This is a genomic window from Sphingomonas paludis, assembly GCF_053502515.1.
Genome location: NZ_CP187558.1, coordinates 3,034,486 through 3,090,347 on the forward strand (window position 1 = coordinate 3,034,486; position 55,862 = coordinate 3,090,347).

Consider the following 55,862-nt stretch of genomic DNA (forward strand, 5'->3'; position numbering starts at 1 on the left):
CGATTCCACCCCGATCACCGGCTTTGCCGTCTGCGCCGACACGGGCGTTGCGCAACCCAGCATCGCCAAAGCCGCCATCCACGCCACCAAACCCTGTCCACCAACGCTCATGCCATTCCCCCGATTCATCGATTATGCCCCCGTCATTCGACCAGTTGCGTCTCCAGCACGCTGCCATCGGCCAGCCGCCGCCTGGCGGGCTGCTGCATGGAAGATGCCGCCGATTGCGCCGGCCTGGACGCTGGGCGCCCACCCGTACCGCCCGTCGGCACTGCCGATGCGACGCCGGGCGCACGGCGCGGGCGATCCGGTTCCCCGCGCCCCTGCCCAGCAACGACAGTCCGCGCTGCTGACCCGCGGTCGGGCCGACTGATACCCCCGGTGCGGTCGGTGCGCCCGGCATCTGCCATGCCGGTCTGGCGGATGGGTCGGTCGGCGCTGTCCGGATCGACGCCCCCCGCACGCCCGGTGCCGATATCCACGCCCGTTTCGCCCGATGCGGCGCTCCCCGGATCGCCGATGGCACCGCCATCTGCGGCAAGGCCGTCGTTCGGCATCACGGCCGGGCGGGGAACTGCCCCTGCGGCGCTTCCCGCCACACCCATCGGCACCGCCGCTGCGATGGCATCGCTGTCCAGCGGTCCGGGCTGCGCCACGGCCGGGGCCGCACTCAATTTGCCTGCGGCCAGCGCCGCCGTCATGAAGGATCGCCACAGCCGGGCCGGGCCGGCGCCTCCGCTCATCCAAGCGGGTGCCTGTCCGGCATCGTCGCCCAGCCAGATGCCGACCACCAGATCACCGGCATAGCCGATGAACCAGGCATCGCGGTTGTTCTGCGTCGTCCCGGTCTTGCCGAACGCCGCAACGGGCAGCGTCGCCGACCGGCCCGTGCCCCGCTCGACCACGGCGCGCATCATGCTGCGCATTCCGTCCAGCGAAGCCGCGTCGATTGCCTGGCGGTCATCCCACCACTGGCTGATCCAATTGCCCTGCGTCCCCGGCAGTGCCGTTGGTCGAACCGGATATCGGCCGTCCGCAATCGCCGCATATGCCGCCGTCAGTTCGAGCAGGGACGCATTGGCCGTGCCCAGTGCCAGGCTGGGCGCAGGCTCCAGCACCGCAGAAAGCCCCAGATCGCGGGCAGCGGCCATCACGGGCTCGTGCCCGATCCGCTGGTACAGCCGGACGGCGGCGACGTTGCTTGACCGGGCAAAGGCATCGCTAAGCGGGATGGCGCCTTCATATCGGCCATCGCTGTTACGGGGCCGATAACTGCCCGTTTCGAACGCGGCATCCGACACCGGGGTGTCCGGCGTCATGCCGGAACGAAGCGCCGCCAGATACACGAACAGCTTGAACGTCGATCCCATCTGGCGACCGTCGCCGGTGGCCAGATTATATTCGACGCCGCCATAATCCTGGCCACCGACCATGGCGACCACCTCGCCATTCGGCCGCATCGCCACCAGCGCGCCGCCGATCCCCGGCGGCACCGTGCCCATCACCCGGTCGGCCAGGGGTTGCAGGTCCCCGTCCAGGGTCGTGACGATCCGTTGCTCGGCATATCCGCTGACCGCCCGCGACCGCAATTCGCCCCGCGCCCAGTCCCCGAAATAGCTGCCGGTACGCCCGCTCGGGGCCAGGCCGGGATTGCGCACGTCCAGCGCGGCCGGGGCGAGCGCCGCTGCCTCTGCCGCGCTGATATACCCCGCCGCCGCCATGGCCCGTGCGACCATCGCCGCGCGGCGCTGCGCCCGTCCCAGATTGCGGGTCGGTTGAAACCGGTTGGGTGCCTGCACCAGACCGGCCAGCATCACCGCCTGGGCAAGGGTCAGGCGCTCCGGCTGGCGATAGAAGTAATGCAGCGAAGCGGCGCGCAGGCCATACACCTGATCGCCGAACATGACGTTCGACAGATAGCGTTCCAGGATCTGATCCTTGGTCAGCCACGTCTCCAGCCACAAGGCGATCGCCGCTTCCTTGGCCTTGCGCCACAATCCTTCCTCGAACCCGCCGCGCGCGTCGCGCAGATACACGTTCTTGGCCAGCTGCTGGGTGATCGTACTGCCCCCCTGGCGCGGGCCGCCCGTCAGGTTGCTGACCAGCGCCCGGCCGATGCCGACCGGATCGATCCCCCAATGCGACTGGAACCGGCGGTCCTCGATGGCGTAAAATGCCTGGGCGACATGATCGGGCAGCACCGACACCGCCACCGGCCGGTCCATCAGCGGACCGGACCGGGCAAAGGGCTGACCCTGCCGGGTCAGCATCACGATCCGGGGCTGCACCAGCGGGCGGGCGGATTTGTCGACCGGCACGAACAGCGCCAGCCACGCCAGCACCATCGCCAGACCCGCCGAACACGCGGCGGCCAGCCAGAGCGCGGCGCGCGCGACCAGCCGCCGCCGGCTGCTGCGCGCGCCGGTGGCGGCCGCACCCCCGGTCGGGGCACGATCCGTTCCCCGCCCGATCAGCCCGGCATCGAAGGTCGCGTCGTTGGTCATCGCCCCGCCTGCACCGTCCCCGCTCCTGGCCCTGGCCTTCCGCCCGGACTTGCCCGCCGACCCAGCGAACGCGTGGCCCCGCGCCACGCGCTCGCAAAACAGCCGGATTATGGGGGTACGGGCGGCCTTGTCGTCGCACCGCCCGCTTTCTGACGGGGCTTGTCAGGACTCTTGACGCAGACTTGCCGGCTAACGGGCGATGGCCAACGAATATTACGCCGATTGCAAAGTTCGCAGCCGTTTTCTGCCAATACCGACTTGATTTCTGTTTTGGTCTTGCTCGACAACGTCGCGGGGCAAGACGAGTCGCCGGGGGTTGTGCGCGTGAAGTCGAAATGATCCTGCTGGCGGCATTGATCTGTGCGGGTCAGCCCATTTCGTCGGCAGAGGCGTTGCACCGGGCCGATGAACTCTATGCACTGTTCCAGGAGGACGGGGACGGCGCACGGCTGGTCGAATCCGCCCATTGCCTGTCCGCTGCACGGCGGGGGCTGTTCGATGCCGATGGGCATCCGGTCGCCATCGACGTTACCGACCGACTGTCAGAGGCGCATCGGGCAGCCGCCGACGATCCCCGCCTGCTCGCCCGGTTGAAGCAGGTCGAGGCGGATCGTGGCCATGTCGACGGGCCGCTGCAAATGGCATCCAGTCTGATCGTCGGCGCCGGCTGGCAACGGCGCATCGCGTTTCGCGGCGATGCCCCGGCGGTCATCTATCTGCGCGCCGCAGGGCCGGTCCGGCTGACGGTGCGGTCGGCCAGCGGCCGGACCATCTGTTCCGAACAGCGGCGCAGCGGCAGGATCCTGTGCAAATGGCGGCCGCAACGCACCGCGCCGGTCGATGTCCTGATCACGCGTGCCGATCCGGTCGCCGCGCCGATGACGTTCCAGCTGTTCACGAACTGACGGGGGGCGGGATGGCCGATCCGCAATCGCCGCAAAGCCGCCGCATCCGGCGCGCCTCTTTCGTAGCGGCGTGGCTGGCGGGGGCAGTCCTGCTGGCCGGGAACAGCACGTCCACCCCGCGCGTGCCCCTGCCCGCCGCGGCGGAGGCGGCGTATGAGCGCGGCGACTATCAGGCCGCGGACGCAGCGCTGGCACCGGCAACCGATGCCTGCCTGAAGGCACATGGCGAAACCATCGCCTGTTACGACCTGTTGGCGGCGCGGATCGATGTGCTGTTGTCGCTTTACGCGCCCGGTCCGACGGTCGAACCGCTGGCCCGGATGCGGCTGGATATCGCCCGCGCAGCCTATGGCGAAAACGATGTGGAAACCGGCGGGGCCTATTCCGACTATGCTATCGTGCTCAGCCGCGAGGGACGGCGGGACGAGGCGGAACCGCTGATCCGGCGCGACCTGGCCATCAACCTGGCGGTAAACGGCCCTGCGGACGAAGGCACGATCGTCGCCTACATCAACCTTGCCACCAACCTGGATTATCAGGGCCGGTACGAAGCGGCACTGGCGCTGCGCGAGGAAGCGGTGAAACAGGCCTTGGTCGGGCTGCCCGCCGAACACCCGCTGGTGGCGCAGGTTCATGCCAATCTGGGCTATACGCTTCAAAATGTCGGGCGGTGGCACGATGCAGAGGCTGCCTATCGGGAAGGGTTGCGGCGGCTGCGCGCCAATTTCCCGAAACATCACCCCACGATCGCCAACGCCCTGTCCAATCTCGCCACCAACCTCCAGACGCTCGGCCGGTACCGCGAAGCCCGCCCCCTGCTGGAAGAAGCGGTCGAATCCTACAGCGCGACCAACGGCACGAACGGGCGCGGCATGGCGCTTGCCCTGAACGCCCTCGCCCATAATGCGCGGATGGAGGGGCGGCACCGCATCGCCATCCAGCTGGCCGAACGGTCGCTGGCCATCGGCCGGTCCAACGAAACGCGCGGCGGGATGGAGGTCAGCGCATCGCATGCCGCGATCGGCTGGTCGCAGCTTGCGATGGGCGATCCGGGGGCGGCACTGGAGCATTTCGAGGCGTCGCTCAGCCATGAAACCAGTGTTGATCCGCCCGATCCGGCACGAGTGGCCCAGGCCAGCAAGGCCGTGTCGGAGGCGCTGTTGCTGTTGGGACGACCCGGGGAATCGCGCACGGCCATCGAACGCGGTCTTGCGCTGCTGACCGACCGGCCGAGCGACCGGTTCGACCGGAGCGAGGCGCTGGCGCTCCGGGCAGAGGCGATGCTGCGCACGGATGACCGGGCGGCGGCGATTGCCGATGCCCGTGCCGCCGTGGCGGGAATGGAGGCGCTCGGCTTGCCGGGCCATGCCGTTACCATCGGTGCGCGCACGACCCTGGCCGCCGCCATGCTGCCCGACGATCCAGCCGCCGCCCGGACGGGCATCGCCGCGACAATGGACCTGTTGGCCCGGCGACTCGACGGGCTGCGCTGGTTCGATGTGCTGGCCCAGCGCGAACTGGCCCGGTTCCGCGGTCTCTATGCCCTTGCCGTTCGCGCCAACTGGCCCGGCGGGGACGGATCGCGGCCCTGTGACCAAGCCTGTGCGGATGCATTCGTCGCCGCGCAACAGGGAACCCAGCTGGCAACGGCTTCGGCGGTGGCCATGACGCGGCAATTGCCCGGGCCGCTGGCCGATCTGGGTCGCCGGCGGGATTCGTTGATCGCCGACCGCGAACGGCTGGACGCGGCACTGGTCCGGGGCGACGGCGACAGGCCCATCGCCGCCGCCATCGATCGCCGCCGCGCGCTGGATGCCCAGCTGGCCGAACTGGATGCCAATGCCCGCACCCTGGCCGGCGCCGAGGCAGCCATCGGACGACCTGCGCCCCTCACGCTGGATCAGGCGCAGCAGCGACTGGCACCGGATCAGGCGCTGCTGCTCGTCGTGCCCGACGGCGACGGCATGTTCGTATGGACGATCACTTCGGACACCGCCCGCTGGGCCTGGCACCGGTCGACGCCGCCGACATCGGTTCGGCCGGACGCAACGCCGATCGCGCCGCGCGGCCGGGTGGATCGCATCGATGGCGCGGCGAAGGCACCGGGGGCGATGCCCGACGGGCTGCTGGCCGATCTGCCCGCTGGCAAGCGGATCGAGACCGTGTTCATCAGCGCCGATGCCGGCTTGCAGCGTGTCTCCTTCGCCGCGCTGCCAACTGGGTCGCAGGGCGGCCCGATGCTGGGCATGAACCGGGCGCTGGTCCATTTGCCCAGCGTGTCGGGCCTGGGCACCGGCGGGGCGCAGCGAACCGACCGGCCGGCGCGTCTGTTCGCCATCGGCGCGCCTACCCTGTCCCGCTATCCCGATGGCCGACCGCTCGCTCCGCTGATCCATGCGGACGGCGAAATGGCCGATGCCGCCCGTGCCTTTGACGGGGGGACGGTCCTTGCCGGAACCGCCGCGACCGAAGGCGCGCTGACGGGATCGGACGCGCTGGCTCAGGCCGATTTCCTGCTGTTTTCGACCCATGCCGTCACTGCCGATCTGGATGGGCGCAGCGAACCGGGGCTGGTGCTGCAACCCGATGAGGCGGCCAGCGATCCGGGCGCGCGCGACGGCTTCCTGATCGCGGCAGAGGTTGCGCGGATGCGGCTGAGCGCGCGGTTGGTCGTGCTGGCGGCCTGCGACACGGCGACACCCGATCCCACCTTGTCGGCCGACCCCTATTCCGGACTGGCGCGGGCGTTCCTGATGGCCGGGGCAGACGCGGTGCTGGTGACGATCGATCCCGTGGACGACGCGGCGACCGCCGCCCTGACGCGTCAGCTGTTCCGGATCTTGGCGCGACAGCCCGATCTGTCGCCTGCGCGGGCCTTGCGCCTCGCGATCCGGCGGCTCGCGCGGATGGAGGGCGGCCGGTGGCGCGATCCCCGCTACTGGCGCAGTTTCGTGCTGGTCGGCACGCGCGGTTGACGATGCCGGCCGGTTGCTGCCCTCACGGCCCGGCCGATCGGTTCAATCCGACAAATCGCGTCAGGCAACCGGCCGGCCATTGGGCAACCGGGGCGGTCGTGCATGATGGTCGTGCGCGGGCGCGACGCCGCATCGGGGGACGGATGGCTCATGCACATTGGCTTGCTGGAGGATGAAGCGCACTGGGCCGATCTGGTCGCCGGCACGCTGGCCGATGCCGGCTGGCGCGTCACCCGCTTTGATCAGGCCAGCCAGGCTTGCGAATCCGCGCTGGCCGACGGGTTCGACGCCCTGGTGGTCGATGTGCATCTGCGCGATCAATCGCTGACGGGAATGGATGTCGTCCGCCGGCTCAGGAACCAGGGATGCGGTACCCCGGTCCTGGTGCTGACCCAATTTGCCGGGATGCATCAGGCGGCCGACACGCTGAACGACGGTGCCGACGATTATCTGGCCAAACCCTTCGATGCCGCCGAACTGATCGCCCGGCTGCGCGCCATTACCCGGCGGCTGCCCGGCTATGACCGGTCGGAACTGGTGTCCGGCGCCCTGCGGATCAGCCTGCATTACGGCACCGTCCACTGGTTCGACCGGCGGCTGGAACTGTCCAGCATGGGCTTCGACATTCTGCGCGCCCTCGCCGAAACGCCGGGGGACGTCGTATCCTATGCAACGCTGTGGGCGCGGGTCTGGTCGAAATGGAACAGCCTGCCGCCTCAGATGGATGCGATCCAGGCCGGGATCAGCCGCCTGCGCCGCGACATCGCGGCGGTCACCTCGGCCCGGCTGATCCAGACGGTCCAGGGACGCGGCTACAGGCTGGTCGTTGACTAGGCGCGAACGCCCCATGTCCCTGCGCGCCGCCGGGCTGCTGATCCTGGTCATGATCCTGTTCGCCGGGCTTGGCTGGCGGGAACATCGACAGGCCAGCGACCGGGTGGTGCGCGGCGTTGCGGCGGAACGGGATTTCGTCGCCACGCTCAGCGACACGTCCGGACTGATCGCGGCGCTTGCGCTGATCGATGCCCGTTCCGGCGCGCTGGATACACCGGAACGGCTGCTCTACATCCTGATCGATCCCGAAACCGGCGACCGGCTGGCCGGCAATCTGGGCGCCTGGCCGCGCGGCTTTGCGCCCCCGGTCCGCATCGGCGCATCGCCGGTGACGGTGGTGGATGGCCTGGCCGGATCGACGCTGAAACTGGACGATCATTTCCACCTGTTCATCGGCCGGCCGACGCAGGGAATGGGGGACAGTGTCCTGTCCTTCGCCCCGGCGCTGGCGCTGGCGATCGGGGGGCTGTTCGCCATTCTGTGGTTGACGGAACGTCAGTCCGCCCGCCGGTTTTCGCGCCGCGTCGCTGCAATCACAGACGCGATGGACCGGTTCGGCGGCGGCGCGCTGGAATCGCGGGTGGCGGACACGACCGGCGATGCGCTGGGCCAGCTTGCCCAGTCGGTCGACGGCATGCTGTCGCTGATCGCGGCCCGGCTTGGCCATCACGAACGCATCGCGCAACAGATCGTGCACGAACTGCGCGCCCCCGTCGCCTACGCCGTCCAGGCGATCCGGGGATCGGGCGGCAGTCAGGGCATCGTTCAGGCGGAACGGGTCGAACCCGTGCTGGTGCAGCTGATGGAAACCATGGATGCCGTCATCCTGCTGACCGAAATGGAGGAACGCCCGCTTCGGCAGGAATCGGTGCCGCTCCGGGCGCTGATCGCCGATCTGGTCGAACTCTATGCCGATGCGGCGGCCGAACGGGGCATCCGGATCGACCTGCACTGCACGGCCCAGCCGGTGGTCACCGCCGAACGGGCGCTGCTGATGCGGCTGTTCGCCAATCTCATCGACAATGCGATCAAATATTCGCCGATGAACGCCATGGTCGCCCTGTCCGTCGGAGCGGATGCGCGGGGGGCACGGGTTTCGGTGACGGACGCCGGGCCGGGCCGGGCCGCGCTGCCCGACGCCATCGGCACGCTGGGGATGCGCGGATCGCACACCGCCGGGACGCGCGGCACCGGCCTGGGGCTGGCCATGGCGTTTCGCATCGCCCGCATCCACGGCGCGTCGATCACCTTGGCGGATCGCAGCGACCATTCGGGGCTGATCGCCACCGTTCGCTTTCCCGGCCCTGCCCCGTCTGTCCCGGTTTAGCCCGGGTCAGCGGTCACCCCCTCCCCGGCGGTCAGGGTCACGGTGGCCGGCTGCACGCCTTCGCCCGTCACCCGAACGGTGATCGGCCCGCGCCGCCCCGGCAACGCCCGCACGATGCCCAGCGCCATGCCGTTGAACGCGGCGCGGCTGGTCGACTGGAACGGTACGAAACTCGTGGGATCGCCATTGTCGGTGGCGACCAGCTCGCCCGGCCCCTCTATGGCAAAGGTCAGCGGCGTCATCGCGCGCGGTGCCACCGCTCCGTCCTTGTCCAGCACCCGGACGGTGACGAACGACAGGTCCTTGCCGTCGCCCGCGATTTTCGACCGGTCAGCCGTCGCCGACAGTCGCGCGGGATCGCCGGTGGTCCGCCGCGTGGCGCTGGCCCATGGCTTGCCGTCCTTCCACGTCTCCACCCGGATCTCGCCCGGCCGATAGGTCACGAAATCCCAGCGGAAACGATAGGCAAAGGGCGCGCGCTTCAGCCGCCCTTGCGACGTGCCGTTGACGAACAGTTCCGCCTCGTCCGCGCTGGAAAAGACATGCACCGGCGTCACCTGCTCTTCGCGCCCCGGCCAGCTCCAGTGCGGCAGGATATGCGCGAATTTCAGGTCCGGCTTCCAGCGCGACAGATACAGCCAGTACCGGTCCTTGGGGAAACCGGCGAGGTCGAGGATGCCGGAATAGGAACTGCGCGCGCCGTAATAGGGCGTCGGCTCCCCCAGATAGTCGAAGCCCGTCCACACGAACTCGCCCGCATTCCATGGATGCTGGTCATCCAGCGCCCAGACCCGGTCTGCCGACGATCCGAAATCGGATGCGAACAGCTCATAGGCGCTGACCTGCTGAGTCACCGGATCGCCGCCCACGCCGGGGCGCACGCTGGCGCTGATCGCGCCCGGCACGGGGAACAGATATTCGCCCCGGCTGGACAGGGCCGACGCGCTTTCCGAATGCAGGATCGCCTTGTCGGGAAAGCGCGCGCGGAACGCCGGATACTGGCTGGGCAATGTGCGGATGCCATGCCCCTGATAATTGATGTTCAAGACATCGACCGTGCCGGGCAGCGGCATGTCCGCCTTGGCAAAATTCATCGCGCTGGTGGTCGGGCGGGTCAGGTCCTCCTCGCGCACGATCTGCACCAGCTTGCGGCCGATGGCGGCGCCCTCCTCGCCCGTATATTGCTCGCCCACCTCGTTGCCGACGCTCCACAGCACGATGCTGGGATGGTTGCGGTCCCGCCGCAGCATCGCGCGCAGGTCCGGCTCGTGCCAGTCGGGAAAGATCAGGTGGAAATCGAGCGGCGTCTTTTTCCGCTCCCAGCTGTCGAACACCTCGTCGATCACCAGGAACCCCATCCGGTCGGTCAGCTCCAGCAGTTCCGGCGCTGGCGGATTGTGGCTCATCCGGACGGCGTTCACGCCCATGTCGCGCAGCAATTCCAGCTGGCGTTCGGCGGCGCGCGTGTTGAACGCCGCGCCCAGCGCGCCCAGGTCGTGGTGATTGTTCACCCCCTGAAACCGCACATGCTCGCCATTGACGATGATACCGCGATCGGGATCGAAGGCGATGGTGCGGATGCCGAAACGGGTTTCCACCTCGTCCACCACACGCCCGCCCTGCGTCACGCGGGTGACCGCGACATAGCGGTTCGGCGCTTGCGTCGGCGGCGGTCCCCACAGGCGCGGCTTGGCGATGACGGCGCTGCCGCTGGCCGTCGCCTGGCCATCGGCGGCGACGCGCACGGGCGCGCGGGCGATGCTCGCCACCGGCCTGCCGGTGCGGCGCCCCCGACCGTCCAGCACATAAAGCGTCGTCGAAACCTCGGCATCGGCCGCGCTCGCGCCGTCATTGTCGATCGTCACGTCCAGCTTCACCATGGCCCGCTCGGCGGAGACTTCCGGCGTGGTGACCACCGTGCCCCAATGCGCGACATGGACGGGGTCGGTCTTGGTGAGCCAGACATTGCGATAAAGGCCACCGCCCGGATACCAGCGCGCGCTTTCCGGCGGGTTGTCGAGCCGGATCGCCAGCTGGTTCGCCTGACCGAACCGGACGAACGGCGTCAGGTCCAGCCGATAGCTGTTATAGCCATAGGGCCAGCCGCCGACGAGCCGACCGTTCAGCCACACGGTCGAATAGGACATTGCCCCGTCGATATCGAGAAAGATGGACTTGCCCCGATCCCCGGCGGGCACGTCGAGCACGCGGCGATACCAGCCGATGCCCCAGCTGGGCAGGCGACCCATCCCGCCATAAGGGCCGGTTTCCAGGAACGGGCCAGTGATCGCCCAGTCGTGTGGTAGCGTGACCGCCTGCCATCCGCTGTCGTCGAAACCGGCCTGCACATGGGGATGGTCGCTGCCCGGATCGCCCGCCGGACGGACATGGCGGCGGGCCACATTGCGGATCAGGGCATTGGCGCTGGGCAGGATCCACGGCTTCAGCACGCGGGCATTCCGCGCATCGATGGCGACCGCTGTATCGGGCCGCGCATCCGCCACCTTGCCATCGGCGCTTTCGGTGACTTCCGGGCGAACATCATAGGCCAGGCCGGCACCGCTGCCCGCCGGTTCGCCCTTGGTAAAGCGCCATCCTGTATCGAGCAGCACCCGATCACGCGCCGTCGCACTGTCAGGAGCCAGGGCCATCAACGCCGCGGCCAGCATGGCGATGCCCCATCCCGCGATCGTCTGCTTACGGTTCAACCCGCCCATCCCCTACCCCTTCGTCGCCACGTCGGTCCGCTTTCCCCCTCCGCAAGGCCAAAAAAAGGGCAGCCTCCACCGGAAGCTGCCCATTCAGGGGGGAAAGAGTCCGACAAGGAACCGTCAATTGATCGCCGGTGCTTAAAAGCGCCCGCGAATACCTACCAGCACGGTGCGACCCGGGTTGTATTCGTTGAAGGTCGCGTTCTCGAACTGGAAATAGCTGCTCTGCGATTGCTTGGTGATGTTGATGACGTTCAGCGTCAGCGTCGGCAGGAACTCCGCACCGAACACCGTGCTCAGGTCCAGATTGCCAGAAAAATCCAGCTGCGCGTAGTTGCGGCCAAAGATCGCGGCGGCAGGGATGCCGTTCTGGTTCGGGCCGGAATTCTGCGACCCTTCGTTGAACGTATAGGTCAACCGCGCATCCAGACCGCCGCCTTCATAATATCCGGTCAGGACATAGGTGGTCGGCGCAACACCCAGCGCGACCGCCGGTGCCCCGGTGCCGGTGCCCTTCTGGTCGATGATCGTCAGGTTGCCCTGAAAACCGAAACCGGTGATGCCCGCCCATTCGGTTGCGAAATCCAGCGGCTGAGTCAGCTGGAATTCCAGGCCGTTGACGATCAGCTTGCCGTCCGAATTGACCTGTTGCTGGATGACGATCGGCACGTCGCGCAGCGCCTGGCCCGGCGTTGCCCGCGCCTGCAGCGCCTCGCGCTGTGCGGCGGTCAGCGATTCGATGGTGATGCCGAACTGTTCCAGGAACGAAAACGGCTGGTTGGTCAGACCGTTGACGGTAAATCCGGTGATGGATTTGCGGAACGCCGCCACCGCGATGACGCCTTCACCCCCGGTATAATATTCGACGCCCAGGTCGATATTGTCGGAAATGAACGGGTCGAGCGCATTGTTGCCGACATTACCGACATCGGCCGACGGCGCGACGAAGCTGGCCCCCGGCAACAGCGAATTGGGGTCGGGCCGCGTCATGGTACGCGATACCGATGCGCGGACGATCAGGTCGCTGCCCACTTCCAGCGCGGCGCTGGCCGATGGCAAGAAGTTGGAATAGACGGTGCGCGTCCGGGCGAAATTGATCGTGTTCGGATAACGGCCGCCATCGGGAATCTGCGCACCGCCCGGCAGCGTGTTGCGCGGATCGGGAACGCTGATCCGCCCGCCGACGATCTGTTCGGTGCGGACATAGCGCAGGCCGCCGTTCAGCCGCAGCCGGTTCTCGCCGATGTCGAAAATGCCGTTCAGTTCGGCAAAGGTGCCCGTGACGCGCTCGTCGATCAGGCCGCCATTGGCGCCGCTGCTGCCCGTGCCCGTTTCGCCGGCATTGGCCAGCAGGGCGTCATAGCCGGTATCCGCCTTGAACCGGTCCCAGTCCACCGTAACGAACCCGTTCGATCCGGGCAGCAGGTATCCGGGAACCGCCGCCGTCGGAACCAGCGATCCGGCATAGGTGATCGGTGGGGCGCCAGCGGTGAAGTTGGTGCCATAGCCGGGATAGGTCGGGAATCCGGCCGGGGTCGCGGTGCCCGGCTGGTTCAGGCCGGTGCACGGCGTCGTGGCGGTATTGGGTCCGGGCAACAGCACGCTCGGCCCGTTGCCGCAGATCGCGTTCTGCCACGGACCGGTATTGTCGAACGGCGTGATCCGGCGGCTGGTTTCGTCATAGGCCGCACCGACGCGTGCGCTGAACCGGCTGGCATCGCCGAACAACAGGCTGCCGCGAACGCCCTTGGTTTCCGTCCGGCGCTCTTCGCCGTTCAGGTTGACGCGGCCACCGCCGGCCCATCCGAAATTGCGGGGGTCGTTCAGGTCGATATTGGTGGTGACCGTCGGGATTCCGCCGGACGTGTTGTCGTAATCCACCGTCACGCCGCTGCTGGGCGGGGTGATGACCAGTACGGTCGGGCTTTCGCGGCGGAAATTGGACTTGGTGTAATTGGCCTGGACGTCGCCGCTGATCCAGTCGTTCAGGGTGAATTCCATGCCGGGGTTCACGCCATAGAAATCGACCCAGTCGTCATAGGGCCGATATTCCAGGAAGAACTGGGCGTTGGCATAGGTGCCGCTGGTGACCGTGCAGCCCTGGCTGCAATCGTCGCGGTCATAGGTAGTATTCAGCGGGATAACCGCGCCGTTGCGGCCGACCCAGTTCATCGCGGCCCGGTCGAAACTGTTCGTGCGATACCCGTACATGCCGTCGACATAGAAACGCAGATTGTCGCTGGGCCGCCATTCGATCGACGCGATGGCGTTTTCGCGGTTGCGGTCGCCCACTTCGGTGCGCGGACGGCTCAGGCGCGGGATGATTCCGTTGTCGATCTGGGTGATCGACGCGCCGGGATTGTTGGCCAGCAGGAACGCCTGGTCGATCACCCGGCCCGGGGTCAGCCCGTTGCCGGCGTTGATCGGCACGGTCGCGGGAATGGTGAAGTTGCCGCCGCCGGTCGAATTGCGGTTCGTCGCAGTGTTCTGCGCGGCGGTCAGGTTCGGGTTGGTGAAGCCGATCGTCTCATACCCGTTCACCTGGAACCGGTTGCGCACGATCGTGCCGCCGATCAGCACGCCGAAATCGCCGAAGGTCGCGCTGGCCAGCGCATAGCCGCGATAGCCCCAGTCGTTGGTGGTGCTGACCTGGCTGCCCTGGATACCATAGTTGAAATGGACGCCCGGATTGTCGAACGGCCGCGCCGAACGCAGGTTGACGGTGCCGGCGGCGCCCCCTTCCACCTGGCTGGCGGTCGGCGACTTGCTGACGGTCAGCTGGGTGAAGAGTTCGGTCGGCAACAGGTCCAGATCGACCTCGCGGTTGGTGCTCTGCGCATCGAAGCGGACCGATGCCACGGCAACCGGCGCGCCGTTCAGCAGGACGCGGGTGAAATTGGTGCCAAGGCCGCGAATGGCGACGTTGGTGCCCTCGCCCGTCACTTCGCGGGTGATCGTCACGCCGGGGATCCGGTTGACCGATTCGGCGATGTTGGTGTCGGGGAACTTGCCGATATCCTCGGCAAAGATGCTGTCGGTAAAGCCGACGGCATCCCGCTTGGCGCGCACCTGGCTTTGCAGCGACTGGCGGAAACCGGTGACGACGATTTCTTCGCCCGCTTCGGCCGGGGCGGCGGGATCGGTCTCTGGCGTATCAGGCTGGTCCTGCACCGTCCCTGCGGCGGGGTCGACCTGTTGCGCCAATGCGGGCCACGCGCATCCGGCCAGCAGCATTGCGGAAATCGCGGCGCTCCGGCGCAGCGCGGTTGAATTGCGTGCCATCATCCTCTCCCTGCTATCTAAACCCCCCACGTCGGCGTCATTTGATGCGCCGATTATGTTCGCGGTAACATCGGAGAAATAGCATTTCGCAGCCTTTGTCAATTGTGCAATGTTCGCGGGAACATCAAAATGTTCATGACATGGACGTCATGAGCCGCTTGTGAGCGGGGTTGCCGCTGATCATGGTCGTCGCGGGGGACGGCCGGGGTCGCCGTTGAAGGAGCAGGAATGACTGACGCCGGGCAGGACAGCGAACCGGGCCGAACCGCAACCATGCGCGACGTCGCCCGCCATGCCGGGGTGTCGCACATGACGGTATCGCGGGTGGTGAATGGCGACCGTGCCGTTCGCCCCGAAACCCGTGCGCTGGTGGAACAGGCGATCCGCCAGCTCCGCTTCGCCCCCAATCCGGCCGCCCGCGCGCTGTCCAATGCCGCACCGGCGCGGGTCGCGCTGCTGCACCGCTTTCCCAATCCCGGGTCGCTCGGTTCGTTTCTGGTGCATCTGCTTCAGGCCGCGACGCGCGCCCATGCCAGCATCGTGCTGCATGAAGTGGCGGAGGGCGAACAGGCCGAAACCCTGGCAGAGCTGCAACAGGATGCGATTCGCGGCGTCATCCTGGCGCCGCCGATGGGTGACGACCTTAAACTGATCGGCCTGTTGCGGGATGCCGGGCTGGCCACCGTGGTTACGGGATCGATCCACACCGACAGCGGCCTGGCCAGCGTCGGGATTGACGACCGGGCGGCGGCGCGGGCGATGACGGACCATCTGCTGGCGCTCGGCCACCGGCGGATCGGGATGATTACCGGGCGCGCCAACCATTCCTCGTCCCAGTTCCGGCTGGACGGCTATCGCGATGCGCTGGCGGCGGCGGGGCTGCCGCTCGATCCGGCGCTGGTTGCGGCGGGAATGTACACTTATCAGTCGGGCATGACGGCCACCGAATTGCTGCTGGATCTGGCCGACCCGCCGACTGCGATCTTTGCCAGCAACGACGACATGGCGGCGGCGGCGATGGCCGTTGCCCATCGGCGCGGGCTGGACGTTCCCGACGATCTGTCGGTCTGCGGCTTCGACGACACCCCGCTCGCCACGACGATCTGGCCGGCGCTCACCACCATCCGCCAGCCGACCGAGGCGTTGACCCGGACCGCGTTCGAACGGGTGCTGCGCGCCATCAATGGGGAAGCGGATACGGCGGAACGGGTGGAGCTGGACCATCTGCTGGTCCGTCGCCAGTCGGACGGCCCGCCGCCTCAGGGTTGATCGAACGACTGGGGCGGGAAAGGGCCGCCATGGCCCCTCCCCGCCCCGTTATCGGTCCGACCTTACCCGTTCGGGCTTAGCCGCGGCGGTTGTTCCGGTCGGCCCGTTCATAGCGGATCTGCGCCGACAGCTGGTCGAACCGGCGGTCGAGGTCGCGGCGTTCCGCCACCGTCAGGCCACGGCCGGACCGGCGATACTGGTTCTCGAGCTGCGCCAGCCGGCCGAACTGGGTGCGCAGGCCATTCGCTTCCCGCGCGCTGATCGCGCCGCGCCGCTGGGCGGTGTTGATGCGGTTGTACAGGTTCGACTGACGCTGGTTGATCGACTGCCAGTTGCCGGCGTCATAGCGGACGGCATGGGCCGGTGCGTGATAGGGCTGGGCCTGGGCGGCGGCAGGCAGGGCAGCCGCGCCGAGGCCAAGGCCGGCGGCGATCAGGATCATCTTCTTCATGGCTCGTCTCCTCGTTGCGACCTTGTGGTCGAGGAGCAATCTGGTGCCCGCCTGTCGCTGACCTGTGTCAGCGATGCTGCAAATGTGTCGAAAACTGTCGCAAGCCAGGCGGGACCGTTCAGCAAACGGCCCCGCACCCGTCCTTACCCTTCCGAAAACACGCCGCAGGCGATGCGACCGCCGCTGTTGCCCGCGGGATCGCTCTTCATGTCGTCCGGCCCGGCATGGACGACGAACGCCGATCCGTCGGCATCCATCATCGCCGCCAGCGTCGCGCCCTGGATGGTATAGGTCAGCGTGCCCCGGCCATTGGCCGCGACCAGCAGGTTGGGCAGGTCGCCGGCATGGGAACCGGCGGGGTTTTCCAGCCCGTGCTGACGCCCGGCGGGATTCCAGTGCCCGCCCGCCGTGGTGAAATCGGGCGCATCGCACTTGCCGACGGTATGGACGTGCACGCCGTGCGGACCCTGGGGCATCGCCATGCCCTCAACAGTGATGACGACGCCGCCCGGCGCGGCCGCTGCGGTCACCGTGCCCACCGGCACATTGGCCCCGGTGCGCAGATCGGCGCTCAGCGCCTGTGCTCCGGCCGGGGCAGCGGCGGGGGCCGCATCCATCGCCGCCATGCCGCCGGTATCGGAGCACGCCGCCAGCATCGCCGCGCCCGCCATCGTCATCCACATTGCCTTGTTCATGTCGCTCACTCCGCCTTGGCGCTTTTCCTGTCACGGGGATGAATGAACCGGGGGCGCAATAAGTTCCAGTGGGCGGATCAGCTTTCCGGCATCGGCCCGGCAATCAACAGCGGATCGATGCGGACATCGCGCCATTTCATGCCCCAGTGCAGGTGCGGGCCGGTCGATCGCCCGGTGGTGCCGATTGCTCCGATCGCCTGCCCCCGCTTCACCGCCTGTCCCGGCTTCACGTCGATCCGCGACAGGTGCAGAAACGCACTGTTCAGGCCCATGCCATGGTCCAGCATCAACAGATTGCCCTCCAGCGTGAAGGGCGCATCGGCGGCCAGGATGACGACGCCGTCGGCAGGCGCGACGATGGGCGTACCCGTCGGCCGGGCGACGTCGACCCCGCTGTGATAGCTGCCCGGTTCGCCGCGATAGACGCGCTGCGATCCGAACAGGCCGGAGACGCGCCCCGTCACCGGCCAGATGAAATCCTGTCGCCAGCCGGGGCTGTCCGACGCGATCCGGCGGGCGGCGTTGATCTGCGCCAGCTCGGCGGGGCGGCGCGCGGCGAACTCCGCGCTTGGCTGGCTGACGCGCGGCAGGCTGTTCAGCCGCTCGATCCGCCAGGCCCGCCGGTCGACCGCCAGCGTCTCGACGACCTGCCGCCCATTGCCCAATGTTGCCGCCAGCAATGCCTGCATCGGCGCATCCCGGTCGAACGCGATCAGGAACCGGCCGTCCGCCGCCATCGGCACCGCCTTGCCGTCCAGGGTCAGCGCGGTGGCACCGGCGGGCGCGATCCCGCGCACCACCCCGCCCTGCACGATCTCCCCCGTCAGCGAAAAGCCGTTTGCGGGACGCTGAGCCACCGGTTGCATTGCCGGGTCGACTGTCGCCGGTTCGGCGGGCAGCCGTGCCTCGATCTCGGCGGCGGACGGCGGCGCTGCATCGGCACTGGCTAGGATGCGCGGCGGCAGGACGCAACTGCCCAGCGCCACCAGCGCCGGACCGGCCATCGCCCATCGCCGCCATGCCCGCATCAGCCGCTCAGCGCCTCGGTCGCCAGTTCGGCGCTGGCATAGGCCTCCTGCCGCTCGACCGACCAGTAACGCAACTCGTCCAGCGGGATCGGAGCGCCCGATCGTGCGCAGACGACATGGTCGCCGTTCACCAGCACGCGAAAGCCATTGGCCATGTAATGCAGCTTGGCCGGGCGTTGGGTGTTCGACATCAACATGAGTTCGCGTCCGTTTTCTGGGTCAGGTCACAACAGGTTTGGCTGTTCGGGCTTGGCATCAGGATAGGCCCTGCCGCCGCCGCGCTCAACCCGTGCCTCGACATCGCCGTCGCCGAAATGCAGCACCAGCGCGCCCGTCGCCCGCGCCGCATCCGCGGTTACCACCGGCTTGTCGCCGATCCGCGCGCTCACCCGCACATAGCCCTTGGCCAGCAGATTGTCGGGATTGGCCGCATCCAAAAGGCGGGACAGTCCGTCCAGCCGTTGACGCTCCGCCGCGATCCGCCGCTCGATCACCATCGGGGTCAGCCGCGCGGAAAGCGTCGCCAGTCGCTCGTCCGCCAGCGCCGCCTTGCGCGCCAGCACATCGGGGCGCAGCCGCGCATCGAACTGATCCAGCCGCCGCCGCGCAAGCGCGATCCGCCGCTCCAGCCCCAGCCCCAGCCGCTGCCCCGCTTCGTCCAGCCGCTGGCGCTGCGGGCTCAGCAACAGGTCGGGTTTCGGCATCAGCCGCGCGATGGCGGACAGTCGCTCCCCCGCCCGCTCGGCATAGCGCCGCGCCAGCCGCTCCGCCCGCGCGCCCAGCCCCTCGACAGCCAGCCGCACCTCGGCGCGCACCGGCACCGCCATTTCGGCCGCCGCAGTCGGCGTCGGCGCGCGCCGGTCGGCAGCATAATCGGCCAAAGTGGTATCCGTCTCATGCCCCACGGCGGAAATGGTCGGGATCGAGCATTCGGCGATGGCGCGCACCACCGCTTCCTCGTTGAACGCCCACAAATCCTCGATCGACCCGCCGCCCCGCGCGACGATCAACAGGTCGGGGCGCGGCACCGGCCCGCCGGCCATCAGAGCATCGAACCCCCGGATCGCGGCGGCCACTTGCCCCGCCGCCGCGTCCCCCTGCACCAGCACTGGCCAGACGACGACATGGCTGGGCCAGCGATCAGCCAGCCGGTGCAGGATGTCGCGGATCACCGCGCCGGTGGGTGAGGTGACGACGCCGATCACCTGCGGCAGCCACGGCATCGGCCGCTGGGCGCGGCCCTTGGCGAACAGCCCTTCCGCCTCGAACCGCGCCTTGTTGCGTTCGAGCAGCGCCATCAGCGCGCCTTCGCCCGCCAGTTCCAGCCGGTCGATCACGATCTGGTATTTCGACCGGCCGGGATAGGTCGTCACCTTGCCGGTCGCCACCACCTCCAGCCCGTCCTGCGGCACGAACGGGATCGCCGCCGCCGCGCCCTTCCAGATGACCGCATCGATCACCGCGCCATCGTCCTTCAGCGCCAGATAGACATGCCCAGACGCCGCCCGCTTGTAGCCCGAGATTTCCCCGCGCAGCCGCACCTGCCCGAACTCGCGCTCGACCATCCGCTTCAGCCTGCCCGACAATTCGGTCACGCTTTCCGGCGCGGCGTTGTCGCCGGGCGGGCTTTGGGCTAGCAGCCGCCGCTCGGAAGTTTCATCGGAAAAGGGATCGGGCATGAACGTCCTGCTGGTCGGATCTGGGGGGCGTGAACACGCGCTGGCGTGGAAACTCGCCCAGTCGCCCGCCTTATCGACGCTTTATGCGGCACCCGGCAACCCCGGCATCGCCGATCATGCGGTGTGCGTGACGCTGGACGTCACCGATCATGCCGCCGTCATCGCCTTCTGCGCCGAACAGCGGATCGAATTTGTCGTCATCGGCCCCGAAGCGCCGCTGGTCGATGGCCTTGGCGACTCCTTGCGCGCAGCGGGCATCGGCGTGTTCGGGCCGAGCGCCGCGGCGGCGCAGCTTGAAGGGTCGAAGGGCTTTACCAAGGATCTGTGCGCCCGCGCGAACATCCCGACCGCAGGCTATGTCCGCGTGACCTCGCTCGACGCTGCCCGCGCGGCGCTGGCGGACTTCGGCCTGCCGGTCGTCATCAAGGCGGACGGCCTCGCGGCGGGCAAGGGTGTGACCATTGCCCAGACGGCAGAGGATGCCGACGCCGCCCTCACCACCATGTTCGCTGAACCGGGCGGCGAGGCGGTGATCGAACAATTCCTGACCGGCGAGGAAGCGAGCCTGTTCGTCCTGACCGACGGCACCAATATCCTGACCATCGGATCGGCGCAGGATCACAAGCGCGTCGGCGACGGCGACACCGGCCCCAATACCGGCGGCATGGGTGCCTACAGCCCCGCCCGCGTGCTGACGCCCGAATTGGAGGCACAAGCGATCGAGCGCATCGTCCGACCGACCGTGGCAACAATGGCGGCGGACGGCGTGCCGTTCAAAGGCGTGCTTTATGCCGGGCTGATGCTCACCGACACCGGCCCGCAACTGATCGAATACAACGCCCGCTTCGGCGACCCGGAATGCCAGGTGCTGATGATGCGGCTGGAGGGCGATCTGCTCGACCTGCTGATCGCCACCGATCGCGGCACTTTGGGCGACCTGCCCCCCGCCAGCTTCAATCCCCGCCCCGCGCTGACCGTGGTGATTGCCGCCAACGGCTATCCTGGCACCCCGGAAAAGGGCGGCCGCATCTCCGGCATCGAAGCCGCCGAGGCCGAGGGCACCAAGGTCTTCCACGCCGGCACCGCGATGACCGATGACGGGCTGGTTGCAAATGGCGGCCGCGTGCTGGCGGTCACTGCGCTAGGCACCACCGTCGCCGAGGCCCAATCCACCGCCTATCGCGGCGTCGACGCGCTAGACTTCCCCACCGGCTTCGCCCGCCGCGACATCGGCTGGCGGGAGGTTGCGCGGGAGCGGGGGTAGACCAAACGCCTCCCCACCCGTTCGTGTCGAGCGAAGTCGAGACACGACTGGTTTGGCTATCGGCCGACAATGCTGCCCGTCTGTTTCCGACCGTATTGCGGACGAGCGACGGGTTATCCATACCAGTGCCATTATGGTGAAACTCAACTATCAGTGCTGCTATTGCGATCATGGCATCGCCAAGCATGACGCTGACGCGGTGCGCATTGTCCTTTCTGGTTTATGGGGGGGATCAGGTGGAGCGGTGCAAGAGATCTTCGCCCATCGCCAATGTGCATTTGAGAAGTTTGGTGCCGCGTTAAGTCCCTCGGTCCCTTTCGACATCCAGGTGTTTGGGCCAGACTGAACGGCGTGTTCATACTACAGTCGGTCGTTAGGCGGCGTGGACAAATTATACAGGCGACATCTGACGGTTAGTCGTGGGCCCATTTCAGCGATGAAGCATCGACGGTGTCATGCCCCATGTGGCGGATGAAGGCATCTCGCAGGTCTTGCTTATGCTCACGCCACTTCGCCGGCTCGGCATCTGGGTCCATACCGTCCGCCACGAAGAGCCAATCGACAAATTGATCGGCAGTGACGGGTCCTTGTTCGGGGATGAGGTCGTCGACATGCGATGGATGCCCGTTGACGATCCCACCACACCAACCGTGCTCGATGCAGACTTCGTGCATGAGCGCATCGTAGCCGGACCTCTGTTTCATCAGCCTCAAGTACCAGCACCTGCGAACACCGGCAAAGTCTGTTTCGGCCGAGTGTATTGACGATGCTCCGAACGATTGATTCAAGGCTGCCTTTTGGAGGCAGGGTTGAGCCGGGGCGATCTCACCGAGGTTGAATGGCGCATTATGAAGGACCTGCTGCCGATTGAGCGCAAGAACCGGAGCCGGGGCAGACCTCCCGAACAGAACCGTGCGATCATCAACGGTATACTATGGCGGCTACGGTGCGGTGCGCCGTGGCGCGACGTGCCACCTAAATACGGGAGCTGGAACACCATCTATCGGCGGTTCCGGCGATGGAGCGAGGCCGGGGTTTGGGAGATTGTAGCGGTGACGCTGGCCGAGATCATGGCGGATACTGGCCACTACAGCATCGACAGCACCACGGTCCGCGCCCACGTCTCGGCAGCGGGCGGAAAAGGGGGGCTTATCGACGCGCTCTTGGCCGCTCGCGGGGCGGGTTCACCAGTAAGCTTCACTGCCTGGCTGACGCCCTCGGGCGACCGCTCGCGTTTCACCTGACAGGCGGCGAGGCGGCAGACTGCAAGGCCTATGACGCCCTGATCGTCCTGCCCGAGCGCAGGCCGGATGTCTTGCTTGCCGACAAGGGCTACGATGCCGACGCCATCCGTGCAGACCTTGCGAAACGGAACATCGAACCCGTCATCCCCGGCCGCTCAAACCGCCGGGTAAGGATTGAGCATGACCGGACGCTCTACAAGCAACGCAACCGCATCGAGCGCATGTTCGGCCACCTCAAGATCAACCGCGCCATCGCCACCCGCTACGACCAGCTGGCTAGCAGCTTCCTCGGCATGGTCCACCTCGCCACCGCCAGATACTGGCTCAAATTTGTCCACGCCCCCTAGGAAACCGGCACCGATAGCCGTCAATAATGGGTCGAAGCCAATCGCCTCAACCACCCACCTGCCTTGGCACCACCGCCAGCCCGACCGCGCTGACCACGCCCGCCGCGACCAGATACACGCCCACCCGCGCAATCCCGCCGTCCGCCGCCAGCGCCTGTGCCGCAACCGGGGCCAGCGCGCCGCCCAGGATGCCGCCCACGTTGAACGCGATCGACGTGCCGGTATAGCGCACTCCGGCAGGGAACAGCGACGGCAGCCACGCCCCCAGCGGGCCATATGCAAAGCCCATCAGGAACAGCGCGATCGCCAGCCACAGGAACACGCCCCCCGCGCTCGCCCGGCCGAGCAGCGGCCCCATCAGCACCCCGGCCAGCACCGCACCCGCAAAGCCCACCGCCAGCATCCGCTCCGGCGAGAGCAGGTCCGCGCCCACGCACGCCACCACGACGCCCAGCGCCAGGAACAGGATGGCTGCGATCTGGATCGCCAGCACCAGTTCCCGGTCCATCCCAAGCGTCCCCGTCGCATGGCCGAGCGCAAATGCAGTGGCGAGATAGAACAGCGCAAAGCACGCGATCGTCGCCCCCGTCGCCGCCAGCGTCTCGCGCGGATGCTGGGCGAGCAGCGTGCCGATCGGCACCTTGGGCAGCGCGCCCTTCGCCTCAGCCGCGGCAAACGCCGGCGTCTCAGTAAGGCTCAGGCGCACCCACAAGCCCAGGATCACCAGCACCGAACTGGCGATGAACGGCAACCGCCAGCCCCAGTCGCGGAACGCCGCATCGTCGAGCAGCGCGCCCAGGATCAGGAAAAAGCCGTTGGCCGCAATGAACCCCACCGGCGCGCCCAGCGGGGGAAACATCCCCCAGCGATATTTCTGCCCCGGCGGCGCATTCTCGACCGCCAGCAAACTCGCCCCGCCCCATTCGCCGCCCAGCCCCAGCCCCTGCCCGAACCGCAGGATGCAGAGCAGCACAGGCGCGACCCAGCCGACCATCTGATAGGTCGGCAGGAACCCGATCAGAACCGTCGACCCACCCATCAGCAGCAGCGACGCGACCAGCGTCGACTTGCGCCCCACCCGATCTCCGAAATGCCCGAACACGATACCACCCAGCGGGCGCGCAAAGAACGCCAGCCCGAAGCTCGCATAGCTCAACAGCAGCTGCGCGCCCGGATCGGTCGAAGGAAAGAACAGCGGCCCGAAGACCAGCGCAGCGGCGGTGGCATAGATATAGAAGTCGTAGAACTCGACCGCCGTGCCGGTCAGGCTGGCGAACAAAATCCGCCCCATCCCCGCCGCTCGCCTGCCCCCAGCCAACCCGCTATCCATGCCTTCCCCCCGAACTGCCCGCGCCCCCTGCCGCGATCAGGTCGGCTCGTCCAGTCCGTTTGTCCCAGAACCCGCTCGTGCTGAGCTAGTCGAAGCGGCGAACGAATCTACAGGCTTCGGATTGACCTTGCCGGTTTGAGGTGGGGTTTCGCGGGACTAATCCGATTGGCGGCCCGGCCAATTCCGCATCGCCTGATCCACGATCCCCAGCAACGTCACGCGGTCCGCCCCGTCCTTGGCCAGGGTGGACATCCCCTGCACCACCGCGAACAGATGCGCGGCGACCGCGGCCGCATCGATGTCGCCCGGAATCATCCCCGCCGCCACGTCGCGCTCGATCCGCAATTGCAACGCCGCCTGGATCGCCCGTCGCATCGCCGCCAGTTCCTCGCGCACATCCGCCGCCTCGGGCGACGCGCTGACGATCGAGCTGGCCAGCAGGCACCCCGGCGGCGCGTCGTCCCGCGTATCGCCCATCGCCGCCGAGATCAGCAGGCCGCGCGCCGCCGTCCGCGCATCGGGCGCAGCGGCGATCCCCGCTGCGATGGCTTCCGCTCCGCCCCCCAGATACCGGTCGACCGCCGTTCGGAACAGCGCCCGCTTGTCGCCGAACGCGGCATAAAGGCTGGGCGGCGTGATCCCCATGGCGGCGGTCAGCATGGCGATCGACGTCGCTTCATAGCCATGCGCCCAGAACAGCCGCATCGCCGCGTCGAGCGCGCCGTCGCGGTCAAAGCTGCGCGGCCGCCCCGTGCGACGGCGGTCCAAAGTCATTTCCATAGCGATTGTTATAGAATCATTGACTTCACCCGGCAATGGTCGCCATGGGTTCTGTAACGAACACTATGAAAGCCTGCACCATGCCCCTCAGTCACTATCGCACCCTCGGCCGTTCCGGTCTTGCCGTCAGCCCGCTGGCACTCGGCACCATGACCTTCGGCGTCGCGCGCTGGGGCATGGACCGCCCGGCGGCGGAGGGCGTGTTCGACGCCTATGTCGCGGCTGGCGGCAACCTGATCGATACCGCCAATGTCTATGCAGGCGGCGAGGGCGAGGCGATGATCGGCGCGATGATCGTCGAACGCGGCATCCGCGACGATCTGGTGCTGGCGACCAAATCGGGTTTCGCGATGGGCAAGGGGCCGGCGGCGGGCGGCAACGGCGCGCATCACATCCATGCCGCGCTCGACGCCTCGCTCCGCCGCCTGCGCACCGATCATGTCGACCTGTACTGGGTCCATGTCTGGGACGGCGTGACCCCGGCGGAAGAACTGCTCCAGACGATGGCCGCGCTCGTCCGCTCGGGCAAGATCCGCTATTGGGGCATCTCCAACACCCCCGCCTGGTATGTCGCGCGGCTGGTCACCCTGGCCGCTGCCCACGCCCTTCCCGGCCCGATTGCGCTCCAATATTTCTATTCGCTGGTCAGCCGCGAGGTGGAGGCCGAGCATCTGCCGCTCGCCCGCGACACGGGCCTCGCGATGATGCCATGGAGCCCGCTCGCCTATGGCCTGCTCACCGGCAAATATGACCGCGCGTCAGTGGAAGCGGCGGGGCCGCGCGCAGGAGGCCTGACCATGGGTGCCGGGTCGGGGGAAAACAGCAATCGGCTGGATGGGGCCAACCCCTTCGGCGACATGCTGTTCACGACACGCAACTGGCGGATCGTCGATGCCTTGCGCGGCGTCGCGGCTGAACTCGGCGAATCGATGGCGCGCGTGGCGCTAGCCTGGGTCGTCGGTCGCCCCGGTATCGCCACCACGCTGGTCGGGGTCAGCAAGGTATCGCAGCTGCACGACAATATCTCCGCGCTCGACCTGACCCTGCCACCCGAACAGCGCGCCGCGCTCGACGCCGCCAGCGCCCCCGATCTGCCGATGCTCTATGGCCTGTCCGCCCCCGCCATGCGCCAGCATGTGGTGTTCGGCGGGGCCAGCGTCAGCGGCTGGTCGGAACCGGCGGCCGCGCCGGTCTGATCGACGCCCGGGCCATGCCCCACAGGATCAGCGCACCGAACAGCGCACCCTCGCCCGCCCCCGTCACCATCTGCGCGATCGGCCCCAGCCCCGCCTCGCCGGTCAGCGCGCCGATGGGGTCCAGCCGCAACCGGCTGGCGGGCAGGCTCTGGCTCAGCGTGGCGAGGCTCCCTGCCATCATCCGTCCGCCGATCAGCGGGATCAGCACGCCCGCCCCCGCCCCGCACAGCGCGCCGATCACCGCTTGCCTGCGCGGCGAAGCGGCCGCGCGCGCGCCCAGCGCCGCCGCCAGCCCGACTGCGCCACCCAGCACCACGCCCTCCCCCGCTCCGGTGATGTCGCCCGGCGACGCCCCGATCAGCAGGCGGAAACTGTCGGTACCGATCAGCTTGACCAGCCCGCCCACCACGGCACCGCCACCCGCCCCGCCGATGACGCGCAGCCATGGCGACCCGCGCCCCGCCGCCAGCGCAATACCCGTCGCCACCCCCGCCCCGCCCAACAGGGCCACGGCCAGCGTCACGATGGTCAGCACCAGCAGCACGGACAGCGCACCCATCGCCGCCGCACCCTCGCCGCCCGCCGCCAGTGCACCATAGGCAGCGCCGCCGATCCCCCCGGCCAGCCCCGCCCCCGCCGTGCCGCCCAGCGCATGGGACAGCCAGGGCGCGGGCGCGGCGGTGGAAACCGCCGCATCCGCCCCAGCTGCCTCGACCGGCGCGATGAAGCGATAGCCGTGTTTCGGCACCGTCTCGATCATCGACGGCGCGCTGGCATCGTCGCCCAGCGCGCGGCGGAGCGTGCGGATGCACTGGGTCAGCGCCTCGTCGGTCACCGGCACGCCGCGCCACACCGCGGCCATGAACTGGTCCTTGGTCACCAGCGCGCCTGGCTCGCTCGCCATCAGGATCAGCGCGTCGAGATAGCGGGCGTTCACCGCCACCGGCTCGCCACTCCGCCACAACCGCCGTTCGCGCGGATCGAGCAGGAACGGGCCGAACCGGATGGCCGCCGCGCTTTTCAGCGATTCCTCATCCAATGCTCATGCCCTTCACCGCCATGCGCGCCATGCCATGCCCGTCACATCATGGAGGATCAAGCAATGGCGGTGAAGCAGGGAACGGCCGATCATGGGGTTGTCGGCATCATGGGCTGGCGGGGCTGGCGCTGGCTCGGCTGGGGCGCGGTGGCGGCGGTGCTGATCGCGCCGACCATCGCCATGCGCTTTACGGACGAGGTGAACTGGACGGCCAGCGACTATGGCTTCGCCATCGTGGTGCTGGGCGGCATCGGCGTTGCGCTGGAACTGGTGGTGCGGGCCAGCGGCAACTGGGCGCTGCGGGCGGGGACCGCGATTGCCCTGCTGGTCACGCTGGCGATCGTCTGGATCAACGGTGCGGTGGGCATCATCGGCGACGGCGACCACTGGGCCAATTTCTTCCACATGCTCGCCCCACCGGTCGCGCTGTCCGGGGCAGCGCTTGGCCGGTTCCGGGCGCGCGGCGTTGCGGTGGGACTGATGGCGGCGGCGCTGGTCCAGCTTGTCGGGGCGGTATTCGCCGCAATGATCGAACCGCGCGTCATCCCCTTCATTGCGCTGTGCATCACCGGCTGGCTGGTGGCCGCCGGCCTGTTCCGCCGGGCAGCGCAGGGGTGATGCGCAAGCTGCTTTCTAAGAAGGGCCCTTCCCCTTCAGGGGAGGGGCCACGATACTCAGCCCGGATAGCGGTCGAACTTCGGCAGCGCCTCTGCCCCGTCCATCCATCCGATGCGCTCGGCCATCTGGATATGGCCGAACGGTGCGGCCAGCGCGTCGGGGTCGTCCAGCGTCGCCGACTGCACATCGACCTTGCCGGGAAAGATCGCTTCGTTGGTGTAGAACAGCCCGGTGCCGCACCGCCCGCAGAAATGCCGCCTGCCATGCTCGGACGATGCATAGACGACCGGATCGCCCGTCACCTTCAATTCGTCCGCCCCGATCAGCGCCCATGCGACCATCGGCGCACCCGCATGGCGGCGGCAATCGCTGCAATGACAGATGGCGTGATGCTGGAACGTCGCCGGCATCTCGTACCGGATGGCCCCGCAATGGCATTGTCCCGTCGGCATGGTCCGCTTTTCCCCTCTCCGCTATGTCAGGTGCGCGATACGCAGGTCTTGCGCGTGATCTTGGTCACATTGCCCTTGGCGTCGCGCTCTTCCAGCCGATCCTCGGTGCAGTTGCTCTCGTCCGGGAACCAGCCCTGCGCCACGCCGATCCGCCAGACGAGCAGCGCCATCGCGGCAAAGATCAGGGCAAAGGCGATCTTGCGAACAAGGCGGTTCTTGATGGGCATCGCGAGCCATTCTCCGATCAATTGTGTCAGCTTTGGTGCTCTTCAATGCCCGTTCGTGCTGAGCTTGTCGAAGCACTGCCTTTCTTTGCGGTGGTCGGTAGCTCCTAGGCATCAGGACAATGCTTCGACAAGCTCAGCATGTACGGTTTTTCGTGCATTGGTCGGGCCACACCACTCACTCTTGCGCCAGCAGCCAGGCCCTGACCGCCGGATCGTCGGTCATCCCCGCCGCACGGACCCGCGCGGCCCGTGCCTCGTCCGCCCGGCCGAGCAGGCCAAGCAGATGCGCCCGCGCCGCCCACCATGGCTGATAACCATGCGCCGCTTCCCCCAGCACCTCCAGCATCGCCAGCCCCTCCGCCGCCCGCCCCGCCTCGCCATGCGCCACCGCCCGCGCGACCTGTGCCCCGATCGACGGGGCGATGCGGACCAGCAAGTCGTGCAGCATCGCCGCCGTATCGGGCGGCGCAGCATGACGCGTGCTGGCGGCAACCATCTGGTGCGACTGGATCGCCGCCTCGATCTGGAACCGCCCCGGCACCTGTCGCGCCGCTGCCTGACGCAGCAAGCCTTCCGCCTCCCCGATCATGGCCGCGTCCCAGCGTTCCCGGTCCTGCCGGTCCAGCGGCACGAACGCGCCGCCCGCGTCCCGACGCGCGCTCGCCCGGCTTTCGCAATAAAGGATCAGCGCCAGCAGCCCCATGGCCTCCGCATCCGCCGGGGCCAGCGCCACCGCCAGCCGCCCCAGCCACAGCGCCTCCTCCGCCAGTCCCCGCGTGGTGGCGTTGCCCGCGAACCGGTCGTCCCAGCCGGTGCCATAGGCGGCATAGATCGCGGCCAGCACCGCCGCCATGCGCGGTCCGGCCTCGGCGGGATCGGGCACGGCAAAGGGCACGCCCGCATCCCTGATCTTCGCCTTGGCGCGCGACAGGCGCTGGCCCATCGTCGTCGGCGCGATCAGGAAACTGGCGGCGATCCGCGCGGCGTCCAGCCCCAGCACCGCCTGCAGCATCAACGGCGCCTGGATATCACCAGCAACGGCGGGGTGGGTGCAGGCGAACATCAGGCCCAGCCGATGGTCGCCAAACGGGGTTCCGTCCATCGCCTCCCGCTCCGCCTCGATCAGCGCGCGCATCGGCTCCGCTGCGGCCCGCACGCCGTCATGCCGCCGCGCGTGACCCAGCGTGCGCTTCGCCGCCGTCAGCAGCCAAGCCTCGGGCCGATCCGGCACGCCGCGTTCGGGCCAGGTGGCCAGCGCCGCGCGGAACGCCTCGCTCAGCGCATCCTCCGCCGCCGCGATGTCGCGTGTGCGGGCCGCGAGCAGCGCGATCAGCCGCCCATGGGACTCGCGCGCCACCCGCTCGGCGGCGCGGCGCGCGATGTCGCTCATCCGGGGCTCAGCCCTGGGGCGGCGGGGGCAGCACCGGCCGCACCTCGACGGGGGTATCGCTGGCGCAGGGTGCCCGTGCAGCCCATTCGATCGCTGCGTCCAGATCGGCCACGTCGATCACGACATAGCCGCCCAGCTGTTCCTTGGTGCCCGGAAACGGCCCGTCCTGAATGGTCCGGCCATCGGCGCCGACGCCCACCAGCGTCGCCGTTTCGGGCGGGTGCAGGCCATCGCCATTGACCATGATCCCGGCGGCGGCGATCGCGCCCATATAGGCGGTCCAGGCACCCCAATAGGGTCCGGCGGCAACCGGATCGGCGCGCTTGGCGACTTCGGCGGGGCTTTCGCGGTAGACGAGCATATATTGCATTGGATGATCCTTCCTTGTTTCGGGTGTGGGGGCAATCAGTTCATGCCGGGCATGGGCACATGCGCGCGCACATCGACCCGGCCAGTCCGCGCGGCGGGCAGCTTTAGGGCCCAGGCCTCGGCCTCTGCGCGGTCCTTCACGTCGATGATGAAATAGCCGCTGAGCGTCAGCTCGCCCGATTTCGGCGCAGCGACCGGCACGAGCGCCGCCCCGCCGCGCATGATCCCGGACTTGGCCATCGCGTCGCCAGCGGCGGCATAGCTTCCCCAATAGGCCCTGCCCGGCTCGCCCGCATCGCTGCGCAGCGCCAGCTGGTCGGCGGTTTCATAAACCGTCAGCGTGAACGGCTCGGCCCGGGCCACGCCGATCCCCGCCATGATCAGGGCAGCCAGCGCCACCCCCTTCCAAATCCGCATCGTCCGCACTCCTCATCACCGGCGGCACCAGCACCGCCTGTATGGATGAGCCGCGAGAGGGGACGATTTCGACAGCACGCGAAAAATCTTTCCGCGCGCGCGGGCCTACAGGTAATCGGTCAGGGTCAGCGGGACTGCGCGGCTGGCCCCGCCTCGCTCGACCGTCAGGTTCAGCACAGTTCCCGCCGGATCATAGATCCGCTGAATAAAGGTCTCGAACGGGATTCCCCGGATCCTGTCGCCCGGTTGCAGCCCCGCCTGCTCCGCCGGACTTCCGGCACCCACCTTGCCGATGGCGATGGCATCGCCCGCCCGTTCGATCCAGATGCCCGTCCGGTTGTAATAATCGGGCTGCATCGTCTGGCGGTTGCGCTTCATCAGCACGGCATTGTCGCGGTTGCTGGTGGCGATGTTGAACAGCCGCAGCAGCGGCAGGCCGATGATCCCGTTCTCGAACTCATTCCAGTCGGGCCGGTCCTTGATGAACACCAGCGGCCGTTCGATCACCGCCCCGGCCAGTTCGATCTGTTCGGCCCGCACCACGCGGGTTTCGCCGTCCGGTGCAGCGGGCGCCCATTTCGCGGCGTTCCACAATCCCGCCGCCTCGGCCGCCTTGCGATACAGCCGGATCACCGGGGGCATGCCCGTATCCAGCCCGAACCGCATCGGCGGCGCGCCGTTGATGCTCGCATCGGCATAGAGGAACCGGCTGTCCTCGCTCTGCCCGCGCTGCACGATCCCCTTGTCGAACCGGGTCCAGCCCGACATGTCGCCCAGCCCGCCCGGATAGACGCGCCACTGCCCGGCATCCATGTCGAGCTCGCCGTCCATCACGGTCAGCACGCGCCCGGGCAACGAGATCGCCGCCCCGTCGCCCAGGCCGCGGTCGATCCCGGCCAGCGCCAGCACCGGCACCTCGAACCGCCCGCCCAGCAACAGGCCGTTGGCGCGGTAGATGGGGTAATCGGTATTGCCCCAAGACAGGCGCAGCTTACGGCTCCCGATTTTCGGCAGCTTCAGCTGGCGCGCAAGGTCGGTGCGGATCAAACCGAACTGTCCGCCGGTGTCGATCACCATCGGCAGCGTGGGCGATTGGCCGATCGATCCCGCCACCAGCAACCGACTGTCGGTCAGCCGGATCGGCACCCCGGCCCCGCCACCCTGTGCCAGCGCCCTGGCCGGTCCCGCCGCCAGCACTGCGGCGGCCCCGCCAATCATCACATCCCGACGGCCAATCGACATACGCATACTCCACTGACTTCGCGCCGATGTTGGTGCGGAACGATAACAGGATGATGACAGCCGGAAAGCCAGGACACCGATGTCCGTCGACCATAGCCGGCGGACCGTCGCACATCGCCCGCCGCCGCCGGCATCCGCCCCCGACAGCTCGCTTGCCCCGGGAAGCGTCGTTCCCTAACTGTTCACGCATGACCGTTCCTGCCCCCACCCCCGACGATCCTCCCTATCTGCGCGGACTCAACCCCCCGCAGCGCGAGGCGGTGCTGACCACCGACGGCCCGGTGCTCGTCCTGGCGGGTGCAGGCACGGGCAAGACGGCGGCCCTGACCGCGCGGCTGGCGCACCTGATCTACACCCGCCGCGCCTACCCATCCGAAATCCTCTCGGTCACCTTCACCAACAAGGCGGCGCGCGAGATGCGCGAGCGTGTCGGCCGGATGATCGGCGATGCGGTGGAGGGGATGCCCTGGCTCGGCACCTTCCATTCGATCGGCGCCAAGCTGGTCCGCCGCCATGCCGAACTGGTCGGGCTGCAGAGCAATTTCACCATCCTGGACACCGACGATCAGCTTCGCCTGCTCAAGCAACTCATCGCCGCCGCCGACCTGGACGAGAAACGCTGGCCCGCCCGCCAGCTCGCCGGGCACATCGACGGGTGGAAGAACAAGGGGCTGACCCCCGCCATGCTGGGTGCGGGGGAAAGCGAGCTGTTCGCCAACGGCCGGGGACAGGAACTCTACACCGCCTATCAGGACCGGCTGCGCGCGGTAAACGCCTGCGATTTCGGCGACCTGCTGCTGCACAGCCTGACCATCCTCAAGGATCACCGCGAGGTGCTGGAGCAGTATCAGAACCGCTTCCGCTACATCATGGTGGACGAATATCAGGACACCAACAGCGTCCAGTATCTCTGGCTCCGCCTGCTCGCGCAGCAGCGCCGCAACATCTGCTGCGTCGGCGACGACGATCAGTCCATCTATTCCTGGCGCGGCGCGCAGGTGGAAAATATCCTGAAGTTCGAGCGCGACTTTCCCGGCGCGAAGGTCATCCGCCTCGAACAGAATTATCGCTCCACGCCCCATATCCTCGGCGCGGCCTCCGGCGTCATCGCCCATAATGGTGGTCGCCTCGGCAAGGATCTCTGGACCGAGCTCGACGCGGGCGAAAAGGTCCGCGTCATTGGCGTCTGGGACGGCCCCGAAGAGGCGCGCCGCGTGGGCGAGGAGATCGAGGCGGCGGAGCGGCGCGGCACCCGCCTGTCCGACATCGCCATCTTGGTCCGCGCCCAGCACCAGACCCGCGAGTTCGAGGACCGCTTCATCCAGATCGGCCTCAACTACCGCATCGTCGGCGGCTTTCGCTTCTACGAGCGCGCCGAAATCCGCGATGCCCTGGCTTACCTCCGCGTCGTCAACCAGCCGGCGGACGACCTTGCCTTCGAACGGATCGTCAACACGCCCAAGCGCGGCCTTGGCGACAAGGCACTGGCCAAGGTGCATCAGCTCGCCCGGGCACAGAACATCCCGCTGACGCTGGCCGCCGCGCGCATCCTCGACACCGACGAACTGACGCCCCAGGCGCGGCGCGCGCTCGGCAACCTGATCGGCGACATCGCCCGCTGGCGCGACATGGCGGGCGGCATGGCCCACCCGCAGCTGGCCGAACAGATCCTCGACGAAAGCGGCTATACCGGCGCGCTTCAGGCGCAGAAATCGGTCGAGGCATCCGGCCGGCTCGAAAACCTGACCGAACTCGTCCGCGCCATGGAGGAATATGAAAATCTCGGCGCTTTCCTCGAACACGTTTCGCTCGTCATGGACAATGAGGCCGCCAGCGCCGGGCCGCAGGTGACGATCATGACCATCCACGCCGCCAAGGGGCTGGAATATGACACCGTCTTCCTGGTCGGCTGGGAAGAGGGCGTGTTCCCGTCGCAGCGCGCGCTGGACGAGGGCGGCCTCGCCAGCCTGGAGGAGGAACGCCGCCTGGCCTATGTCGCGATCACGCGCGCGCGGCGACAGGCGACCATCATCCACGCCGCCAATCGCCGCATCTATGGCCAGTGGACCTCAAGCCTGCCCAGCCGCTTCGTCGGCGAACTGCCGCCGGAGCATATCGAAAGCGAGACGACCATGTCCGGCGGCGAAAGCCTGTGGCGCGCCAACTGGTCCGAACGCGCCGATCCGTTCGCGGATGTGGCACGCGGCACCGGGCGCGGCCCCGGCTGGCAACGCGCGGCGGGCGTCGACCTCAAGAAGCCCGGCGGCACCGTCAGCACCCGCACCTTCACCCGCGAACCGGCCCGCGTCCGCGAAAGCAACACCCCGGCGGTCAGCCTGGGCAACAAGGGCCGGGGCGATATCGAATTGGGAATGCGCGTGTTCCACCAGAAATTCGGCTACGGCGCCGTCGCCGCGATCGAGGGCAACAAGCTGGAAATCGACTTCGAACAGGCGGGCCGGAAACGCGTACTGGACAGCTTCGTGACGCTGGGGTGAGCGGCCTCCGTTCCCGGGACCCAGGCGGTGTGGAAATCTTTCAACTGCAGTTCAGCGGCGGCTCCGGCATGGTTGCGTGAAAAGAGCCGCCATTCCGGAATCGACCCCGTTGCAGATGTGCTGAATGGCGATCACCGGCGCTTAGGGCGGAAGCAAATGGGCCGATTGCATCTCGGCTGACGTCCCGTTACATGGCGCGCATTCGCAAGGACCCGGTGAAATTCCGGGTGGCTATTCCGGCCGCCGATCCGCCGGACAACAACACGCACCTCTCGTTGCGCGCCATCGACGCCCTGTGCCCTGTTGTGGATTTCAGATGACATTCGATTTTTCTGCCTACCGTCGTCAGTGGTTTACTGACGGCTCCGCTGCCCGCCGCGACATCATGGCGGGCATTGTCGTGGCGCTTGCGCTGATCCCCGAAGCAATCGGCTTTTCAATCATCGCCGGGGTCGATCCGCGGGTCGGCCTTTACGCATCCGTCGCGATTGCGATGGTGATTGCCTTCATTGGCGGACGACCCGGTATGATTTCGGCCGCCACCGCCGCCGTTGCGGTGCTGGTCGTTCCGCTGGTGCGGGATCACGGCGTGGAGTATCTGTTCGCCGCGACGATCCTGATGGGGCTGATCCAGATCGTTGCCGGCCTGCTGCGGCTTGATCTGGTCATGCAGTTCGTGTCGCGTTCGGTCATCACAGGCTTCGTCAACGCACTCGCCATTCTGATCTTTCTCGCCCAGCTGCCGCAACTCACCAATGTCGGCTGGCAGACCTACGCGATGGTGGCGGCGGGGCTGGCCATCATCTACGGCCTGCCACGCCTGACCACGGCCATTCCGTCGCCATTGGTCGCGATCTTGATCCTGAGCGGCGTCAGCATCGCATTGGGGATGCCGGTTAACACGGTGAGCGACATGGGCAGGCTTCCGGAAGGGCTGCCCAGCTTCGCGCTGCCACAGGTGCCGCTCACGCTCGAAACGCTGCGGATCATTCTCCCCTATTCGCTGACGATGGCAGCGGTCGGTCTGCTCGAATCACTGCTGACGGCACAGATCGTGGACGACATGACGGATACCGACAGCGACAAGCGGCAGGAATGCGCGGGACAGGGCGGGTCGAACATCGTCGCTGCATTCTTCGGTGGCATGGGCGGTTGCGCGATGATCGGACAATCGGTGATCAACGTAACATCGGGCGGGCGCGGACGGCTGTCCACCTTCGTCGCGGGTGCGCTTCTTCTGTTCCTGCTCGCGGTGCTTGGCCCCTATGTCGGACGCGTCCCCATGCCTGCGCTGGTAGCGGTGATGATCATGGTGTCGATCGGAACGTTCAGCTGGAACTCGATCCCGAATTTGCGCCGTCACCCGCTGCCATCGTCGATCGTCATGCTGACGACGGTAGTGGTGGTCGTGGCGACGCATGATTTGTCGCTTGGCGTGCTGGCGGGCGTGCTGCTCTCTGGGATCTTTTTCGCCGGCAAGGTGCAGCGCATGTTCTCCATCGAGCGCGCGCAATCCGCTGATGGGATGGAAGCGGTCTACCGCGTGAACGGCGAGATATTCTTTGCGTCGGTCGACCGCTTCACCCGGGTGTTTCAGGCGGAGGACAGCGCCAAGCGCGTGACGATCGACGTCTCCGGCGCTCATTTCTGGGACATTTCCGGGGTAGGTGCGCTGGACAAGATCGTGGCGCGGCTGCGCGCGTCAGGCCGGGACGTCGAGGTCATCGGATATAACCGCGCGAGCGCGGACATCGTCGATCGCTTTGCGCTCCACGACAAGACGGGGGTCGAGATGGGGCTGGCGCCCCACTGACCGAACACGACCGCTCCAGCGAACTACCGTCGGCCAGCCGCCATGCCGCTTCCCACCCGATCGCGGTCGTCTCACCCGCTGGCACGGCCCCTTGTTAGCGGACGACCATGACCTTGATGGGAGTGTCGGCAGAACCAGCCATCCGACCCCGCCCGACAAGCTTTTCGCCGATCCCTATGCAGCGCGCCCGAACGGCCCGTTCAACCGCACGATCGCGCCGTTCAGGATCGCGGCAAAACTGACCCAGATCAGGTACGGCACGATCAGCCAGCTCGCCAGCTCCGAATAGGTCCGAAGGCCGATGCACAGCGCCAGCACCGACGCCCACAGGAACACCACCTCGATCAGCGCCCAGTCGGGCCGCTTGACGGTGAAGAACAGCGGCGACCACAGGAAATGGCCGACAAAGTTCACGGCATAGAGGATGACGATCGCCCGCTGGCCCGCCGGATCGCCGCCCGCGCCGTCCCAGGCCAGCACCACCGCCCATGCCGCCAGGCCCAGGATCACCGTCCAGGCCGGGCCGAACAGCCAGTCGGGCGGCTGGAAACTCGGCTTGCGCAGGTTGCGGTACCATGGCCCGATGGTGGTCAACAGGCCGCCGCCCACCCCCAGGATGACGGCCCAGGCGATGGCGGCGATGACATGGGGTTCGGGCATCAACCGGATATGGGGTGTCGGCCCCTCGCCGCAACGCCGGGCAATGCTGCAAATTTCGCTGTCCTACAGCTCCGGTCACGCGGCACAGACTGGCGGATGAACCAGAACCCGCACCCGCTCGCCGAAGAGGATGAAGCCATCCTCGCCTTCACCCCCGTCGCGATGGCGCCCCGCGCTACCGGCTGGACGCCGCGCCGACAGCGCGACTTCATCCGCGCCCTTGCCGCCACGGGCACGGTGGGCCGCGCCGCACGAGCCGTGGGGCTCAGCCGCCAGTCGGCATACACCCTGCGCGCCCGGCCCGATGCGGCCAGCTTCGTGCGGGCATGGGATAACGCGCTTTTGATCGGGTATGACCGCGTTTTCGAAATGGCGATGGATCGGGCGCTCAATGGCGTCACCACGCCCCGCTATTATCGTGGGCGCCCGGTCGGCACGGTCACGCGCCCCGATCTGCGGATGGCGATGGCGGTACTCTCCGATCCCGTCTACCCGCCAGCGACGGCGACCCGGCTGCCAAAGATGACAGAATGAAGCGCGTTGCGCGCAACTTTGTCAGGTTGCGGGGCAAGGATTGACACCCACCCCGCCCCTGCAATGCCTAATTCGCGCTGGCCGTCGCCATGCCCGCGCCCTTCTTGTCCATATAGCCGTGCATCTTCAGCCACGCGGCAAAGGCGTCGAACCAGCCGGTGCTGGTCGTCGTCTTCTGGTACATGCCGAACCCGTGGCCACCCTGTTCATAGAAATGGAACTCCACCGGGCGCTTGGCCTTGGTCCAGCTTTCGATGACACCGAACCCGGCATTGGTGAACAGGCCATCGTCGGCGGCCAGCGCCACGAACAGCGGCGGCGCATCGGCGGGGACGTTCACGGCCGAAAGCGGACCATAGATGTTGCCGATGAATGCGGGCTTGGCATCCTGGCCCGCCAGCGCCGTGGTCATGGTCAGCATGGCGCCGGCCGAAAAGCCGACCATGCCGATCCGGTCGGCATCGATCTTCCACTCGCCGGCGCGCGACCGGATCAGCGCGAATGCGGCGCGCGCATCGGCCACCTGCGGGGCGAGCTGCACGGCCGATTCGGTGCCCGGCGCGGCGCGCGGCGGACGGGCGCCCGGCGCGAACATCTGGCGCATCGATTCCTCGAACGCCGGCATCGTCGCCGGGGTCTGGTTCAACCGGTATTTCAGCACGAACGCAGCGACGCCCCGCGCCGCCAGCGCCTTGGCCACGTCCCAGCCCTCGTTTTCCATCGAAAGCGTGCGGAAACCGCCACCCGGCGCGACGACTACGGCAGCGCCGGTCGCCTTGGCCGGATCGGGCAGGAACGGGGTCAGCGTCGCCTCGGTCACGTTGCGGGCGAACACGCTGCCATACTGGCTGTGCCACACTTCCTTGTTCTTGGCGTCCGGCAGCGGCCCGGTGTTCAGCGGAATCGCCGTCGGCTGCGCCGGAATGGCGATCGGCGTCATCCGATCGTCCTGCGCCCATGCAGCCGGGGCAGTGCCCAGCAGCATCCCGGCCAGCGCCATTCCCAGTCCCAATTTGCGAAGCCCAGCCATCGCTCATCCCTCCAATGTTATAACTCATACAAGTGCCGCGCCCGCCGCCCTGGGTCAAGCCGGTCATGGCCAACCAATGCTTAACGGAAAACCGTTATGCCAGCGTCATGAACGGGTTGGGGAAGATTGCGGCAGGGGTGGCCTTTTCCGTGTTGTGCACGGCGATCGGCATGGCCGCGCTTTCCCTCGCGATCGGGCAAGAAGACGGGTCCATCCCGCCGATCTGGTGGGGGTTCGGCCTCGCCTGTCCCGCCCTCGTGTCGCTGCCGGTCTGCATCATCCTAGTCCGGCAGGGAGAGGCGAACCGGCGGCTGGCGACGCAACTCGAAAGCGCGCTGTCGCGGCTGGCCGATCTGGCACAGCGCGACGGCATGACGGGCCTGCTCAACCGGACCGCCTTTCTCGCCCGTGCCGATGCCCTTCCGCCGCGCCTGGCATGGATGCTGGTGACCGATATCGATCGCTTCAAATCGATCAACGACCGGCACGGCCACCCGGTCGGCGACCGGGTGATCCAATCGGTCGCATCGACTCTGGCCCGGACGATCCGATCGGACGATCTGTGCGGTCGCCTGGGCGGAGAGGAATTCGCCATCCTGGCCTGCGGCTTGTCGGAGGCAGAGGCGCATCAGCTGGCGGAGCGGCTGCGCGGCGCGGTCGCATCGCTGACGATCGAATGCGACGGCATCACCGTCCGCCCCACGATCAGCCTGGGTCTGGCACCCGTTACCGGTGCCGATGGCATCGCCGAAGCGCTCCGCCTTGCGGATGCGGCGATGTACCGGTCCAAGCGCGCCGGCCGCAACCGGGTGTCGCTCGCCGCCTGATCCTAATCGCGGCCCAGGATCCCGCCCGCCCACAATGCCCAGGCGATGATCACGGGCTGCAGCGCCAGCCGCGGCAGATGATAATAGACCGACAGGCCGGTACCGCTGCTCAGGTCGTCGATCGCGTGCTGGAAATTGGCCGGCCAGACGCACAGGGCATAGGCGGCCAGGCCCCAGCCCGCCGCCCGCCTGAACCGCGGCAGCATCAACCCGACCGCCCCTGCGATCTCCGCAACCCCGGTCAACGCAACGACAGCCTCAGGGGCCGGCACCCAAAGGGGCATGATCGACAGAAAGGGCGCGGGTACCAACAGGTGCAGAATGCCCGCAGCCAGATACAACAGGGCCAGCACGCCGCGCATCGCGGCGCGCCGGTTGCTCATCCTTCCACCGACAACAAGGTCACGCCGGCATATTTGTCGGCATGGGCATCGTACAGCCGGCTCATGTCGAACGCCCGGTCCGCCAGCTGGATGTCGCCCAGCCCGTCGACCTTAAACGCGCCCAGCTTTTCCTCGCGCGGGATGTTGCCGTCGCGCAGCACCGTCACCGCGTCGACATAAGGCACGCCATGCTTGGTGTAGAGGATATGGGGGGCCAGCAGCACCTGGCCGCGATTATAGGTCGCCGTCACGCACTGCCGCCGCACGATCGCGGCAAACAGCGTCGGCATCGGACCCTGGGGTCCGTCGTCGCTCATCTTCGTGTCCCTTGCTCGTCAGTCAACCGGAGGATTGGATCGTCCGATCGCCTCTCCCTTGCCCCGGCCTTTAGCGCAGGCGAGCATCGCAAGGCAACGCCGTCAGCGTTCCACCACGTCGCGGCGCATCGGGGCCAATTTGGACAGGAACCGGTTCTGCGCGGCAAAGGATACGCCCTCGGCCGCCATCGCCGCCTGCAGGTTCTCGACCAGCCGGTTCATGTCGGCCTGCTGGACGCCCAGGTCCTTGTGCGACGATTTCATGTCGCGTCCGCTATAGGTGCACCCGGCATTCAACAGATAACAGAATTGTTCGAACAGCGTCCGGCGCAGGCGCACCCGATCATGGTTCATGAAAATCTCGCCGATGCGCGGATCGTCGAAGTTCAGCGCGACGAACCGGTCGACGATGCGACCGATCCCGTCCTGGCCGCCAAAGGCACGGGCCATGGCGTCGCCCCTGAACGGCTCGGCACCGGCATTGGTGGGATCGGCGGTATAGGGGTCGACCGCCTCTTCGCCGGGCATGGCATGGGGCGGCGCGGCGTCCTGGGCCGTGCCGGAAATCAACAGCGCGATGGACAGGAGGATGGTCATTCAAAAACTTCCCTGCAGCTGGAACAGCACGCCGCGCTGTCCGTCGACCGTGGCGATGGAACCCAGATCGGTATAGGCGACGGTTGCCGTCAGATGCCGGTTCACGCCATAGGCGGCGAACGCATCCCACCAGTCGTCCTCGCGCGCGATGGCCAGGTTGCTCGGCTTGGACCGATATTCCGCCCCGACCACGAACCGGCGGGAAAATTGATAGGCGACCGACCCTTCGGCCTCGATCCGATGCCGATCGTTCAACCCGCCGCCATGGCCGAGCAGGCCGTTCTGATTGGCCTTGGTCACCCGCATCGTCGCATTGGCAAGCAACGACCAGCGCAGGAACAGCTTCGTGGCCGACAGATAATAATCGACCCCCTCGTCGTCCGCCGCGCCCAGCGCCTGGACCAGTCCGCCGTCGCGGCTTTTCTTGTACTGCGCGCCGACAGCGACCGCCGGCAGGAACTCCGGCCCGTAAACGGCATCGCCGACCAGCTTGACCTTGGCCCCCACGATATCCTGGTCGAACTTGAAATCATTCCCGATGCCCAGCACGCCGCCGATGCCATTGGTGTCGAACACCTGCCGCGCATAGCTCAGCTCCACCCGGTCGAAAAACCCGATCGCGGCCGAATAGCTGCGCACGTCATAGTCTTTCAACTCGACGCCGGTGACCGCTGCCTGCGCACCGATGCCGTCCTTTGTCGCATTGCCGGCGATGACCGCCCATGGCGTCAGTCCGCCGCCGGCCGCGCCCTCGATCGAGGAGATGCCGTTGGTCAGCAACAGCTTGCCATCATCGGCAACAGTCTGGCCAAGGGCGATGCCGGGCACGCTGGCCAGCGCGATCGACAGGACGTGCAGGGAACAGGATCGGGTGAACATGTGCGTAAATTACGCGATTCACGGTTAACAAAGTTTTCAGCGACGTGTTTCGCGCAATTCGCGACTGTCATTTACAGGTGCTTGACGTTTATCCGCCATGGCAGGGGCATGAAGATAGGCTTTTTCATGCTGATCGGCGCGCTGCTGTCCATGCCGGCCCATGCCGCGGCCGTCCGGATCGAGGTAAAGGACAATCAGGGGCGACCGGTCCCCGATGCTGTCGTCACGATCCATCCAGCCTCCGGCATCCCTGCCGGACCCATCCGCTTTCCCTGGCCGACGCGAATGGTGCAAAAGGACGTTCAGTTCGTGCCCGGAACGTTGATCGTGCCGGTCGGCGCGACCGTCACCTTTCCCAACCAGGACAAGGTGCGCCACCACATCTATTCCTTTTCGAAACCTGCGCGGTTCGAAATCAAGCTGTTCGGCCGCGACGAAACCCGCAGCTATACGTTCAAGACCGCCGGGGCGGTGGCGCTTGGATGCAACATCCATGATCTGATGAGCGGCTTCATCAAGGTCGTCGACACCCCCTTTGCCGCCAAAACCGGCAGTGCGGGGTATCTTGCGATCGATGATGTGCCCGCCGGCGCGGCGAAAGTGACGGTGTGGCACCCACGGATGCGCGCCAAGGACAATCAAAGCCAGTTCGACGTGGCGATTCCGGCCGCTGGCACGTTCAAGCGCCAGATCACGGTCGGATTGCGCTGATCGTGACGCGCACCCGCCCGTTCCTTCCGGGACGCTGGCTGCGGCGGCTGGGCGCGTCGCTGTCGGCCAAGCTGACGCTGTTCTACGGCGGACTGTTCGCGCTGGCGGTGACGTTGATCGTCCTGGGCGCGCAATATGGCATGACCCTCTATGCCGAACGCATGATCGAACGCGAAATGGCCGCCGGGGCACAGGTGTTCGACCGCGTGACGACGATGCGCTACGAACAGCTTGGCGATGCAGGCCGCGTGCTTGCGGCCGATTTCGGCTTTCGCACCGCAGCCGCAACCGGCGATGCGCCCACCATCGCATCGGCGCTGGATTCGCTGCGTGGGCGCTTGCGGATCGACCAGGCTTTCTACGTTTCCGTCGACGGCGAAGTGGTTGGCTTTTCCGGCTCCCTGCCGCCGGGGGACACCGAACAATTGCTGTCCGCGCTGGAACAGGATGCCGACACCGGCGTCCTGCGCCTGGGTTCTACCCGGTTCAACGCCGCCGCCGCGCCAGTGCGCGTGCCGATGACGATTGGCTGGGTCGTGTTCGCCAATGCCCTGGACGGGCGGGAAATGGCGAAACTGTCCGGCCTGTCCGCGATTGATCTGCGTCCCCGCATCCTGGCGGCTGGCGATCTGCCGAATGGCAACGCGCTGGGATCGCTGATCGAGGAACGTCGACAGGGCCAGCGAATGCTGGTCAGGGCCCTGCCCATTCGATCCTTTCGGTCGGACGAGCCCCAAGCGCTGCTCCTGGAACACAGCGTCACCCGAGCGCTCGACCAATATGCCCCGATGGTCTGGTCGCTGATTGCATGCGGCATCATCGGCGTGCTGCTGGCGGCCGGGGGCAGCTGGCTGCTGGCCCGACGGCTGACCCGGCCAATCGTTGCGCTCGATGCAGCGGCACGGCGCGTGGCGATGGGCGATCATGCCCAGGTTGCGGTGACGACCCGCGACGAACTCGGGCGGCTCGCCCGCAGCTTCAACCGGATGGTCGACGACATCGCCGAGCGCGAACGCCAGATCACTCACATGGCGCTGCACGATGCGCTGACCGGCCTGCCCAATCGCAAGCTGATGCGCGAGCAGTTGACCCTGCTGGCCGGACGAGCCGGCACGGGTCGCCGCCAGGCGCTGTTCTGCCTCGACCTCGACCATTTCAAGGCGGTGAACGATACGCTGGGCCATCCCACCGGCGATGCGCTGCTCTGCGAGATCGCCGGCCGGTTGATCGCAATCGCCGGGGACGGGTTCGTCGCCCGGCTGGGCGGCGATGAATTCGCGCTGATCGTCGATGAAAGGCACAAACCGTTCGATCGCATTGCCCACGACCTGATCGACGCGATCCGTGCACCATGCATCGTGAACGGCCACCGGCTGGTTCCGGGCACCAGCATCGGCATCGCGATCATCGGTGCCGACGGGAACGACGCGGTCACGCTGGCCAAGAACGCCGACCTCGCCCTGTACCGGGCCAAACAGGACGGCCGCGGCGCATACCGGTTTTTCGAACCCGCTATGGATGCGGAGGCTCAGGCCCGTCGCGCCATGGAAATGGACCTGCATGAAGCGATCCGGCTGGGCCAGCTGTCGCTGATGTTCCAACCGCTGTTCAACCTGTCCGAGGGGCGGGTATCGGCGTTCGAGGCGCTGCTGCGCTGGACGCATCCCGAACGCGGCATGGTGTCGCCGGTCGATTTCATTCCCCTGGCCGAGGATACCGGGCTGATCGTGCCGATCGGCGAATGGGTGTTGCGGGAGGCATGCCGCACGGCCCGCACCTGGCCGGATCATGTTCGGGTGGCGGTGAATGTCTCCCCCGTTCAGTTCCGCAATCCGGGCCTGAACAGCGTCATTCTTCAGGCGCTGACCGAAAGCGGCCTGCCGCCGCAACGGCTGGAACTCGAGATCACCGAAAGCCTGTTCATCGACAATCCCGAAACCACGCTCGCCTCGCTGCACAGCCTGCGCAGCCTTGGCGTGCGCGTCGCGCTGGACGATTTCGGCACGGGCTATTCCTCGCTCAGCTATCTGCGCAGTTTTCCGTTCGACAAGCTGAAGATCGACCGCAGTTTCATCATCGACCTGCTCAATTCCAACGGCGCGACGGCGATCATCAAATCCATCACCACCCTGGCCGAGGCGCTGGGCATGGAAACGACGGCAGAGGGCGTTGAAAACGCAGGACAGCTCGACATCCTGCGCGAACAGGGATGCAGCCATATCCAAGGCTATTATTTCAGCCGTCCGATCACCGCCGATGCGATCTACGCGCTGCTTCACGACAATGGCGATGTTCCGCCGCAGCGAATGGTCGGCTGACCCGGATCAGCTGATCCCGTTCGGACCCTCGATAAGCGCGCGGATGCGGACGGCCAGGTCCGCCCGGCGATAGGGCTTGCGGACCAGCTCGAACGCACGGCTTTCGGCATCCAGCGCGCGATCGGAATAGCCGGTGGTCAACAGGATCGGCATGGTCGGGAAATCGGCCCGCACACGCTGCGCCAGCGCGACGCCGGTCAATTCGCCGGGCATGACGATGTCGGTGAACAGCAACTGGAAATCCTGATCCTGTTCCAGCACGTCCAGTGCCGCCTGGGCATTGGACACATGCCGTACCGTAAAGCCCAGATTTTCGAGGATCGCCTTGCCCAGTTCGGCCACCTCCGGCTGATCCTCGACCATCAGGATCCGCTCGCCATTGCCGCTGACGCTGGCGGTTACCTCGCGCGTCGGCTCGACCAGCCCCCTGGCCCTTGGGAACAGAAGCGTGAAGCGGGCGCCGCCCTCCGCCCTGTTTTCCGCAGCAACGCCGCCGCCGGTCTGCCGCATGAAGCCGTACACCATGGACAGGCCAAGGCCGGTGCCCTTGCCGACGGATTTGGTCGAGAAAAACGGGTCGAACACCTTGCCAAGGACGTCGGGAGGAATGCCCGGACCGTCGTCCTCGATGACGATGGCGACATATTCTCCCGCCTCCAGCCCGGGGGCCAGCGGGTCTTCGGCCGTGGATACCAGATTGACCGTCCGGATCGTCACGCGCCCTGTGCCGTCCATCGCGTCGCGGGCGTTGGCCAGGATGTTCAGCAACGCCATTTCGGCCTGCACCGGATCCATCCGGGCATTCCAGGCATCTTCATGGAACTGCCGCTGGACGACGATGCCGTCGCCCAGATTGCGCTCCAGGATCGGGGCGAAATCGGTGATCAACGTATTCACGTTCAACAACCGATCCCGCAATTCCTGCTTCCGCGCAAAGGCCAGCAGCTGCTGGGTCAGTTGCGCGCCGCGGCCGGCGGCCATGCCAATTGCGTCGACGGCGCGGCGCGAAGCCCGGTCGGCCTCGTCCACCCGCGATTCCAGCAGGTCGACATAGCCAAGGATCACCTGCAGCAGGTTGTTGAAATCATGCGCGATGCCGCCGGTCAGCTTGCCCACCGCTTCCATCTTCTGCGCTTGATGCAGCGCTTCCTCGGCTTCCTTTCGCCGGGAAATGTCCAGCTGGCTGGCAAAGAAATACAGCAATTCCCCCTGCTCGTCGAAGATCGGCGAGATGAAGAGCGCATTCCAGAACGTGGACCCGTTCTTGCGATAGTTCAGGATTTCGACCGCCACTTCCTCGCGCTTGGCAATGGCGTCGCGGACCATCGACACCGCCGCCTGGTCCGTTTCCGGACCCTGGAGGAACCGGCAATTCTTGCCGACGATCTCGGCCTGTGAATAACCCGTCATCCGCTCGAAAGCGGCGTTGCAGAACAGGATCGGATTATCGGACCGATGCGGGTCGGTGACGATCATCGGCATCCGCGTCGTTTCGACGGCGGCGAAGAAGATGTCGTTTCGGTGCGGTTCCGGCACGCCGGGACGGCCGCCGATCGGCCCATGGCCGGACCGGGCAGGAGCATTCCCGTGCATCGGATCGTCGCTACTCATGCGACAACCAACGATTCAAAAACCCAGTTGGTTTCACGCACAACATCCCGGCCATCATCCGAAATCAGCCCTGACGACTAGCGATCCGGGCGATCTCCTTGGCGACCATCTTTTCGACCATCGGGGGAAGATTTGCGTCGAGCCAGTCGCGCAGCATCGGACGCAGCATCTCGCGGACCAGCCCCTCCAGCGTGTCCGACCCCTGCACTTCCGGCCGCACGATCATGCGGGAAAGGGCCTCGAGCGAACGGCTGGTGGCGATCGCAGCCGTGTCGGACAGGATGGGTTCCGCAGGTGCAGCCGTCGCTTCGGCTTTCGGCGCGGGTGCAGGGCGGGCAGGCGCGGGCACCGGTGCCTCTACCCGATCGGCGGCGGCGAAGGCGTCGAGATCTAGGATATCGTCCCGATCCGCCGGGATTACCCGGTCAGCTTCGGCATCGGCCGCTGGTTCCGCCGTTCGGTTCTGGCGGCGCGGACGGTTGAGGTTGGAGATCGGCTCGGCCTCTTCGGCGATGATCCGCTTGATGGAAGAAAGGATGTCCTCCATCGACGTCTCGCTGCTGATATCGCTCATGCGCCCCGATCCAACCGGCCGCTCCCAACCGAGCGGGTACCGAACGACGTCATTGATCGACGTTTGAACTCATGCTGTCAATGTCGCGCTGCAATTCCGGTTCCAGCGGACGGGTGACCACGGGGGTCTGCGGCGCACTGTTCACCGTCGATGTCGCCTCCGGCGTCGGCGACGGGCCGGTGCCCCAATCCCAGATGCCGCGCTTGACCCGGCGGTAATTGACCTCGGGATCGTATAGCGGGCCGCCGTCCAGGCCCAGGTCGCGCGCCTCGGCCCGGCCCATCGCGGCCAGCAGTGCGAACCCGGCGACATAGGCATCGCGCCGGGCCGACACGAGCTGCACCTGCGCGTTCAGCAGTTCGCGCTCGGCATCCAGGATTTCCAGGATGGTACGGGTGCCGACGCTGTTTTCGGCCCGCACGCCTTCCAGCGACAGGCGATTGGCGGATACCTGCGCCTCGGACGCCTCGATCACCTGCAATGCCGATTGCCAGCTCGCAAACAAACCGCGCGCCTGTTCAACGATCGATCGTTCGATCAACGTGACCTGTTCGATCGACACGCCTTCCAGCGCCTCTGCCCGCCGAACCGAAGCGGCCGGCCCGCCGCCCTGATAGATGGGCACGGTCACCTGCAGACCCGCGCTGGCAGCGGTACCCGATTCCTGCGCCGCCACGCCCAGCGATCCCAGATAGTTGAAATAACTGCCGCGCAGGAACGAATTGACCCGGGGCTTGCGTTCCGCCCGGGCGGCCTCGACGTCGAATCCGGCCGCATCCGTCGCACGGCGGGCCGATTCGAGATTGGGATTGTTTTCCAGCGCGACCTGCACGGCCTCCACCGGACCATCGGGCATCCCGGGCAGGGGCGGCGGCGCCTCCAGCGTGCCCGGTTCGCTGCCGACGATGCGGATATAGGCTTCCCGGCTGCCGATCAGCGTCGCTTCGGCCGAGCGCAGCTGGCCGATCGCGCCCTGCAGGCGCGCCTCGGACTGGGCAACGTCGGTCCGGGTCAGGTCGCCCACCTCGAACCGGTCGCGCGTCGCGCGCAGGTTGATCTCAAGCGCCCGCACATTCTGGCGGTTCAACTCGACGATCGCCTCGTCGCGGATGACGTTCATGTACGCGTTGACCACAGCGGAAAACAGATCCGCTTCGGTCCCGCGCAGCGTGGCCCGGCCGGACAGCACCCGCGATTCGGCCGCCCGCATGGCGTTCTTGACCGCGCCGCCCAGATACACGGGAACAGTCAGCTGCGCCTGGCCGGTCAGGCTGCGTTCCGGCCGGATGAACTGGTTGTTCGCCTGGACGAAATCCTCGGAATACTGCCCGTTCGCCTGAATGTCGGGCAGGCCGTTTGCGCGGGCTAGCGCCACGCCCTCGTCCGTCGCGCGCAACTGGGCGCGCTGGCCGGTCAGCGTCGGGTTGGTGCGATAGGCACGCACCAGCGCCTCGCGCAGCGTTTCGGCCGATGCCGGGGCCGCGACAGCGATCAGGCTGACGCCGATCAGGACGAAATGGCGGCGCATCGAACCCCTTTTCAGAAGGTGAAACCGCGCGGCAGGGCAAAGCCCGGCAGGATCGCGCAGTCCAGGTCAACGAAATCGATCAGTCCGAAACCGCCTTCGGTACGCTCGCCCGCCGCCAGACGGGTGATGCCGCGATCGACCAGTCCAGTGACGATCCGGCCACCGGGCTGCAACTGGTCGACGATCGCCGCCGGCACCTGCTCGACCGCGCCGTCGATCATGACGACATCATAGGGCGCACCGGCGTCCCAGCCCTGGGCCAGCGACCCTTCGACCAGCGCGACGTTGGCGGTCCCGCCGAGCGCAGGCCCGGCAATCGCCCGTAGCTCCGCCGAATCCTCAAGCGCAACGACCTCGCCGACGATTCCCGCCGCAACGGCAGCGGCATAGCCGCCGGCCGCGCCGACGATCAGCATCCGGTCGCCGGCACGCAGCCGGGCCTGGTTCAGCAGCCGCGCGGTCGCCAGCGGGCTGTTGTGCACGCGCCCGCCGGACAGCGGCAACAGCGCATCCCGATACGCGATGTCGCGGTGCGCCGCAGGCAGAAACGCCTCGCGCTCAACGCGCCCCATCGCCGCGACGATCCGGGCATCGCTGACCCCGTTGGGGCGCAGCTGGCTTACCACCATGGCATGGCGCATCGCGGCATGATCGGGGGCAAGGGTGGATGCGTCGTTCATCGGCAATTCCTGTGACACAACTGTTTTAGTCTCGCAATACACTATTTGCAACGCGACGGTACCGCGCTGCGGCATAGCCGCCAAGCGTCTACGCGCAACTCATTTTTGCACGGCCCGGCGTTGACAAGCCGCCGGGCAGGCCGCATTGCCGCGCTCCTCCCCGGCCCGATGGCGGAGTGGTGACGCAGAGGACTGCAAATCCTTGCACCCGGGTTCGATTCCCGGTCGGGCCTCCATCTTCTTTTTTCTCGTCCTTCACCAGCGGTGCGGGCTTACGCTCGCCACCTCGCCCGCTATGATGCCGGACGGCCAGCGGAGAGGATGATGATCGGAAATCAGAGGCGAAGGCAGATCCTGCAGGGGATCGGCATGGGCGCAGTGGCGGCTGTCCTGCCCGCCGCGGCACGTTCGGCACAGACTGGAAACCGGCGACTGGGCTATGCGATCGTCGGATTGGGCAGCTATGCCACCGGTCAGATCATGCCCCGGATGAAGCTGTGCGAACACAGCCGGATCGTTGCCCTGGTCTCCGGCACGCCGGCCAAGCTTGAGCGGTACGGCGACGAATATGGCGTCCCGAAAAGCCATCGCTACAGCTATGCCGATTTCGACCGGATCCGCGACAATCCGGATATCGACATCGTCTATGTCGTGCTGCCGGTCTTCATGCACGCCGAATATTCGATCCGCGCCAGTCAGGCGGGAAAGCACGTGCTGTGCGAAAAACCGATGGCGATGAACGCGGCCGAATGCACGGCGATGATCGCCGCGGCCCGGGCGGCCGACCGCAAGCTGATGATCGGCTATCGCTGCCATTTCGAGCCCTATAACCGGCAGGCGATGGACTGGGCGCGCGGCGGCCATATCGGCATGCTGAGCACGGTTCAGGTCGAAACCGGCTTTCCCATCGGGCCGAACCAGTGGCGGCTGGAAAAGGCCAAGGCCGGGGGCGGATCGATGATGGACATCGGCATCTATTCGCTGAACGCCGCCCGGTACCTGACCGGAGAGGAGCCGGTGGCAGTGACCGCCATCGAAACCACCGACCGGTCCGATCCGCGCTTTGCGGAGGTGGAGGACCGCGTGTCCTTCATGCTGCAATTCCCGTCGGGCGTGGTCGCCAATTGCGTGTCGTCCTACAGTTCCGGCCATGGCCGCTATCGGGCCGTGGGCACCGAAGGCTGGGTGGAGTTGGAACCGTCGGTCTTTTACGGCGGCCACGCCATGCGGCTGAACCGGGGCGGCAAGACCGAATCCGTCAACCTGGGCAGCACCGGCGACGAACAATTCGCGCGGATGCTCGACCATCTGTCGATCTGTGCGCAAACCGGCGCCACGCCCATCGTTGCGGGTGAAGAGGGACTGCGCGACATCCGCTTGATCGAGGCCATTTATCGGTCGATGAAGGAACGCTCCGTCGTCCAGCTTGCCTGATTAAGGATCCGATGCCCGCCGCTACCCATCGCCAAGACGCGATCATCGTCGGTGGCGGGCATAACGGACTGGTCTGCGCCTATTACCTGGCCCGCGCCGGACTGAAACCGGTGGTGCTGGAGGCGCGGGACGTGGTCGGCGGCGCGGCGGTGACCGAATCGTTCGCGCCCGGTTTCCGCAATTCCACCGCCAGCTATACGGTCAGCCTGCTGCAACCCCGCATCATCCGCGACATGAGCCTGTATGCCCATGGGCTGCGCATCGTCGAGCGGCCGGTCGGCAATTTCCTGCCTCTGCCCGACGGCCGCCATTTGCTGTCCGGCGGACAGGCGGACACGGCGGCCGAGTTCGCCAAGTTCTCCGCCCGCGATGCCGAGCGCCTGCCCGCCTATTCGGCGATGCTGGAGCGGATCGCCGATGTGCTGCGCGATCTGGCACTGCAGGCACCGCCCAATGTCGGCGGCGGCGCCGGTGCGGTGCTGGCGGCGCTTAGGCAGTCGCGCTGCGTCGCCCGACTGCCGCTGGCAACCCAGCGCGAATTGCTGCGCATCTTCACCCTGTCGGCCAGCGAGTTCCTTGACCCCTGGTTCGAAAGCGAGCCAGTGCGCGCGCTGTTCGGCTTCGATGCCGTGGTCGGCAACTATGCCGGGCCGGATACGCCGGGCTCCGCCTATGTCCTCTTGCACCATGTGTTCGGCGAAGTGAACGGCAAGCGTGGGCAATGGGGCCATGCCATCGGCGGGATGGGCGCGATCACGCAGGCAATGGCGCAGGCGGCGATGGCGGCGGGTGCGGCAATCCGCACCGATGCGCGGGTCGACCGGGTGCTGGTGGACGATGCGGGCTGGGCGACGGGCGTCCGGCTGAGGGGCGGCGAGGAACTTCGCTCCGCCCGGATCATCGCCAATGTCGGGCCGAAGCTGCTTTATGAACGGCTTTTCGACCCCAAAGACCTGCCCGACGGCGTGCTCGCCCGGTCGCAGGGCTATCGCGCTGGCTCTGGCACATTCCGGATGAATGTGGCGCTCTCCGCCCTGCCCCGCTTTACGGCGCTGCCAGAGGCGGGACCGCATCTGGGCGCGGGCATCATCCTGGCGCCTTCGCTTGGCTATATGCAGCGGGCGTTTGACGATGCCCGCGCTTATGGCTGGTCCCGCGAACCGATTGTCGAAATGCTGATTCCATCGATGCTGGACGACAGCCTGGCCCCGCCCGGCGCACATGTCGCCAGCCTGTTCTGTCAACAGTTCGCACCGGAATTGCCGGACGGGCGAAGCTGGGATGACGCACGGGATACCGCCGCCGATGCCGTACTGGACACGGTGGAGCGCTTTGCCCCCGGCTTTCGCAAGCTGATCGTGGCGACGCAGATCCATTCGCCGCTCGATCTCGAACGCAAGTTCGGCCTGATCGGCGGCGACATCTTTCATGGCCGCATGAGCCTCGACCAGCTCTGGGCCGCGCGACCTTTCCTGGGCGAGGCGGAGTATCGCGGCGCGCTGCCCGGCCTGTATCTATGCGGTTCCGGTACCCATCCCGGCGGCGGCGTGACCGGCGCACCGGGGCACAATGCGGCGATGCGGGTGCTGAAGGATCGGGGGTGGCTTCGAAAATTCCTCCCCTGAAAGGGGAGGTGTCATGCGTCAGCATGACGGAGGGGTATCCCGCTCTCGATGGGGCGACACCCCTCCGTCTGGCTGCGCCAGCCACCTCCCCTTGCAGGGGAGGATCGAAGGGGCCTAAACGCGCCGCACCATGACCCAGCTCCGGCTCCACAATTCGCTGACCCGCACGGTCGAGGATTTCGCCCCGCTCGATGCCGAGAGGGGCGTGCGCGTCTATAGCTGCGGGCCGACGGTCTATTCCGATCCGCATCTGGGCAATCTGCGCGCCTATGTGTTCACCGACACGCTGGCGCGCGTGCTGCGGTGGAAAGGCTATCCGCTCACCCATGTCATCAACATCACCGATGTCGGCCATCTGACCAGCGATGCCGATGCGGGCGACGACAAGATGGAGGCCGCGGCGAAGCGGCGCGGCCAGTCGGCATGGGACATCGCCGCGCATTACACGGCGGTATTCAAGGGCAATCTGCGCGACCTGAACATCGGCGAACCTGCCAAATGGTCGGTGGCGACCGATCATATTCATGAGATGATCGACTTCGCCGCCCGGATCGCACCCGCCCATTGCTACGAAATCGACAGCGGCCTCTATTTCGACAGCAGCACCGTGCCGGATTATGGTCGTCTGGCCGGGGGGCAGGATGACGCAGGCGAAAGCCGGATCGATCCCGTATCCGGCAAACGCCACCCGCAGGATTTCGCGATCTGGCGCAAGACACCGCCCGGCGAGACACGCCAGATGGAATGGGACAGCCCCTGGGGCCGCGGCGCGCCGGGCTGGCACCTGGAATGTTCGGTGATGAGCGGCAAATATCTGGGCTTTCCGTTCGACATCCATACCGGCGGCATCGACCACCGGGAGATTCACCATCCGAACGAGATTGCCCAGAATCAGGCGTTCTGCGGTTGCACGTCGCCGGAGGGCGTCGCGGCGGGCTTCACCGGCGCGCGTTTCTGGATGCACAACAATTTTCTGGTCGACCGCACGGGCAAGCTGAGCAAGTCCAAGGGATCGGTCGCCACGCTGGAGGCGCTGAAAGGTGCGGGCATTCATCCGCTTTCCTATCGCCTGATGTGCCTGTCCGCCCATTATCGCAGCGAGCTTGAGTTCGGCGCGGAACAGGTGCTGGCGGCCCAGACGCGGCTGAAGCGACTGGTGTTGACGGTGCGAAAGCTGGGCGACGCCAGCGATGGCACGGTGGCCGGCGCCTATCTCGACCAGCTGGACGAGGCGCTGAGCGACGACCTGAACACCCCCCGTGCACTGCCGGTGCTGGACGAAATGCTGGTCGACAAGCGGCTGTCCGCCCCCGACCGACTGGCGACGCTTGCGGCGTTCGACGATGTGCTCGGCCTAGGGCTTGCGACCCTCAGCCGAGAGGCGCTGCGCGTCCGCCCTGCCAGCGCCACGCTGACCGAGGCGGAGATCGAAACCCGCTTGGCCGAGCGCAAGGATGCCCGCGCGGCAAAGGACTTCGCCCGTTCCGACGCCATCCGCGACGAACTTACCGCCGCCGGGATCGAGGTGATGGACGGCGATCCGCTCGGCTGGGACTGGCGGCCGACGCTCTGACTGGCAAAGCCGCAGCCGTTTTGCTTGAGTGAGACACCGGGCGCCATGATTCGCGCCATGACAGGGGAACGGGGCAGATGCGCGGCAAGGTACTGGCGTTCGATTATGACCGGGGCGAAGGCTTCATCAGCGGCGACGACGGCGTGCGCTATCGGTTCGTCCCGTCAGAGTGGCGGATGCAGGCGCATCCGGTGAACGGCCAGACCGTGGATTTCGAAACTGCCGACGGCATGGCCCAATCGATCTTCGCCATTCCGTCGGACAATCTGCTGGCAGGTGACAAGAACAAGTACATCGCGGCGATCCTCGCCTTTTTCCTGGGCGTGTTCGGCGCCCACAAATTCTATCTGGGCCGCATCGGCACCGGCGTCGTCATGCTGTTGTGCGGCACGATCGGTTGGCTGCTGGTCGTGCCCGGGGTGGCCGTGGCGGTCATCGCGTTCATCGAATTCATCATCTATCTGGCGATTTCCGAGGACGACTGGCGTCGCAGATATGTTGAGGGCGACAAGGCGTGGTTCTGATCCGATGATCAAGGCCGTCCTGCCCGCGCTGGCCCGGCCGCTCATCGAGACGAGCCTGCCCGCCGACCTGACGGTCCATTGGCACCAGACGCCGGAGGATGCGACCAATGCCATCCGCGATGCCGATATCGCCTGGGTCGACTGGCACGAAACCGATCTGTCCAACCGGGTGGCGCTGCACGGCGAACGGCTGAAATGGCTGTTCACCATCCGCGCCGGGCTGGACGGCTATGACCTGACCGAATTGGCCCGGCGGGGCGTCGTGATGACCAACGGCAACGGCCTGAACCCGATCGCGGTCGCCGAATATGCAGTGATGGGGATGCTGGTCGCCGCCAAGCGCTTCGATCAGGTCGTGCGGATGGCCGACCGCCGCGAATGGCCGAATGCGTCGCCGGGGACTGCCGAACTGACCGGATCGTCGGCACTGGTCATCGGCATGGGCAGGATCGGTCGAGCGGTTGCCGAACGGCTCGTTGGCCTGTCGGTCAGCGTCACCGGCGTCAACCGGTCGGGCGGCGACGACATGCTGACGCCGGATGCGTGGCGCGACCGGCTGGGCGATTTCGACTGGGTGATCCTGGCCGCGCCGTCCACGGCCGATACCCGGGCAATGCTGGGCGCCACCGAATTCGCCGCGATGAAGCCGACTGCCTGGCTGATCAATGTGGCGCGCGGCGATCTGGTGGATCAGGACGCGCTGATCGACGCGCTGCGAGGGCGGCGCATCGCGGGGGCTTTCCTCGACACGGTGGACCCCGAACCCTTGCCGCCCGAACATCCGCTCTGGTCGGCCCCCAACGTCATCCATTCCATGCACCTGTCGGGCCGGGCGCAATCGACGATGTTCCAGCGCGGGGCGGCGCTGTTCCTGCGCAACCTGTCTGCGTTCATGGACGGGCAGCAGATGGAAAATCGGGTCGATCTGGCGCGGGGTTACTAGGCAATACCAGTTCGATCCCCGTTGGTCGTCACCCTATACCTTGGCGCTGAACGGGGTGAAGTCGGTGTTCTCGTCGAACAGATCCACTCCCTCCGCCGCCTTAAGCCTGCCGACGACCACATAGGTGACCGGCGTCAGCGCCGCCTCCCAGCCCACTTTCAATGCCCAGTTAGTGACCATCACGGTCAGCACCTGCTCCGTCGACCAGATGCCCAGGAACGCGATCGGATAGAAGATCAGGCTGTCCACCCCCTGCCCCACCACCGTCGATCCGATGGTGCGCGTCCACAGATACTTGCCGCCGGTCATCAGCTTCATCTTGGCCAGGACAAAGGAATTGACGAACTCGCCCGCCCAGAATGCGGTGATCGACGCGATGACGATCCGCCACACCTGACCGAACACCGCCTCATATGCGGCCTGCCCCTCCCACCCGTCGGCGGGCGGCAGGCTGACCACGACCCAGCTCATCAGCGCCAGGAACAACAGCGCGGAGAATCCGACCCAGATGCACCGACGCGCGCGGGCATAGCCATAAACCTCGGTCAGCACGTCGCCCAGCACGTAACTGACCGGAAAGAACAGGATGCCCGCCCCGAACACGAATCCGCCAATCTGCGACAGCTTGGCCGCGCCGATGACGTTCGACAGGACCAGGACGACGCAGAACGCCGCCATCACCACATCGAAATAGCGAAACTGGCCGCGTTCCACCGCGCCCGCCGCGACATGGCGCGGCTGCGATTCTGCCCCTGTGCTCATCACAGCGTTATGCGAATGGTTTCGCAGTCGCGCAATCCGCGCTATCGCCCTGCCAACGCGCCCGTAGCTCAGTTGGATAGAGCACGAGCCTTCTAAGCTTGGGGCCGCAGGTTCGAATCCTGCCGGGCGCGCCATTGGCCCGACAGGACAGCCTGTCCGCCACAGGGCGGGACGAGCGCGGGCCATTCGGCGACGGGATCGCCGCTTTCCCGGCCCAGCAGGGCAGCAATCGGTCCGCCATGCGTGACGACGATTCCCGGCCCGCCGGGCAACCGCTGCGCGGCCCGGGCGACCCGATCGGCCAGTTCGAACGTCGTTTCGCCGCCACCGGGGCGGAACCGGTCGGGCAGGTCGATCATGCCGTCCATGGCATTGCCGGTGGCGCGATGGATCGCGGTCCAGCGTTGCCCCTCCCAACTTCCGAAATCGCGTTCGCGCCAGTCGGGGTCGGTATCCAGCCGGCAAT

Annotated in this window: 53 protein-coding genes, 2 tRNA genes and 1 other annotated feature (2 of these 56 only partly in view); of the genes, 24 read left to right on the forward strand and 31 right to left on the reverse strand. The window is 67.1% G+C overall.

Annotated elements, in window-relative coordinates:
* Both ACPVPU_RS14705 and ACPVPU_RS14710 read right to left on the reverse strand, forming a co-directional pair.
* Nucleotides 1-111 carry the beginning of a hypothetical protein gene (locus tag ACPVPU_RS14705; protein WP_448658721.1) on the reverse strand. 804 nt of this gene lie to the left of the window's left edge, so the window shows 111 of its 915 coding nt (coding positions 1-111); the start codon lies at nt 109-111; the stop codon falls past the left edge of the window.
* Between the two features lie 32 nt (nt 112-143).
* Complete coding sequence (locus tag ACPVPU_RS14710; RefSeq protein ID WP_448658722.1) at nt 144-2,504, reverse strand: transglycosylase domain-containing protein; 2,361 nt, start codon at nt 2,502-2,504, stop codon at nt 144-146.
* Nucleotides 2,505-2,839: 335 nt separating this feature from the next.
* Here ACPVPU_RS14710 and ACPVPU_RS14715 point away from each other — a divergent pair, with 335 nt between their 5' ends.
* From ACPVPU_RS14715 to ACPVPU_RS14730, 4 genes are all read left to right on the forward strand, one after another.
* Nucleotides 2,840-3,409 (forward strand): hypothetical protein, encoded by a 570-nt coding sequence (locus tag ACPVPU_RS14715; RefSeq protein WP_448658723.1) that lies wholly within the window; start codon nt 2,840-2,842, stop codon nt 3,407-3,409.
* 11 nt (nt 3,410-3,420) lie between these two features.
* Nucleotides 3,421-6,384 carry a tetratricopeptide repeat protein gene (locus tag ACPVPU_RS14720; protein ID WP_448658724.1) on the forward strand — a complete coding sequence of 988 codons (2,964 nt, stop codon included), beginning with the start codon at nt 3,421-3,423 and terminating at the stop codon, nt 6,382-6,384.
* Nucleotides 6,385-6,534: 150 nt separating this feature from the next.
* On the forward strand, nt 6,535-7,218 hold the full coding sequence (locus ACPVPU_RS14725) for a response regulator transcription factor (RefSeq protein ID WP_448658725.1): 684 nt from the start codon (nt 6,535-6,537) through the stop codon (nt 7,216-7,218).
* Nucleotides 7,219-7,231: 13 nt separating this feature from the next.
* Entirely contained in the window at nt 7,232-8,545 is a 1,314-nt protein-coding gene (locus ACPVPU_RS14730; RefSeq protein WP_448658726.1) for a HAMP domain-containing sensor histidine kinase, read from the forward strand.
* On the opposite strand, the gene galB is transcribed toward ACPVPU_RS14730, so the two are convergent.
* Together galB and ACPVPU_RS14740 are read right to left on the reverse strand one after the other, a co-directional pair.
* The gene (gene galB / locus ACPVPU_RS14735) at nt 8,542-11,262 is read right to left on the reverse strand and encodes a beta-galactosidase GalB (RefSeq protein WP_448658727.1); all 2,721 of its coding nucleotides are present in this window, start codon (nt 11,260-11,262) and stop codon (nt 8,542-8,544) included. The two genes, ACPVPU_RS14730 and galB, sit on opposite strands and share 4 nt — an antisense overlap.
* Before the next feature lie 132 nt (nt 11,263-11,394).
* Nucleotides 11,395-14,538 (reverse strand): TonB-dependent receptor, encoded by a 3,144-nt coding sequence (locus ACPVPU_RS14740; protein ID WP_448658728.1) that lies wholly within the window; start codon nt 14,536-14,538, stop codon nt 11,395-11,397.
* 228 nt (nt 14,539-14,766) lie between these two features.
* On the opposite strand from ACPVPU_RS14740, the gene ACPVPU_RS14745 reads away from it, so the two are divergent.
* Nucleotides 14,767-15,807: a LacI family DNA-binding transcriptional regulator gene (locus tag ACPVPU_RS14745; protein WP_448658729.1), complete on the forward strand. Its 1,041-nt coding sequence runs from the start codon at nt 14,767-14,769 to the stop codon at nt 15,805-15,807.
* Between the two features lie 76 nt (nt 15,808-15,883).
* Here ACPVPU_RS14745 and ACPVPU_RS14750 read toward each other — a convergent pair whose 3' ends face one another.
* The 5 genes from ACPVPU_RS14750 to xseA form a co-directional block, all read right to left on the reverse strand.
* Complete coding sequence (locus tag ACPVPU_RS14750; RefSeq protein ID WP_448658730.1) at nt 15,884-16,258, reverse strand: hypothetical protein; 375 nt, start codon at nt 16,256-16,258, stop codon at nt 15,884-15,886.
* Between the two features lie 143 nt (nt 16,259-16,401).
* Nucleotides 16,402-16,953 (reverse strand): superoxide dismutase family protein, encoded by a 552-nt coding sequence (locus ACPVPU_RS14755; RefSeq protein WP_448658731.1) that lies wholly within the window; start codon nt 16,951-16,953, stop codon nt 16,402-16,404.
* A 77-nt stretch (nt 16,954-17,030) separates the two neighbouring features.
* A complete protein-coding gene (locus tag ACPVPU_RS14760; protein WP_448658733.1) occupies nt 17,031-17,981 on the reverse strand; it encodes a M23 family metallopeptidase in 951 nt (316 codons plus the stop codon).
* Entirely contained in the window at nt 17,981-18,178 is a 198-nt protein-coding gene (locus ACPVPU_RS14765; protein ID WP_448658734.1) for a DUF2093 domain-containing protein, read from the reverse strand. Before ACPVPU_RS14765 ends, ACPVPU_RS14760 begins: the two co-directional genes overlap by 1 nt.
* A gap of 27 nt (nt 18,179-18,205) precedes the next feature.
* Nucleotides 18,206-19,660, reverse strand: a complete 1,455-nt coding sequence (xseA, locus tag ACPVPU_RS14770; protein WP_448658736.1) for an exodeoxyribonuclease VII large subunit — start codon at nt 19,658-19,660, stop codon at nt 18,206-18,208.
* Between xseA and purD the strand changes: the two genes are divergently transcribed.
* Entirely contained in the window at nt 19,659-20,924 is a 1,266-nt protein-coding gene (gene purD, locus ACPVPU_RS14775) for a phosphoribosylamine--glycine ligase (protein ID WP_448658737.1), read from the forward strand. The genes xseA and purD overlap by 2 nt on opposite strands.
* A gap of 133 nt (nt 20,925-21,057) precedes the next feature.
* The gene (locus tag ACPVPU_RS14780) at nt 21,058-21,270 is read left to right on the forward strand and encodes a hypothetical protein (RefSeq protein ID WP_448658738.1); all 213 of its coding nucleotides are present in this window, start codon (nt 21,058-21,060) and stop codon (nt 21,268-21,270) included.
* Between the two features lie 67 nt (nt 21,271-21,337).
* On the opposite strand, the gene ACPVPU_RS14785 is transcribed toward ACPVPU_RS14780, so the two are convergent.
* Nucleotides 21,338-21,628, reverse strand: coding sequence for a hypothetical protein (locus ACPVPU_RS14785; protein ID WP_448658740.1), 291 nt, complete (start codon nt 21,626-21,628; stop codon nt 21,338-21,340).
* 144 nt (nt 21,629-21,772) lie between these two features.
* Here ACPVPU_RS14785 and ACPVPU_RS14790 point away from each other — a divergent pair.
* Nucleotides 21,773-22,515, forward strand: a protein-coding gene (locus ACPVPU_RS14790; RefSeq protein ID WP_448660539.1) for an IS5 family transposase whose coding sequence is annotated in 2 segments (ribosomal slippage) — nt 21,773-22,073 and nt 22,073-22,515 — 744 coding nt in all. Because the reading frame shifts where the segments join, the coding sequence is not laid out codon by codon here.
* A 46-nt stretch (nt 22,516-22,561) separates the two neighbouring features.
* Here ACPVPU_RS14790 and ACPVPU_RS14795 read toward each other — a convergent pair.
* Both ACPVPU_RS14795 and ACPVPU_RS14800 read right to left on the reverse strand, forming a co-directional pair.
* The gene (locus tag ACPVPU_RS14795; RefSeq protein ID WP_448658741.1) at nt 22,562-23,806 is read right to left on the reverse strand and encodes an MFS transporter; all 1,245 of its coding nucleotides are present in this window, start codon (nt 23,804-23,806) and stop codon (nt 22,562-22,564) included.
* Nucleotides 23,807-24,001: 195 nt separating this feature from the next.
* Complete coding sequence (locus ACPVPU_RS14800; RefSeq protein ID WP_448658742.1) at nt 24,002-24,625, reverse strand: TetR/AcrR family transcriptional regulator; 624 nt, start codon at nt 24,623-24,625, stop codon at nt 24,002-24,004.
* A gap of 80 nt (nt 24,626-24,705) precedes the next feature.
* Here ACPVPU_RS14800 and ACPVPU_RS14805 point away from each other — a divergent pair, with 80 nt between their 5' ends.
* On the forward strand, nt 24,706-25,821 hold the full coding sequence (locus tag ACPVPU_RS14805) for an aldo/keto reductase (RefSeq protein ID WP_448658743.1): 1,116 nt from the start codon (nt 24,706-24,708) through the stop codon (nt 25,819-25,821).
* Here ACPVPU_RS14805 and ACPVPU_RS14810 read toward each other — a convergent pair.
* Complete coding sequence (locus tag ACPVPU_RS14810) at nt 25,784-26,860, reverse strand: winged helix-turn-helix domain-containing protein (protein ID WP_448658744.1); 1,077 nt, start codon at nt 26,858-26,860, stop codon at nt 25,784-25,786. The two genes, ACPVPU_RS14805 and ACPVPU_RS14810, sit on opposite strands and share 38 nt — an antisense overlap.
* 48 nt (nt 26,861-26,908) lie before the next feature.
* Here ACPVPU_RS14810 and ACPVPU_RS14815 point away from each other — a divergent pair, with 48 nt between their 5' ends.
* Entirely contained in the window at nt 26,909-27,478 is a 570-nt protein-coding gene (locus ACPVPU_RS14815) for a hypothetical protein (protein ID WP_448658745.1), read from the forward strand.
* Between the two features lie 56 nt (nt 27,479-27,534).
* Here ACPVPU_RS14815 and ACPVPU_RS14820 read toward each other — a convergent pair whose 3' ends face one another.
* From ACPVPU_RS14820 to ACPVPU_RS14845, 6 genes are all read right to left on the reverse strand, one after another.
* Complete coding sequence (locus ACPVPU_RS14820; RefSeq protein ID WP_448658746.1) at nt 27,535-27,930, reverse strand: GFA family protein; 396 nt, start codon at nt 27,928-27,930, stop codon at nt 27,535-27,537.
* Nucleotides 27,931-27,956: 26 nt separating this feature from the next.
* The gene (locus ACPVPU_RS14825) at nt 27,957-28,157 is read right to left on the reverse strand and encodes a hypothetical protein (RefSeq protein ID WP_448658747.1); all 201 of its coding nucleotides are present in this window, start codon (nt 28,155-28,157) and stop codon (nt 27,957-27,959) included.
* Between the two features lie 175 nt (nt 28,158-28,332).
* Nucleotides 28,333-29,547: an RNA polymerase sigma factor gene (locus ACPVPU_RS14830; RefSeq protein WP_448658748.1), complete on the reverse strand. Its 1,215-nt coding sequence runs from the start codon at nt 29,545-29,547 to the stop codon at nt 28,333-28,335.
* A 7-nt stretch (nt 29,548-29,554) separates the two neighbouring features.
* Nucleotides 29,555-29,917: a YciI family protein gene (locus ACPVPU_RS14835; protein WP_448658749.1), complete on the reverse strand. Its 363-nt coding sequence runs from the start codon at nt 29,915-29,917 to the stop codon at nt 29,555-29,557.
* Between the two features lie 35 nt (nt 29,918-29,952).
* Nucleotides 29,953-30,333: a YciI family protein gene (locus ACPVPU_RS14840; protein WP_448658750.1), complete on the reverse strand. Its 381-nt coding sequence runs from the start codon at nt 30,331-30,333 to the stop codon at nt 29,953-29,955.
* Between the two features lie 105 nt (nt 30,334-30,438).
* Nucleotides 30,439-31,575: an aspartyl protease family protein gene (locus ACPVPU_RS14845; RefSeq protein WP_448658751.1), complete on the reverse strand. Its 1,137-nt coding sequence runs from the start codon at nt 31,573-31,575 to the stop codon at nt 30,439-30,441.
* Between the two features lie 188 nt (nt 31,576-31,763).
* Between ACPVPU_RS14845 and ACPVPU_RS14850 the strand changes: the two genes are divergently transcribed.
* The 3 genes from ACPVPU_RS14850 (at nt 31,764) to ACPVPU_RS14860 (ending at nt 35,886) form a co-directional block, all read left to right on the forward strand.
* Nucleotides 31,764-34,073 carry an ATP-dependent helicase gene (locus ACPVPU_RS14850; protein ID WP_448658752.1) on the forward strand — a complete coding sequence of 770 codons (2,310 nt, stop codon included), beginning with the start codon at nt 31,764-31,766 and terminating at the stop codon, nt 34,071-34,073.
* A 191-nt stretch (nt 34,074-34,264) separates the two neighbouring features.
* A complete protein-coding gene (locus ACPVPU_RS14855) occupies nt 34,265-34,393 on the forward strand; it encodes a hypothetical protein (protein ID WP_448658753.1) in 129 nt (42 codons plus the stop codon).
* Nucleotides 34,279-34,334: a sequence feature (sul1 is cis-regulatory element that is thought to sense ions involved in sulfur or methionine metabolism; They are found in Alphaproteobacteria), on the forward strand. Its footprint overlaps the gene before it by 56 nt.
* Nucleotides 34,390-35,886 (forward strand): SulP family inorganic anion transporter, encoded by a 1,497-nt coding sequence (locus ACPVPU_RS14860; RefSeq protein ID WP_448658754.1) that lies wholly within the window; start codon nt 34,390-34,392, stop codon nt 35,884-35,886. Before ACPVPU_RS14855 ends, ACPVPU_RS14860 begins: the two co-directional genes overlap by 4 nt.
* Before the next feature lie 174 nt (nt 35,887-36,060).
* Here the strand turns inward: ACPVPU_RS14860 and ACPVPU_RS14865 are convergent, their stop codons facing one another.
* Nucleotides 36,061-36,546, reverse strand: a complete 486-nt coding sequence (locus tag ACPVPU_RS14865; protein WP_448658755.1) for a TspO/MBR family protein — start codon at nt 36,544-36,546, stop codon at nt 36,061-36,063.
* A gap of 96 nt (nt 36,547-36,642) precedes the next feature.
* Here ACPVPU_RS14865 and ACPVPU_RS14870 point away from each other — a divergent pair, with 96 nt between their 5' ends.
* A complete protein-coding gene (locus tag ACPVPU_RS14870) occupies nt 36,643-37,080 on the forward strand; it encodes a hypothetical protein (protein ID WP_448658756.1) in 438 nt (145 codons plus the stop codon).
* Nucleotides 37,081-37,147: 67 nt separating this feature from the next.
* Here ACPVPU_RS14870 and ACPVPU_RS14875 read toward each other — a convergent pair whose 3' ends face one another.
* The gene (locus ACPVPU_RS14875; RefSeq protein WP_448658757.1) at nt 37,148-38,110 is read right to left on the reverse strand and encodes an alpha/beta hydrolase; all 963 of its coding nucleotides are present in this window, start codon (nt 38,108-38,110) and stop codon (nt 37,148-37,150) included.
* A 107-nt stretch (nt 38,111-38,217) separates the two neighbouring features.
* On the opposite strand from ACPVPU_RS14875, the gene ACPVPU_RS14880 reads away from it, so the two are divergent.
* Nucleotides 38,218-38,937, forward strand: a complete 720-nt coding sequence (locus ACPVPU_RS14880; protein WP_448658758.1) for a GGDEF domain-containing protein — start codon at nt 38,218-38,220, stop codon at nt 38,935-38,937.
* Between the two features lie 2 nt (nt 38,938-38,939).
* Here the strand turns inward: ACPVPU_RS14880 and ACPVPU_RS14885 are convergent, their stop codons facing one another.
* From ACPVPU_RS14885 to ACPVPU_RS14900, 4 genes are all read right to left on the reverse strand, one after another.
* On the reverse strand, nt 38,940-39,320 hold the full coding sequence (locus ACPVPU_RS14885) for a DoxX family protein (protein ID WP_448658759.1): 381 nt from the start codon (nt 39,318-39,320) through the stop codon (nt 38,940-38,942).
* On the reverse strand, nt 39,317-39,637 hold the full coding sequence (locus ACPVPU_RS14890; RefSeq protein ID WP_448658760.1) for a hypothetical protein: 321 nt from the start codon (nt 39,635-39,637) through the stop codon (nt 39,317-39,319). The genes ACPVPU_RS14885 and ACPVPU_RS14890 overlap by 4 nt, the downstream gene beginning before the upstream one ends.
* A gap of 102 nt (nt 39,638-39,739) precedes the next feature.
* Nucleotides 39,740-40,234, reverse strand: coding sequence for a group I truncated hemoglobin (locus ACPVPU_RS14895; protein WP_448658761.1), 495 nt, complete (start codon nt 40,232-40,234; stop codon nt 39,740-39,742).
* On the reverse strand, nt 40,235-41,113 hold the full coding sequence (locus tag ACPVPU_RS14900) for a DUF3034 family protein (protein ID WP_448658762.1): 879 nt from the start codon (nt 41,111-41,113) through the stop codon (nt 40,235-40,237).
* 108 nt (nt 41,114-41,221) lie between these two features.
* Here ACPVPU_RS14900 and ACPVPU_RS14905 point away from each other — a divergent pair, with 108 nt between their 5' ends.
* Nucleotides 41,222-41,824: a cupredoxin domain-containing protein gene (locus ACPVPU_RS14905; protein ID WP_448658763.1), complete on the forward strand. Its 603-nt coding sequence runs from the start codon at nt 41,222-41,224 to the stop codon at nt 41,822-41,824.
* A 2-nt stretch (nt 41,825-41,826) separates the two neighbouring features.
* The gene (locus tag ACPVPU_RS14910) at nt 41,827-44,142 is read left to right on the forward strand and encodes a putative bifunctional diguanylate cyclase/phosphodiesterase (protein ID WP_448658764.1); all 2,316 of its coding nucleotides are present in this window, start codon (nt 41,827-41,829) and stop codon (nt 44,140-44,142) included.
* A 6-nt stretch (nt 44,143-44,148) separates the two neighbouring features.
* On the opposite strand, the gene ACPVPU_RS14915 is transcribed toward ACPVPU_RS14910, so the two are convergent.
* The 4 genes from ACPVPU_RS14915 to ACPVPU_RS14930 form a co-directional block, all read right to left on the reverse strand.
* On the reverse strand, nt 44,149-45,753 hold the full coding sequence (locus ACPVPU_RS14915) for a histidine kinase famiy protein (RefSeq protein ID WP_448658765.1): 1,605 nt from the start codon (nt 45,751-45,753) through the stop codon (nt 44,149-44,151).
* 64 nt (nt 45,754-45,817) lie between these two features.
* Nucleotides 45,818-46,327, reverse strand: a complete 510-nt coding sequence (locus tag ACPVPU_RS14920) for a DUF2497 domain-containing protein (protein ID WP_448658766.1) — start codon at nt 46,325-46,327, stop codon at nt 45,818-45,820.
* Between the two features lie 49 nt (nt 46,328-46,376).
* A complete protein-coding gene (locus ACPVPU_RS14925) occupies nt 46,377-47,855 on the reverse strand; it encodes a TolC family outer membrane protein (RefSeq protein WP_448658768.1) in 1,479 nt (492 codons plus the stop codon).
* Between the two features lie 11 nt (nt 47,856-47,866).
* Complete coding sequence (locus ACPVPU_RS14930) at nt 47,867-48,535, reverse strand: protein-L-isoaspartate O-methyltransferase family protein (RefSeq protein WP_448658769.1); 669 nt, start codon at nt 48,533-48,535, stop codon at nt 47,867-47,869.
* A 162-nt stretch (nt 48,536-48,697) separates the two neighbouring features.
* On the opposite strand from ACPVPU_RS14930, the gene ACPVPU_RS14935 reads away from it, so the two are divergent.
* The 6 genes from ACPVPU_RS14935 (at nt 48,698) to ACPVPU_RS14960 (ending at nt 54,634) form a co-directional block, all read left to right on the forward strand.
* Nucleotides 48,698-48,771 (forward strand) — tRNA-Cys (locus tag ACPVPU_RS14935).
* Between the two features lie 133 nt (nt 48,772-48,904).
* Entirely contained in the window at nt 48,905-49,969 is a 1,065-nt protein-coding gene (locus tag ACPVPU_RS14940) for a Gfo/Idh/MocA family protein (RefSeq protein WP_448658770.1), read from the forward strand.
* Nucleotides 49,970-49,980: 11 nt separating this feature from the next.
* On the forward strand, nt 49,981-51,594 hold the full coding sequence (locus ACPVPU_RS14945) for a phytoene desaturase family protein (RefSeq protein ID WP_448658771.1): 1,614 nt from the start codon (nt 49,981-49,983) through the stop codon (nt 51,592-51,594).
* Nucleotides 51,595-51,724: 130 nt separating this feature from the next.
* Nucleotides 51,725-53,167, forward strand: a complete 1,443-nt coding sequence (locus ACPVPU_RS14950) for a cysteine--tRNA ligase (protein ID WP_448658772.1) — start codon at nt 51,725-51,727, stop codon at nt 53,165-53,167.
* A gap of 77 nt (nt 53,168-53,244) precedes the next feature.
* Nucleotides 53,245-53,691 carry a TM2 domain-containing protein gene (locus ACPVPU_RS14955; RefSeq protein WP_448658773.1) on the forward strand — a complete coding sequence of 149 codons (447 nt, stop codon included), beginning with the start codon at nt 53,245-53,247 and terminating at the stop codon, nt 53,689-53,691.
* 7 nt (nt 53,692-53,698) lie between these two features.
* Nucleotides 53,699-54,634 (forward strand): D-2-hydroxyacid dehydrogenase, encoded by a 936-nt coding sequence (locus ACPVPU_RS14960; protein ID WP_448660540.1) that lies wholly within the window; start codon nt 53,699-53,701, stop codon nt 54,632-54,634.
* A 33-nt stretch (nt 54,635-54,667) separates the two neighbouring features.
* Here ACPVPU_RS14960 and ACPVPU_RS14965 read toward each other — a convergent pair whose 3' ends face one another.
* Nucleotides 54,668-55,396: a queuosine precursor transporter gene (locus ACPVPU_RS14965; protein WP_448658774.1), complete on the reverse strand. Its 729-nt coding sequence runs from the start codon at nt 55,394-55,396 to the stop codon at nt 54,668-54,670.
* A 57-nt stretch (nt 55,397-55,453) separates the two neighbouring features.
* On the opposite strand from ACPVPU_RS14965, the gene ACPVPU_RS14970 reads away from it, so the two are divergent.
* Nucleotides 55,454-55,530, forward strand: a tRNA-Arg gene (locus tag ACPVPU_RS14970).
* Here ACPVPU_RS14970 and ACPVPU_RS14975 read toward each other — a convergent pair.
* Nucleotides 55,489-55,862, reverse strand: the 3' portion of a protein-coding gene (locus ACPVPU_RS14975; protein ID WP_448660541.1) for a histidine phosphatase family protein. The gene runs 196 nt beyond the window's last position; only the last 374 of its 570 coding nucleotides appear in the window; its start codon lies beyond the right edge, outside the window; the stop codon is at nt 55,489-55,491. The genes ACPVPU_RS14970 and ACPVPU_RS14975 overlap by 42 nt on opposite strands.

Bases quoted from the DNA above. Each gene is read 5' to 3' on its own strand.
- ACPVPU_RS14710 (WP_448658722.1), bottom strand. From the start codon at position 2,504: ATGACCAACGACGCGACCTTCGATGCCGGGCTGATCGGGCGGGGAACG.
- ACPVPU_RS14715 (WP_448658723.1), top strand. From the start codon at position 2,840: ATGATCCTGCTGGCGGCATTGATCTGTGCGGGTCAGCCCATTTCGTCG.
- ACPVPU_RS14720 (WP_448658724.1), top strand. From the start codon at position 3,421: ATGGCCGATCCGCAATCGCCGCAAAGCCGCCGCATCCGGCGCGCCTCT.
- ACPVPU_RS14725 (WP_448658725.1), top strand. From the start codon at position 6,535: ATGCACATTGGCTTGCTGGAGGATGAAGCGCACTGGGCCGATCTGGTC.
- ACPVPU_RS14730 (WP_448658726.1), top strand. From the start codon at position 7,232: ATGTCCCTGCGCGCCGCCGGGCTGCTGATCCTGGTCATGATCCTGTTC.
- galB (WP_448658727.1), bottom strand. From the start codon at position 11,262: ATGGGCGGGTTGAACCGTAAGCAGACGATCGCGGGATGGGGCATCGCC.
- ACPVPU_RS14740 (WP_448658728.1), bottom strand. From the start codon at position 14,538: ATGGCACGCAATTCAACCGCGCTGCGCCGGAGCGCCGCGATTTCCGCA.
- ACPVPU_RS14745 (WP_448658729.1), top strand. From the start codon at position 14,767: ATGACTGACGCCGGGCAGGACAGCGAACCGGGCCGAACCGCAACCATG.
- ACPVPU_RS14750 (WP_448658730.1), bottom strand. From the start codon at position 16,258: ATGAAGAAGATGATCCTGATCGCCGCCGGCCTTGGCCTCGGCGCGGCT.
- ACPVPU_RS14755 (WP_448658731.1), bottom strand. From the start codon at position 16,953: ATGAACAAGGCAATGTGGATGACGATGGCGGGCGCGGCGATGCTGGCG.
- ACPVPU_RS14760 (WP_448658733.1), bottom strand. From the start codon at position 17,981: ATGCGGGCATGGCGGCGATGGGCGATGGCCGGTCCGGCGCTGGTGGCG.
- ACPVPU_RS14765 (WP_448658734.1), bottom strand. From the start codon at position 18,178: ATGTTGATGTCGAACACCCAACGCCCGGCCAAGCTGCATTACATGGCC.
- purD (WP_448658737.1), top strand. From the start codon at position 19,659: ATGAACGTCCTGCTGGTCGGATCTGGGGGGCGTGAACACGCGCTGGCG.
- xseA (WP_448658736.1), bottom strand. From the start codon at position 19,660: ATGCCCGATCCCTTTTCCGATGAAACTTCCGAGCGGCGGCTGCTAGCC.
- ACPVPU_RS14780 (WP_448658738.1), top strand. From the start codon at position 21,058: ATGGTGAAACTCAACTATCAGTGCTGCTATTGCGATCATGGCATCGCC.
- ACPVPU_RS14785 (WP_448658740.1), bottom strand. From the start codon at position 21,628: ATGAAACAGAGGTCCGGCTACGATGCGCTCATGCACGAAGTCTGCATC.
- ACPVPU_RS14795 (WP_448658741.1), bottom strand. From the start codon at position 23,806: ATGGGGCGGATTTTGTTCGCCAGCCTGACCGGCACGGCGGTCGAGTTC.
- ACPVPU_RS14800 (WP_448658742.1), bottom strand. From the start codon at position 24,625: ATGGAAATGACTTTGGACCGCCGTCGCACGGGGCGGCCGCGCAGCTTT.
- ACPVPU_RS14805 (WP_448658743.1), top strand. From the start codon at position 24,706: ATGCCCCTCAGTCACTATCGCACCCTCGGCCGTTCCGGTCTTGCCGTC.
- ACPVPU_RS14815 (WP_448658745.1), top strand. From the start codon at position 26,909: ATGGAGGATCAAGCAATGGCGGTGAAGCAGGGAACGGCCGATCATGGG.
- ACPVPU_RS14820 (WP_448658746.1), bottom strand. From the start codon at position 27,930: ATGCCGACGGGACAATGCCATTGCGGGGCCATCCGGTACGAGATGCCG.
- ACPVPU_RS14825 (WP_448658747.1), bottom strand. From the start codon at position 28,157: ATGCCCATCAAGAACCGCCTTGTTCGCAAGATCGCCTTTGCCCTGATC.
- ACPVPU_RS14830 (WP_448658748.1), bottom strand. From the start codon at position 29,547: ATGAGCGACATCGCGCGCCGCGCCGCCGAGCGGGTGGCGCGCGAGTCC.
- ACPVPU_RS14835 (WP_448658749.1), bottom strand. From the start codon at position 29,917: ATGCAATATATGCTCGTCTACCGCGAAAGCCCCGCCGAAGTCGCCAAG.
- ACPVPU_RS14840 (WP_448658750.1), bottom strand. From the start codon at position 30,333: ATGCGGATTTGGAAGGGGGTGGCGCTGGCTGCCCTGATCATGGCGGGG.
- ACPVPU_RS14845 (WP_448658751.1), bottom strand. From the start codon at position 31,575: ATGTCGATTGGCCGTCGGGATGTGATGATTGGCGGGGCCGCCGCAGTG.
- ACPVPU_RS14850 (WP_448658752.1), top strand. From the start codon at position 31,764: ATGACCGTTCCTGCCCCCACCCCCGACGATCCTCCCTATCTGCGCGGA.
- ACPVPU_RS14855 (WP_448658753.1), top strand. From the start codon at position 34,265: ATGGCGCGCATTCGCAAGGACCCGGTGAAATTCCGGGTGGCTATTCCG.
- ACPVPU_RS14860 (WP_448658754.1), top strand. From the start codon at position 34,390: ATGACATTCGATTTTTCTGCCTACCGTCGTCAGTGGTTTACTGACGGC.
- ACPVPU_RS14865 (WP_448658755.1), bottom strand. From the start codon at position 36,546: ATGCCCGAACCCCATGTCATCGCCGCCATCGCCTGGGCCGTCATCCTG.
- ACPVPU_RS14870 (WP_448658756.1), top strand. From the start codon at position 36,643: ATGAACCAGAACCCGCACCCGCTCGCCGAAGAGGATGAAGCCATCCTC.
- ACPVPU_RS14875 (WP_448658757.1), bottom strand. From the start codon at position 38,110: ATGGCTGGGCTTCGCAAATTGGGACTGGGAATGGCGCTGGCCGGGATG.
- ACPVPU_RS14880 (WP_448658758.1), top strand. From the start codon at position 38,218: ATGAACGGGTTGGGGAAGATTGCGGCAGGGGTGGCCTTTTCCGTGTTG.
- ACPVPU_RS14885 (WP_448658759.1), bottom strand. From the start codon at position 39,320: ATGAGCAACCGGCGCGCCGCGATGCGCGGCGTGCTGGCCCTGTTGTAT.
- ACPVPU_RS14890 (WP_448658760.1), bottom strand. From the start codon at position 39,637: ATGAGCGACGACGGACCCCAGGGTCCGATGCCGACGCTGTTTGCCGCG.
- ACPVPU_RS14895 (WP_448658761.1), bottom strand. From the start codon at position 40,234: ATGACCATCCTCCTGTCCATCGCGCTGTTGATTTCCGGCACGGCCCAG.
- ACPVPU_RS14900 (WP_448658762.1), bottom strand. From the start codon at position 41,113: ATGTTCACCCGATCCTGTTCCCTGCACGTCCTGTCGATCGCGCTGGCC.
- ACPVPU_RS14905 (WP_448658763.1), top strand. From the start codon at position 41,222: ATGAAGATAGGCTTTTTCATGCTGATCGGCGCGCTGCTGTCCATGCCG.
- ACPVPU_RS14915 (WP_448658765.1), bottom strand. From the start codon at position 45,753: ATGAGTAGCGACGATCCGATGCACGGGAATGCTCCTGCCCGGTCCGGC.
- ACPVPU_RS14920 (WP_448658766.1), bottom strand. From the start codon at position 46,327: ATGAGCGATATCAGCAGCGAGACGTCGATGGAGGACATCCTTTCTTCC.
- ACPVPU_RS14925 (WP_448658768.1), bottom strand. From the start codon at position 47,855: ATGCGCCGCCATTTCGTCCTGATCGGCGTCAGCCTGATCGCTGTCGCG.
- ACPVPU_RS14930 (WP_448658769.1), bottom strand. From the start codon at position 48,535: ATGAACGACGCATCCACCCTTGCCCCCGATCATGCCGCGATGCGCCAT.
- ACPVPU_RS14940 (WP_448658770.1), top strand. From the start codon at position 48,905: ATGGGCGCAGTGGCGGCTGTCCTGCCCGCCGCGGCACGTTCGGCACAG.
- ACPVPU_RS14945 (WP_448658771.1), top strand. From the start codon at position 49,981: ATGCCCGCCGCTACCCATCGCCAAGACGCGATCATCGTCGGTGGCGGG.
- ACPVPU_RS14950 (WP_448658772.1), top strand. From the start codon at position 51,725: ATGACCCAGCTCCGGCTCCACAATTCGCTGACCCGCACGGTCGAGGAT.
- ACPVPU_RS14955 (WP_448658773.1), top strand. From the start codon at position 53,245: ATGCGCGGCAAGGTACTGGCGTTCGATTATGACCGGGGCGAAGGCTTC.
- ACPVPU_RS14965 (WP_448658774.1), bottom strand. From the start codon at position 55,396: ATGAGCACAGGGGCAGAATCGCAGCCGCGCCATGTCGCGGCGGGCGCG.